General features: G+C 55.9%; 39 protein-coding genes (1 of these 39 cut by a window edge). 5 read left to right on the forward strand and 34 right to left on the reverse strand.

Translation table 11 applies throughout. The features are described from left to right. The 6 genes from WCS52_06845 to WCS52_06870 all read right to left on the reverse strand — a co-directional run. Window positions 1-351, reverse strand: partial view of a type II secretion system F family protein gene (locus tag WCS52_06845; protein MEI6166894.1) — the beginning only. The gene continues 432 nt to the left of window position 1, outside the view; only the first 351 of its 783 coding nucleotides appear in the window; its start codon is at window positions 349-351; its stop codon lies off the left edge, out of view. Between the two features lie 4 nt (window positions 352-355). Beyond that, window positions 356-1,219, reverse strand: a complete 864-nt coding sequence (locus tag WCS52_06850) for a type II secretion system F family protein (GenBank protein MEI6166895.1) — start codon at window positions 1,217-1,219, stop codon at window positions 356-358. 6 nt (window positions 1,220-1,225) lie between these two features. Continuing rightward, window positions 1,226-2,812, reverse strand: a complete 1,587-nt coding sequence (locus WCS52_06855; GenBank protein ID MEI6166896.1) for an ATPase, T2SS/T4P/T4SS family — start codon at window positions 2,810-2,812, stop codon at window positions 1,226-1,228. A gap of 24 nt (window positions 2,813-2,836) precedes the next feature. Then, complete coding sequence (locus WCS52_06860) at window positions 2,837-4,207, reverse strand: pilus assembly protein N-terminal domain-containing protein (protein MEI6166897.1); 1,371 nt, start codon at window positions 4,205-4,207, stop codon at window positions 2,837-2,839. Window positions 4,208-4,231: 24 nt separating this feature from the next. Further along, the gene (gene cpaB / locus WCS52_06865; GenBank protein ID MEI6166898.1) at window positions 4,232-5,071 is read right to left on the reverse strand and encodes a Flp pilus assembly protein CpaB; all 840 of its coding nucleotides are present in this window, start codon (window positions 5,069-5,071) and stop codon (window positions 4,232-4,234) included. Window positions 5,072-5,169: 98 nt separating this feature from the next. Then, entirely contained in the window at window positions 5,170-5,424 is a 255-nt protein-coding gene (locus WCS52_06870) for a hypothetical protein (GenBank protein MEI6166899.1), read from the reverse strand. 104 nt (window positions 5,425-5,528) lie between these two features. Between WCS52_06870 and WCS52_06875 the strand changes: the two genes are divergently transcribed. Continuing rightward, a complete protein-coding gene (locus tag WCS52_06875; protein MEI6166900.1) occupies window positions 5,529-6,560 on the forward strand; it encodes a CpaF family protein in 1,032 nt (343 codons plus the stop codon). A 7-nt stretch (window positions 6,561-6,567) separates the two neighbouring features. On the opposite strand, the gene icd is transcribed toward WCS52_06875, so the two are convergent. Next, window positions 6,568-7,827, reverse strand: coding sequence for an NADP-dependent isocitrate dehydrogenase (icd, locus tag WCS52_06880; protein ID MEI6166901.1), 1,260 nt, complete (start codon window positions 7,825-7,827; stop codon window positions 6,568-6,570). 35 nt (window positions 7,828-7,862) lie between these two features. Continuing rightward, the gene (locus WCS52_06885) at window positions 7,863-9,806 is read right to left on the reverse strand and encodes an aconitate hydratase (GenBank protein MEI6166902.1); all 1,944 of its coding nucleotides are present in this window, start codon (window positions 9,804-9,806) and stop codon (window positions 7,863-7,865) included. A gap of 147 nt (window positions 9,807-9,953) precedes the next feature. Here WCS52_06885 and WCS52_06890 point away from each other — a divergent pair, with 147 nt between their 5' ends. Further along, window positions 9,954-10,364 carry an FHA domain-containing protein gene (locus WCS52_06890; protein MEI6166903.1) on the forward strand — a complete coding sequence of 137 codons (411 nt, stop codon included), beginning with the start codon at window positions 9,954-9,956 and terminating at the stop codon, window positions 10,362-10,364. A gap of 32 nt (window positions 10,365-10,396) precedes the next feature. Here the strand turns inward: WCS52_06890 and WCS52_06895 are convergent, their stop codons facing one another. The 4 genes from WCS52_06895 to mutY all read right to left on the reverse strand — a co-directional run bounded on the left by WCS52_06895 (window position 10,397) and on the right by mutY (window position 16,695). After that, window positions 10,397-11,851 carry a sugar transferase gene (locus WCS52_06895; GenBank protein ID MEI6166904.1) on the reverse strand — a complete coding sequence of 485 codons (1,455 nt, stop codon included), beginning with the start codon at window positions 11,849-11,851 and terminating at the stop codon, window positions 10,397-10,399. A gap of 3 nt (window positions 11,852-11,854) precedes the next feature. Continuing rightward, a complete protein-coding gene (locus WCS52_06900) occupies window positions 11,855-14,113 on the reverse strand; it encodes a polysaccharide biosynthesis tyrosine autokinase (GenBank protein MEI6166905.1) in 2,259 nt (752 codons plus the stop codon). Window positions 14,114-14,122: 9 nt separating this feature from the next. Next, window positions 14,123-15,448, reverse strand: a complete 1,326-nt coding sequence (locus tag WCS52_06905) for a polysaccharide biosynthesis/export family protein (protein ID MEI6166906.1) — start codon at window positions 15,446-15,448, stop codon at window positions 14,123-14,125. Between the two features lie 182 nt (window positions 15,449-15,630). Continuing rightward, on the reverse strand, window positions 15,631-16,695 hold the full coding sequence (mutY, locus tag WCS52_06910; protein MEI6166907.1) for an A/G-specific adenine glycosylase: 1,065 nt from the start codon (window positions 16,693-16,695) through the stop codon (window positions 15,631-15,633). A 78-nt stretch (window positions 16,696-16,773) separates the two neighbouring features. On the opposite strand from mutY, the gene WCS52_06915 reads away from it, so the two are divergent. The 3 genes from WCS52_06915 (at window position 16,774) to WCS52_06925 (ending at window position 22,129) form a co-directional block, all read left to right on the forward strand. Then, a complete protein-coding gene (locus WCS52_06915) occupies window positions 16,774-18,252 on the forward strand; it encodes a S8/S53 family peptidase (protein ID MEI6166908.1) in 1,479 nt (492 codons plus the stop codon). 203 nt (window positions 18,253-18,455) lie between these two features. Further along, window positions 18,456-18,860, forward strand: a complete 405-nt coding sequence (locus WCS52_06920; GenBank protein ID MEI6166909.1) for an RNA-binding protein — start codon at window positions 18,456-18,458, stop codon at window positions 18,858-18,860. Between the two features lie 149 nt (window positions 18,861-19,009). After that, window positions 19,010-22,129, forward strand: a complete 3,120-nt coding sequence (locus WCS52_06925) for a DUF2723 domain-containing protein (protein MEI6166910.1) — start codon at window positions 19,010-19,012, stop codon at window positions 22,127-22,129. A 298-nt stretch (window positions 22,130-22,427) separates the two neighbouring features. Here WCS52_06925 and WCS52_06930 read toward each other — a convergent pair whose 3' ends face one another. The 22 genes from WCS52_06930 to WCS52_07035 all read right to left on the reverse strand — a co-directional run bounded on the left by WCS52_06930 (window position 22,428) and on the right by WCS52_07035 (window position 50,719). Continuing rightward, the gene (locus WCS52_06930) at window positions 22,428-22,787 is read right to left on the reverse strand and encodes an excisionase family DNA-binding protein (GenBank protein MEI6166911.1); all 360 of its coding nucleotides are present in this window, start codon (window positions 22,785-22,787) and stop codon (window positions 22,428-22,430) included. 298 nt (window positions 22,788-23,085) lie between these two features. Continuing rightward, window positions 23,086-23,367 (reverse strand): HU family DNA-binding protein, encoded by a 282-nt coding sequence (locus WCS52_06935; GenBank protein ID MEI6166912.1) that lies wholly within the window; start codon window positions 23,365-23,367, stop codon window positions 23,086-23,088. 442 nt (window positions 23,368-23,809) lie between these two features. Further along, complete coding sequence (locus WCS52_06940) at window positions 23,810-24,328, reverse strand: carbohydrate-binding family 9-like protein (protein MEI6166913.1); 519 nt, start codon at window positions 24,326-24,328, stop codon at window positions 23,810-23,812. A 143-nt stretch (window positions 24,329-24,471) separates the two neighbouring features. Next, complete coding sequence (locus WCS52_06945) at window positions 24,472-25,146, reverse strand: SGNH/GDSL hydrolase family protein (GenBank protein ID MEI6166914.1); 675 nt, start codon at window positions 25,144-25,146, stop codon at window positions 24,472-24,474. Window positions 25,147-25,165: 19 nt separating this feature from the next. Next, window positions 25,166-26,443: an alpha-L-fucosidase gene (locus tag WCS52_06950; GenBank protein MEI6166915.1), complete on the reverse strand. Its 1,278-nt coding sequence runs from the start codon at window positions 26,441-26,443 to the stop codon at window positions 25,166-25,168. 74 nt (window positions 26,444-26,517) lie between these two features. Further along, window positions 26,518-27,816: an MFS transporter gene (locus WCS52_06955; protein ID MEI6166916.1), complete on the reverse strand. Its 1,299-nt coding sequence runs from the start codon at window positions 27,814-27,816 to the stop codon at window positions 26,518-26,520. Next, window positions 27,803-29,761, reverse strand: a complete 1,959-nt coding sequence (locus WCS52_06960; protein ID MEI6166917.1) for a family 20 glycosylhydrolase — start codon at window positions 29,759-29,761, stop codon at window positions 27,803-27,805. Before WCS52_06960 ends, WCS52_06955 begins: the two co-directional genes overlap by 14 nt. A 26-nt stretch (window positions 29,762-29,787) precedes the next feature. Then, a complete protein-coding gene (locus WCS52_06965) occupies window positions 29,788-31,116 on the reverse strand; it encodes a hypothetical protein (protein MEI6166918.1) in 1,329 nt (442 codons plus the stop codon). Window positions 31,117-31,158: 42 nt separating this feature from the next. After that, entirely contained in the window at window positions 31,159-33,699 is a 2,541-nt protein-coding gene (locus tag WCS52_06970) for a hypothetical protein (protein ID MEI6166919.1), read from the reverse strand. 435 nt (window positions 33,700-34,134) lie between these two features. Then, window positions 34,135-35,139 (reverse strand): hypothetical protein, encoded by a 1,005-nt coding sequence (locus tag WCS52_06975; protein ID MEI6166920.1) that lies wholly within the window; start codon window positions 35,137-35,139, stop codon window positions 34,135-34,137. Further along, on the reverse strand, window positions 35,136-36,224 hold the full coding sequence (locus WCS52_06980; protein MEI6166921.1) for an amidohydrolase family protein: 1,089 nt from the start codon (window positions 36,222-36,224) through the stop codon (window positions 35,136-35,138). Before WCS52_06980 ends, WCS52_06975 begins: the two co-directional genes overlap by 4 nt. Before the next feature lie 2 nt (window positions 36,225-36,226). Continuing rightward, on the reverse strand, window positions 36,227-37,183 hold the full coding sequence (locus WCS52_06985; GenBank protein ID MEI6166922.1) for an aldo/keto reductase: 957 nt from the start codon (window positions 37,181-37,183) through the stop codon (window positions 36,227-36,229). Window positions 37,184-37,228: 45 nt separating this feature from the next. Next, window positions 37,229-38,017: an SDR family oxidoreductase gene (locus WCS52_06990; GenBank protein MEI6166923.1), complete on the reverse strand. Its 789-nt coding sequence runs from the start codon at window positions 38,015-38,017 to the stop codon at window positions 37,229-37,231. A gap of 27 nt (window positions 38,018-38,044) precedes the next feature. Next, window positions 38,045-38,542: a hypothetical protein gene (locus WCS52_06995; GenBank protein MEI6166924.1), complete on the reverse strand. Its 498-nt coding sequence runs from the start codon at window positions 38,540-38,542 to the stop codon at window positions 38,045-38,047. Continuing rightward, a complete protein-coding gene (locus WCS52_07000; protein MEI6166925.1) occupies window positions 38,539-39,015 on the reverse strand; it encodes a hypothetical protein in 477 nt (158 codons plus the stop codon). The genes WCS52_06995 and WCS52_07000 overlap by 4 nt, the downstream gene beginning before the upstream one ends. Further along, a complete protein-coding gene (locus WCS52_07005; GenBank protein MEI6166926.1) occupies window positions 39,012-39,938 on the reverse strand; it encodes a dihydrodipicolinate synthase family protein in 927 nt (308 codons plus the stop codon). Before WCS52_07005 ends, WCS52_07000 begins: the two co-directional genes overlap by 4 nt. Window positions 39,939-39,950: 12 nt before the next feature. Beyond that, window positions 39,951-41,228: an acyltransferase domain-containing protein gene (locus WCS52_07010; GenBank protein ID MEI6166927.1), complete on the reverse strand. Its 1,278-nt coding sequence runs from the start codon at window positions 41,226-41,228 to the stop codon at window positions 39,951-39,953. After that, window positions 41,225-41,995 (reverse strand): SGNH/GDSL hydrolase family protein, encoded by a 771-nt coding sequence (locus WCS52_07015; protein MEI6166928.1) that lies wholly within the window; start codon window positions 41,993-41,995, stop codon window positions 41,225-41,227. The genes WCS52_07010 and WCS52_07015 overlap by 4 nt, the downstream gene beginning before the upstream one ends. 25 nt (window positions 41,996-42,020) lie before the next feature. Next, window positions 42,021-43,745, reverse strand: coding sequence for a hypothetical protein (locus tag WCS52_07020; protein MEI6166929.1), 1,725 nt, complete (start codon window positions 43,743-43,745; stop codon window positions 42,021-42,023). A 28-nt stretch (window positions 43,746-43,773) separates the two neighbouring features. Further along, entirely contained in the window at window positions 43,774-45,516 is a 1,743-nt protein-coding gene (locus WCS52_07025) for a hypothetical protein (GenBank protein ID MEI6166930.1), read from the reverse strand. Between the two features lie 14 nt (window positions 45,517-45,530). Further along, complete coding sequence (locus WCS52_07030; protein MEI6166931.1) at window positions 45,531-49,139, reverse strand: hypothetical protein; 3,609 nt, start codon at window positions 49,137-49,139, stop codon at window positions 45,531-45,533. A 134-nt stretch (window positions 49,140-49,273) separates the two neighbouring features. Beyond that, entirely contained in the window at window positions 49,274-50,719 is a 1,446-nt protein-coding gene (locus WCS52_07035; protein MEI6166932.1) for an SUMF1/EgtB/PvdO family nonheme iron enzyme, read from the reverse strand. Window positions 50,720-50,912: the final 193 nt, after the last annotated feature.

The raw sequence follows: 50,912 nt of genomic DNA on the forward strand, positions 1-50,912 counted from the left end.
TAACTCGAGGGCAATGGACTGCTTTCGCCGCGCGGCCCGCTCCCCGATATTCGCGGCGGGAAAGATAAAGCCACCCATCATGAGTCCAAGATAAACCAGGATTTGCTTGGGCCCCTCAAACAGAAAATCAAATATCCCCATCTGAAACAGCAGAAGGCCCCAGATCACGGGAAACAGGAGCATCGCGACAACCTGGATGCCCAGCAGTTCAACCCCCATCAGCCCGCCGGGCTGTCCCGCCGAGATCAGCATGGCGTCATGATTCCTGACATACGAGGCTACCGGCTGCCCGAATCGCGCAACCGCCATTTCCCCTGCGACCGCAAAAAACTGCCTTAGTTTAATATTCATGGGATCAATACTTTACCGCCGCAATTTTACGCACCCAGATATACCCCACCACATCCATGATCACCACCAATACCAGAGCCAAAAACCCATAAAAGGTGGTCCACATGGTCTGCATCAACTCTGGATTGACCTTCCACACAAAGAAACCGAACACATAAGGCAGGAGCCCTACAATGAGGGCCTGAAGCCGGCCTTGCGCGGTCAGGGAATCGGCTTTGCCGCCCAGCACCTTTCGCTCGCGCACCATGAACACAATGCGCTCGAACACTTCCGCCAGGTTTCCACCCAGTTGCCGCGTGATCTGAATCGCCGAGACCGCCAGATCCAAATCGGCATCCTTTGTACGGGTCACACAATTTTGCAGCGCCACGTCAAGGTCAACACCTACCCGGTATTCCCGGCGAATCAACTCAAACTCCTGCGATATTGGCGCCGGCATCTCCTCAATCAGCATATCGATCGCCTGCTGCAGTGTGAATCCTGCCCGCATCCCGTTCGCCATCATCACCAGCCCATCCACAAGCTGCTCGCTGAAGGCGCGCCGCCGCTTGACGCGCATGATTATAATCACCAATTCCGGCAGAAAATATCCGATCAATGCCACCATCAGGGCGACCACAAAAGGGACCGGCGGTGTGGCTTCCCAGCTCAAGAGCAACCCGATCAGACCGCATCCGAATGAGACTGCCCACTTAACCTTGTGCAGGCTCTCCACCGAAATGAAAATGAACATTTCTTCAAGCCGGCGGGCAACCTGCTCCTTCTCGCGGAAGCCGGACCGCTTCACGAGCGTCCGCAGGGGCCCATAGGCTGCAAAGCAAATCGCCAGGACTGCAAAAAAACCTAAAATGAGTATGAATTCCAACATAACTGACTACTCCGCTGCAGGAACAAACATCGCCATATCCACGTCCAGGCCGGCTTGTCGCAACTCCTCGACAAATGTGGGAATGACCCCGGTGGCGGTGTAAACCCCTTCAATCAACCCCGCATCAGTAATCCCCGTGCGCCTGAACGTGAAAATCTCCTGTAAGCGGATCTCCCCGTCATACATCGAGGCCACCTCGGCAATGGAGGTCACTTTGCGGGTTCCATCAGAAAACCGGGAGATCTGGACAATCAGGCTGACCGCTGAAAAAATCAGCTCCCGAATGGCTTTCAGGGGCAGATCCATGCCGGCATAAAGCACCAGGTTTTCCAAACGCCGGATGGCATCGACAGGGGAATTGGCATGAACGGTCGTCAGCGAGCCATCATGCCCGGTATTCATGGCCTGCAACATATCCAGCGCCTCGCCGCCACGACACTCCCCCACCACGATCCGGTTGGGCCGCATCCGTAATGAGTTTTTGACTAGATCGCGGATGGTGACATCTCCTTTTCCTTCAATATTCGGCGGCCGCGTCTCCAGCCGCACCACATGATCCTGCGGCAGGCGCAATTCGGCGGAGTCTTCGATGGTCACAATGCGGGCCCCATCAGGAATGAAGGCCGCCATGATGTTGAGCAGGGTGGTCTTCCCGGATCCCGTCCCCCCCGAGATCACTGTATTCTTGGCCGCCAACACCGCCACACGCAAAAAGGACGCCATCGGCTGAGTCAGGCTCCCATACCCGACCAGGTCATCAATCACAATTCGTTTTTTAGGGAATTTCCGGATGGTAATCGTCGGACTATCCAGCGCGAGTGGCGGAATAATGGCATTCACACGGGAGCCGTCCTGCAGCCGCGCATCAACCATGGGACTGCTTTCGTCAATTCTGCGCCCGATGGGCCCGACAATCCGTTCAATCGCCGTAAGAATCTCGTTCTTGCTCAAAAACATCTTGGCCGACTTCTCGAGGCGCCCCTTCCGCTCGATATAGATTTTCTGGGGCCCATTAACCATGATTTCTGTCACGTCAGGATCTGCCAGCAAATCCTCGAGTGGCCCCAGTCCAAGCGCAGCATCCAGCACCGCTTTTTTCAATTCATTGCGATCATACCCCGGAGGAATCTCTTTTTCGGAGGCTTTGATCAGACGATCCAGCACCTCGCCCGCACGCTGGCGTAATGAGGTGTCCGCCATTTGCGATAAGGTCAGTTTTTTAAGGTTGAGCTCGGCAATGAGTTGCCCGTGGAGCAGGCGCCTGAACTCTTCCGCGCTCGCCTCGGCCTTTTCCTGAAAAACCTTTGCATTTTCGGAAAAAACAAACCGGTATTTCCCAATGAAGAATTCATCGCCGGGCGCCAGAACATTCTGGATAATCCGCTTATCCTTCAGCGTGGTTCCATTGGTACTGCCAAGATCCTGCAACCAGAAAACTTTTCCCCGAACCACGATCTGAGCGTGCTTATAGGAGGCATTTTTGTCACGCAGAATGACGTCGCACTCGGTCGAACGCCCTATCAGTACCCGCTCCCCGGAAATGTCAACCTGTTCGCCGTTGTATTCTCCACCTGATATTACTACAACCGCCATGTGTACCTGATTTCAATAACCGCCTCAAGGCGCTGCTTTTTCTTTAAGAAGGTGCTCCCGCTCCTGGCTGAACGCAGGCGAATTGTCGGTCTGAGGGAAGACCGGCTTGGGAGAAATCAGGACAATCAGCTCCCGGCTTTCGTTCGACTTCTGCTTGTTGCTGAAGAACATACTCAGCAGGGGAATATCACCGAGAAGCGGTGTTTTTTCCTTGAACTGGGTGGCCAACGACTGAACCAGGCCTGACAGCATGATGCTTTCCCCGACCTTGCACATCGCCACGCTCTTAGTGTCAAACTTCTCCAACGAGAACGTCCCCTGCGGCTTGGCGCTGGGCACACTCACCTCAATGGTCACCTCGTTCATGATCCGGTCACGCCCCTGCAACGTCGGCTTCACTTTCAGGATAATCCCGTATTCGATTTTCTCCAGACTGCCGGCATTGATTCCCGACACGGCAAAGTAGGTCGCCCCGCCCGAATGGAAGGTCCCCTCGCCCCCGCTCTTGGTGCTCAGATGCGGTTGCGCCAGTATCTTGGCACTGCCGGCCCCCACCAAGGCATTAATCCTGGCCGACAGATTCGCGTTCACGCTGAAGCTGTTGACTGTTGGCTTCTCGGTCCCGCCCTGCAGGTCAAACTTCGCACCCACGCTGGCGTTCTTCAGCACGTTAAATCCAATATCACTGGCAGAGGCCTTGTCCAACTGCACAAAATGAACGTCGGTTTCAATCATCACGTCCTGCACGCGTAGTAAATTCTTAACCACCGGAACGCGGAGCCTGGCCATTTCCCCGGCGCGTGCCAGATCTGCCTCACTATAGACAACCCCTTCCAGTATAGCCGTGTCTTCTGAAACCCTTACTTTGACGGTATCGCAACCGATGTCGCGAATGATGGCTTCTTCCACAAATTTGCTCATCTCAGTACGATCCAGTCTAGCCATGTTCAGGATCACGCCCGAATAGGCCTCGCCGACCTTCATGACCCGGTCGTAATCCGACTTGGTCAGGACGCTCCCTTTCAGGACAATCTTGCTTCCCACCTCCTTAACCTCAAGCCCCTCAACGTCCGAAAGCAGTTCCTTGATCTGCCCCAGCATATCCTGAAGGTCACTTGTAACCTTGACTCGGTATGACAGATCCGCACCCTGCAAGCGCTCCACACGAACCTCGGATGAACCCTCCATCAAGCCCTGAACCAGAACTGAACGCCCGTCGCCATCAGGCCGCGCATCCACTACCGCCGGGTTGGCAACGCTTATCCTCCTGACACCCTCTGCCACGGCAATCCGGCTGGAGGCCCCCTTGACCACAATTACATCCTCGGCATAAACCGGAACGGCTAAAGCCGCGCCAAACCCTATGCACCACAACAAAGCACTAGCTGTCTTCATATGATTGATCCCCTGTGTTCAGACTTAATTCAACACCGGTACCGGCACCGTTTTCGACCCCTTCTGCACCTCAATGATCCGCATGGCCCGCTTTCCGTCCAAATCACCCACAATCGTATCGATGGCCTCAAACGTAATCCGCGGCAATTCAGCCCTGGCTTTGATATCCTGTGCCCCGTCCCGGCGCAAGACGGCGCCCAACTCACCGTGTGCGGAGGCGAACATTAGCAATTGGGCCTCCTGCAACGTCAGCGAGAGGGTAACATCCCCACCGCCTGACCCTCCCGCAGCTCGCCCCGCGCCAAATGAATCCCCTAAAGCCAACACGGTCACATTCTGCAGCAAGACCACATTCACCATATCAGAACCCTGTCGCCAGGTTGCCGTCGAGTTGGGGATTGACTGAGCCGGCTTCGGCATCGCAAATGAGCCAATGATATCAATATGGTCATTGGGCTGGATCAAGCCGCTTTTAATGCCTTTTGAGATCGATACCGTAAACGCCCCCTCCCCTGCGGGGATGGCACTCGACAAGCCGGACTTATCCTCGCTGACCAGATCAGACCAGAGCACGATCTGACCCGCCTTGACCGGAACGCGCAGCTTACGCCCGATAATCTGCTTCAACTCCGCACTCCCCTTGATCGCTTGAGCGGGGATAAATTGCTCGGGGACCTCTTTAGGCACAAACATTTCCATGGTCAATTCAACGCCAGGCGCAATTTTCACTTTAGCCGATACTACCGGCATCCCCTTCAGCTTATCCTGAGTCGTCTGCTCCACACGCTTCACGTAGGAATGGACGGAAAAGATCGCCAACACACCGATAATAATAGCAATGACAATAGGAGTTCGATTTTTCATGGCAGCTTTTTCCTGAATAACAATGTCGCAGGCATGATCCCGCGCTGAACTATATGACAACTACAGGTATGAGAAACGCCCGATCCTGGAAAAGTGAATTATTCTTGTCCTTTGGCCGCGTCTTTATCAAACGAGTTCATGCTGTCCACTTTTGCCGCCTCATCTGACATATCTTTGGCAGTCGAGTCTTCAGGGGCGACCTTTCCTGACAATGCACTACCCTCACGCGAGAATACGTTTTTAATCTGCTTCCCGAAGAGACCGGCAATTAAAAGACATCCGATCGCAATCACTGCGATGATGATGATGTATTCCGTCATTCCTTGACCTGACTTCGCTGTCTTTGTCTTCATACGCAACAATCCCTCCTGTTGAATTTATAACCTTGTCAGTAATAGTAAATGCTTGTTAGATGATGACAAGTTTATTTTTCGAACTAACGAGGGAGAGCTCCTTTATGACGACTTCACAGGAAGATGCCAGCAATACCCCGCAACCCCAACCTGACTCCGCCTCGTCCAAGTCAAAAGCCAAACCCTCTTATCTCTATTTGTTCTTCGCACCGGTCCAAGAATACTTGATGGACGATGAAGTGTCGGAAATCCTGATCAACGGCCCCCGGCAAATCTATGTTGAGCGCAAAGGGAAACTCACGCCGACGGCCGCCGCGTTCATCAATGAACAGGCGCTGGAAGCGGCAGTGATGAATGTGGCCCGTAGTGTTGGGCGATTTTTCAACGCCGAAAACCCTCAACTGGACGCCCGTCTACCTGATGGATCACGACTCCACGCGGTCATGCCCCCGCTCTCCCGCTCCGGCACGATGGTGGCGATCCGTAAATTCCGCCGCGAAAAGCTGACGCTCCAGCAATTAATCGATTTCGGCAGCGTCACCCCTGAAGGGGCACAGCTGCTTGATAAAATAGTAAAATCAGGAAAGAACATCATCGTCTCCGGCGCCACATCGTCAGGCAAAACCTCCGTCCTGAATGTGCTCAGCGCGTTAATTCCCGACAACCAGCGCATCCTCGTGCTGGAAGATGCCAGCGAACTTCAGCTTCAGCAAACGCATGTCGGGTGTTTTGAAACCAGGAAACCGGATGAGCACGGCAAAGGAGAGATCACGATCAGGGATTTACTCCGCTCGGTTCTGCGGCTTCGCCCTGACCGGATTATTGTGGGAGAAATCCGGGGCGGTGAGGCCCTCGATATGCTCCAGGCCATGAACACCGGACATGACGGCTGTATGTCAACCATCCACGCCAACAGCGCCAAAGACAGTTTATCGAGGCTCGAAACCTGCTCCCTGTTGAGCGGGGTTGAAATCCCGCTCGCGGTCATCCGCGAGCAGGTCGCTTCGGCCATCAATATTGTCGTCCAAACCGCTCGGCTGCCAAATGGCTCACGCAAGATCACCGGCATCACCGAGGTGCTTGGACTCGAAAACGGGCACTATAAGCTCAACGATATTTATTCGTTAAGCCACTGACCGCACCTCACATATTGGCTGCAATCGCCTGCCCGAACTCACTACACTTGAGCAGGGTGGCGCCTTCCATCAGGCGCTCAAAATCATAGGTCACGGTTTTCTTGCTGATGGTCCGCTCCACGCCGGCGAGGATGCGATCCGCCGCTTCGGTCCAGCCCATATAGCGGAACATCATCTCCCCGGAGAGAATCAGCGAGCCGGGGTTCACCTTATCCAGATTCGCATATTTCGGGGCCGTGCCATGGGTCGCCTCGAAACACGCCACCCCGCTGTCGTAATTGATGTTGGCGCCCGGCGCAATGCCGATGCCGCCCACGCAGGCCGCCAGGGCATCAGAAATATAATCACCATTGAGATTCAACGTGGCGATGACCGAGTAATCAGCTGGCCGCGTCAGAATCTGCTGCAGAAAGGCATCCGCGATCACATCCTTGATCACCAGTTCATGGCCGTCGGCCGTCCTGATCTTATGCCAGGGCCCCTGATCAATCGGTTTGGCGCCAAATTCTTTCCGGGCGACGTCATAGCCCCAGTCCCGGAACGCGCCTTCCGTAAACTTCATGATATTCCCCTTGTGCACCAGCGTCAGGGAGGGCCTGCGTTGCGCAATGGCATAGCGAATCGCGGCCTTGACCAGCCGCTCAGTTCCCTCCCGTGAAACGGGCTTGATCCCGATGCCGGACGAGCCGGGGAAGCGGATTTTAGTGACTCCCATCTCTTTTTGGAGGAAATCAATGACCTTCTTCACCTCCGGAGTACCAGCCGCCCACTCGATACCGGCATAGATATCCTCGGTGTTTTCACGAAAGATGACCATATCCGTCAATTCAGGCTGCTTCACCGGCGAAGGCACACCCTTGAACCACTGAACCGGACGCTGACACACATACAGGTCCAGTTCCTGCCGCAAAGCCACATTGATACTGCGGATACCACCGCCCACCGGGGTAGTCAATGGCCCCTTGATGGAGACCAGGAATTCGCGGCAGGCGGTCAGGGTCTCCGGCGGAAGCCAGATCGGCTGCCCATACACTTCATTGGCCTTCTCGCCGGCATAAACCTCCATCCAGGCCACCTTCCGTTTGCCGCCATAGGCCTGCAGGACCGCCGCATCCCACACAATCATCGCCGCGCGGGTGATATCAGGCCCTATTCCATCGCCCTCGATAAAGGGAATAATCGGATGGTCCGGCACGTTTAACTTTCCGTTGGCGCCCATCACGATTTTCTGTCCATTGACTGGGACTGTAACGTTTTTATAGCTCATGTATATCTTCCCTCGTTATGTTGAAACCTTCTTGATTACTTCGCGCTTTTCGTGAAATTCAATAAACCACCCGCCAGAATGATGGCCCGTTGCCGGGCCGTCAGAATCAGTTTAGCCGCCACGTCGCAGCCCCGGGTGACATTACGCAGCACGATACGCTCACTCCCGCCCTGCACTGCCATCCGCATCCCGGCGACGACCAGTTCATCCCCCTGGGTGATAGCTTCATAATCCGCCGGATTCTCGAACAACAGCGGAAGTATCCCGAAGTTGATCAGATTAGCGGAGTGAATACGCTCAATGGATTTTGCCAGAACGGCTTTGACCCCCAGATACATGGGGCACAGGGCGGCATGCTCCCGACTGGACCCCTGGCCATAGGACTCCCCTCCGACCACGATGTTGTGCTTACCGGCATCCCGCAGGGCCGCCGCACGCTTCGGGAACGAGGGATCGTTCGGCTCGAATACATACTCGGAATAGGCGGGCACATTCGACCGGTATTTCAACCTTGCCCCCGCCGGCATGATGTGGTCCGTGGTGATCTTGTCGCCCACCTTCAGCGTGGCCACTCCCTTCAGCGATTCGGGTAGCGGCACATTCCGGGGCGGTTCACCAATGTTCGGACCGCGCACAATCACAACGGAGGCCGGATCGTTCGACGGGGGGAGCAGCATTGAGTCATCCACTTTGTAGGCCTTGGGCATCTTGACTTTGGGATATTTAATATCCATCACCGAGGCCGGATCAACAATCTTCCCCTGCAAGATTGCCAGTGCGGCCACCGGTGGACTGACCAGGTATACGCCCGCCGACTTCGTGCCGGACCGGCCCTCAAAGTTCCGGTTATTGGTGCGCAATGAAACAGAATGGGTCTTGGGCGACTGGGAGTTGCCTATACAGAAACCACAGGCATTTTCGAACAGCCGGACCCCCGCGGCCAGCAGGGTACTCATCCCCCCATCATCCGCAATCATCTCCAACACCTGCTTGGAGCCCGGGGCAATGCCGGCGGTCACATCCGGATGCACCCGTCGCCCGCTCAGGATTTTTGCCACCGTCTTCAAATCCATATAGGAGGAGTTGGTGCAGGAACCAATCAACACCTGGTCCACTTTCGTTCCGGCGATCGAGGCGACGGTCACAATATTATCCGGGGAGTGGGGGGCGGCAGCCAACGCCTCCAGCTTCGACAAGTTGATCGTCACCTCTTTATCATACATGGCATCTGGATCCGCAACCACTTCCCGCCAGACATCGCCCCTCGCTTGCGCCTGCAAAAAGGCTTTCGTCACCTCATCGCTCGGAAAAACCGAGGTGGTGGCGCCGGATTCGGCACCCATGTTGGTGATGGTGGCGCGCTCAGGGACTGAAAGATGTTTCAAGCCCGGTCCGCCATATTCGAAAATACACCCCACATTTCCCCTGGTCGTGAACAGTTGCAGCACTTTTAAAATGACATCTTTCGCCGTGACCCACGGCCGGAGCTTGCCGGTCAGGTTGATCTTCACGACCCGGGGAGCCGTCAGATAGAAAGGGCCGCCCCCCATGGCCACGGCCACATCGATCCCGCCAGCCCCGATGGCCAGCATTCCGACGCCGCCGCCGGTGGGCGTATGCGAGTCAGAGCCTAGCAGCGTTTTCCCCGGGGCCCCGAAGCGCTCCAGATGGACTTGGTGGCAGATTCCATTGCCCGGCTTGGAATAAATGATCCCGTATTTGGCGGCCACACTCTGGAGATATTGGTGATCATCTGCATTTTCGAATCCCACCTGGATGGTGTTGTGGTCCACATAGCTGACCGCCAGTTCATTCCGCACACGGTCCAGGCCCATCGCTTCAAACTGAAGATAGGCCATCGTCCCCGTGGCATCCTGCGTCAGGGTCTGGTCGATCCGGATTGAAATTTCCTGTCCGGGAATCACTTCGCCGCTAACCAGATGTTCCCGCAAAATCTTCTGTACCACATTCATGCCCATGACCGTCTCCTTATGAAAAATTGAAGTCAAAAGGATAGGCATTACAGGCCCTGGGCGCAATCAAGAAAGGATGTGATTCGGCAGACTTGCGGAAGCGGCCGCATTTTTGGTATGTATTTAAGCCATTGAAGACGGGGAGTGTTATTTATGTTTTTGGAATTTACAAATGTCGACGGTAAGCGCCATGAAGTTCATCTTGAAGGCCGGACCTCCATCACCTTCGGGCGCACACAGGAAGCGGACGTCTGCATCCCCGAAACCCGGATTTCACGGATTCATGCTGAAATCCGGCTCTGGGATTCGGATTATGTGATCAAAGATCTTAATTCACGCAATGGCCTTTACGTCAATGGCGCCAAAGTCATGGTGGCGGTCCTCAAGCCCGGGGATGTGATCCGCATTGGCACGCACGAGTTCACCTTTTCCAAGCCCCCGCAAAAAGGGACCCAAACCATTGTCCGCGAAGTCTCACGGGAAATTGAAGAGGGCAACAAAGGGTATCGAACGGTGCTGCGCGAAATTGTCCAGAGCACATCGCTCCCCCGCAAAAAGCCCTGAAGCTGACCCGCGCCGGTCTTTTCGCCGGCCGGCTACTTCGTCTCCCGCTCCAGACCAAAAACCACAATGCGCAGGGTGCGCAAAATGATTCGCAGATCCAGGGCCGCCGAGAAGTTCTGAAGGTAATAGAGGTCAAATTCGAGCTTGGCCCTTGCATCCTCAATGGTCGCCCCATAGGGATAGCGGATCTGAGCCCACCCGGTGAGCCCCGGAAGCAGGTTTTCTCGCTCGCGGTAAAAGGGCACGACTTTCTCAAGCCTCTCCACAATCTCCGGTCGTTCAGGCCTCGGCCCCACCAAACTCATATCGCCCTTCAGCACATTCCATAACTGAGGCAGTTCATCCAACCGGTATTTCCTTAAAGACCGGCCGGCCCAGCTGATCCGTGGATCATTTTCGGGCGACCACACAGCCCCTTCCTCCTGCTCCGCATCCACCTTCATCGTCCGGAATTTATAGATCCTGAAGATCCGGCCAAACCGCCCCACCCGTTCCTGAAAATACAGAACCGGACTCCGGGGGGCAGACAGTTTTATAAGGAGCGCCGTAAGCAATCCAAAGTAAACGGTGATGGGGGCGGTCACAACAATCAGGAAAATATCCACCACACGCTTAACCCGCATGGCCATGGGCGAGATATGCCCCTGGCTGGCATTCATCAGCCAAAGCTCATCCACCATCGTCAGGGGCACCTTCCCGGAATAGACCTCAGCCACATTCAAGGGTGAAAGCACCGAGACTCCCTCGAAACGCAGTCGCCTCATCTGGGGATATACCCCGGCCAATTCCTGCTCCCGCTCAACCGCGACCAACAGCACATCGCAGTCAAGTGACCGGACGGTTGCCGCCACATGTGCGGGACTGCAGTGGATCACCGGGGGGACGGGCTCCGCCCCTTCCGCTCGAGCTTCATCGCCGGGAGCAGGGCTGTCGCTCATCCTGATCCCGCCGCCCTGATCGACCTGGATCAACGCCACGACCACATGCTTGGGCCGAAGATGGAGATTTTGAACCAACCGGAGATCCGACTGTGCCCGACATCCCGTCCCCAATATGGCCACCCGGTAGATGAACGGCTCTTGCCGGAATAGATAATGATAAATCAGCATTCTCAGCGTCAGCCACAATACCGAATAGACCAGCACGGCAATACCCAGCACGCCACGGCCAAGGGCCGCGCTCAGCCAGGCATACGAGGTAATGCTGACGACCAGCACCGCCATGGTCATTGAAAACAGCCAGTTGATGGCCATGTTGAAGCGTGAGAGCCGAAGCTCCAGTCCATAGCTGCCCGTCAGATAATTGGAGGCCAGGACCGCCACCGTCAGATAGATCCAGCCAGAAATATAATCGTTGATATGGGTGTCCAGCGAATCAGACCCCAGACGGAGGACTACCGCAGAGAGCACCCCGGCAATCAGGCAGAAGGCATCCAGTGCCCCCAACCAGATCACCTGCTTCTGCATATAGCTGCGATGCGATGACATAGATTACTCCGCCGGGAAAAACGTGTTCTTAAACCAACGGACCACCGTTCGCCGCATATTGCTCCACGGCCCCATGGGCGTCCGTCGCCCATGCTCATCGTACAGATCGTAATTATAGCCATAACGGTAGGCGTAGCTGTAGTAGGCATAGTTCGGATATTGATACGCATAATACAAACTGCTGATCCGGTGCATCTCAATGCTGTTGACGATCATCCCGATAATATGCACATCCCCGAGCATATCGAGAGAGTATTTAATGGTCGGCTTCGCCGTCCGGTTCGCATGCGCCACATAGACCACACAAACCAACGGGCAGGACGCCAGAATCACGGTATCCGTCACGCGCAACACAGGCGCCGTATCCAGTACAATGTAGTCATACTCCCCCATGACGGAGCTGAAGAAGTTCTCCAGATCCACCCCATGCAATAGTTCGGAGGTGTTTTTTTCAATGGACCCGGCCGGCGCAAACCAGAGATTTTCCGTAGTGGTTTTGGTGATGACGTCAGTGAGCGGCCGCCGCTCCCTCAGTACATCCACAATTCCAGGCGTGCGCTCTTGTTCAAACGATTTATGGAGCAGACCGCGCCGAAGATCCATGTCCAGCAACAGCACTTTTTTTCCGGTTCGCGCCATCATGATGGATAAATTCAGCGTGGTAAGGGTCTTCCCTTCCTTGGAATCGGCGCTCGTCAGCAGTATGATCTTCTTGCCGGCCTTTTCAACGGCAGAGAGCACATTGGTTCGCAACGCACGGTACGCCTCCGCCGCGCCAGAACGGTGCTGGTCGCGGACAATCGGGCGCACCCTGTTGGTCAAATCCCCGCCATGAACCCAGTAAGGAATCCCGCCTAAAAACGGAACCCCGACCACACTTTCAACATCCGTCACCGACTGTACCTTGTCATCAAAGAAAAACGCCAGCAAGGCCAGCCCCAACCCGCCGCCCAGTCCGGCCACCAGCGACATGAGTAATATTTTGACGGGATCAGGCCAGGCGGGAGTCGGGTTGGTCCGCACCGGCTGCAATTCCGCGAAATGCTCCCCTTTGATCTCCTGATCGACCCGCAAGTCATTCAACTTCGCCTGAAGCATGGACGCAGAACTTTCCAAGCGTCCGACCGCCGATTGGAGCTGACGCAGGTCAGACGTCTTTTTGCTGGCCATCAGATAAGAACTTCGCCACCGCCGTTGCGCTTCCTCCAGCGCATCCGACTGATAGGAAATCGCAGAGATCCGCTCCTTCACCTTCTCATATTCAAGTTCCGTTTGAAGTTGAATATCCTTGCGGATCGACGAGATCTCCTCATCCAGTGCTCTCAATTTTGGATTTTCAGGCTGGGTGTAAATCGCCAGGTCCTTGCGTTGCTGTTCGAGCCGGATCAGTTTCAATTTCGCATTCTGCCAGGCCCGCCCATCGTCCGAGGTGCTCCCCTCTTCCGGCTTGGCCGCAACCCCCTCCACCCCCGTATTCGTCCCCGCCCCAGTGGACGCGATCAACCCGGTCGCCCGCGTCATGGAAAGGGCCGACTGGATCATCTCCATGGATTGGCCCTTGAGCTTGGGGTACTGCATCTCCAGCATCCAGCGCTCGGTATTGAGCTGTTGCTGGCGCCCCACCAGTTGATTCATATACCCCAGTTCCAGACTTCCCTTGGCCTGCACATACTCCATCTGGTTCACCCGCTGAAACTCAATCACCTCATCCTCAGCCGAGCGGATCTGCTCCCGCAACCGGGCGAGTTCCTCCTCCAGAATGCGCGCGGCAGACCCATACGACTCGCCCTTGACCAATTCCCGCTGGACTTGAAATTGCTTGATGGCCTCCGTCAAAAAGGCACGGGCATAGGCGGGATGGGAATTACGAATGGAGAGCCAGATGGAAATCCCCGCCCCCCCCACCCGGCTGACTTTCAGCGGCGGCGTCAGCTCACGGACATCTCCGCCCAGTCGCTTCAGCCACTGGGGGGAAAGTTTTTCGACAATACGTGCCTGAAACGCCGCACTTTGCAACAATGAGACATGGGTCTCGCTCTGGGACCAGTGATAGGACTGGGACTCGATCTGAGTTGAGGGATCACGGTAAATCATGATCCCGGCGCCGGTTTCATATTCTTTCGGGGCAAACTGAAGATACCCAACCCCGCCCAACATGGAATAAAGGAAACAAATAACGATCAGCTTCCAGCGGAAAACAAGGATTCCAAGATAAATCCTGGGATCAACCTTTTTCTGCTCAAAACTGTCTACTGGAGGCATTGCAAACCCTTATAAGAAAGAAATGGACCTGGCAGGCACCACAATACGATCACCTGTTTCAAGAACAAGGTCATCCTCGGGCTTCCCACTCTTCATCAACTTCTCACCATTTACAAGGAATTTCTTCTCCTGACCATCCTTATCCCGCCGCACCACTGAGATTTTGTCGCCCCGCGCAAACCGCGGAAGACCCCCGATTTTGAACAACAAATACATCAGCGTACAGGGTTCGTTTTCACTGAACTCAATCACCCCGCGCCGCGGAACCTCGCCCAACAAAATAACCCGCTTCCCGCCCACCCCGGTCATAACGGAATCCTGCGTCGCCCCTTTTGACTCACTCGAAGGGGTAAACACATAAACGAGATCATCATTTCGCAGAAAAATATCAGGCACCTTCATTTGGCCGTCCTCGGTGGTCAGCGAATACACTTCCCCTTCGGCCGCCGCCCCAAACGGGGTTTTCGCCCCACCCCGCACGATCTTCACCCGGCTGTTATCACGGCTCGCGCGCAATCCACCCGCTCGCCTCAACGCCTCATTCAAAGAAATGGTGGCCCCAGGCCCGATCTTGATTTCTCCGGGCATTTCAACATGCCCGCTCACCGTAACCCGGTCGTAGGACGCTTTCGCCAATTTCACGGAAACGGTCGCATTCTTTAAATAACGTCCCTCTAAAACCCGCTTTATCTCTGCCTCGGCCTGCTCAACACTCAAATCCGGCAGAAAGACCAACCCCACATAACCAAAATCAATTGCCGAGGCATCATTGACCATATAACGCCCACTTAAACTGGGGTCTTCTGTAACGGCCACCCACAGAACGGAATCAGGCTGAATAGTAGCAATGGACGGTTTCGGCATAACCGGCTTGCCTTCCAAGGGGGGCGGGATGACTGGCGGAGCCACTTCATTCGTCCTCACTCCCGCCGGCTGAACCGGCATAGGCGCCCCTCCAGCCGTAGCCACAGCCCCCCCCTCAACCGGCACGGGCTGAGAGACCGGCACAGATACGACGGGAGCAGATGCAACCGGAACAGGTACTGCGGGAACAACTACCGGAGGAAGAACTGGCTGAACGAACGGAGCAGGCCTCACCACCACAGGCGACGGTTGGGCCACCGAAACCGTGCCGCCCGCAGGAATTGACACGGAAGCAGGCGCAACAACAGAAACTGGTGCGGATTGCGGCAGGGATACGGTTTGACTTGGCGGTCGCTGCGTTTCTGCCGACGGAATCGATCCGACAGCGCCATATTCCTGCATCGCCTCTGCCAATACGCTCGCCACGTAATCATCTTCGGGAGTAGAGGTCACACAGCCAGACAACAGCATACAAAACGCCAGACATGCGCCCAAAGTATTGAACAACGGAACAATACGTCCGTTTTTAATATTTCGTGTAGTTGCCGGAATCATAATAACAAACAGGTTTACACCTGAAGCCCCCCCCCACTTCGATCTCGCAGGACCAAATACCACAATCGGTTAAGGGTATACCGACATTGTCACAAATGTCAATACTCCATCGCATCCACTACCCGTCGATTTGCACGCGGCATGGGGTACGCCGCCAGATCAGAAGGCCTGATCCACTTGAGCTCCGCAGAGGCCAAGGCACGGGCCCGCCCTGAAAGCCAATGGCACTTAAACGCAGTCAGGGTGATTTTGAAATGCGAATACGCCTGTTTTACCGTAACATACGGAACGTCCACCTGACACTGTACGCCGGTTTCTTCCGCCACTTCACGCGCCACCGTCGCCTCCAGGGGTTCGCCCTTCAGTTGCTTTCCCCCCGGAAATTCCCACAACCCGCCCAGCATCTGCGTTTCACATCTCCTAGCGATTAATATTTTACCTTGTTTCCACACGACCCCCACCCCCACGCGGTAGTGTGGCACCGCCTTTTTTCGCTCCACAACGGGCAATTCCCCCGTTCTCCCGGCCTTGAAAGCAACACAGTACTTTGACAGCAAACATCTACCGCATAAGGGGTTATGCGGCTTGCAGATGAGGGCGCCCGTTTCCATCATCGCCTGATTGAAGTGCGAGGGATTGACACGTCTAATGAGGGGCGTCAACCGTGCCCGGATTTCGTCGGCCAATGCGTTTTGTCGCATCGGCGTGTCTAACCCCCAAAGCCGACTGCATACCCGCAAGAGGTTTCCGTCAACGGAAGGCACCGGCTCATTATAGGCAATGCTCGCAATCGCCGCGGCGGCATACGGACCGATCCCCGGAAAGTGCCGCAGTGCCTCTGCAGTCCGGGGCGGTTGACCGCCATAGTCCCGGGTGATCATTTTCGCAGCCTCATGAAGATGACGAGCCCGGGAATAATAGCCCAGTCCTTCCCAAAGCTTGAGCACCTCCTGCAGATCAGCGGCAGCTAAAACGCCAAAGGAGGGAAAACGCCTGATGAACCGGTCAAAATAGGGCAGAACCGTGATAACCTGGGTCTGCTGAAGCATCATTTCGCTAACCCATACCTTGTAGGGAGATGGATCGCTGCGCCACGGCATCTCCCGGTGCTCCCGTTCAAACCACTGCACCAATTTTCCCGGCCATGTTCGATCCGATGTCATGCAAAAGTCTATCGCAGATAAAGGCGCAAAGGAAAGGAGTTATTGGTTATTTCACAAGACTCCACTATACTAAAAATCATGAGATCGGCTTATTGGAATCCATCACTCCTTCTTGCCTCCGCCCTCCTGGCGGGAGTCTTTTCTGCATCCGCTTTTGAAATGCGGATGGTCGCGGATGCCCTCACCCTGGATGCCCGGGACACCCCTCTCCGCGACATCCTCGCTCAATTCCAGGAGGCAGGGGTCAAGGTCGCGATCGATGAACGGATCAACCCCCTGATTACCGCCCATTTCGAAAACCGGGAAATGGGAGAGGGGATCAAGCGGATGCTTGCCGATTGCGATTATGCCCTCACCTGGCAAACCATCGACGGGCCAGCGGGCAAACTGCGCCGCATTTCGGAAATTCTCGTTTATAAACCCGGTAGCCGACGCCCTCTTCCCCTCTTACCCGCCCAGACGCCCGCCACCATCGAAAGCCAAACCAGTCAAACGAACAGAATCCTCTGCCTGAAAAATGAGGTTCTCATCCGCCTCCGGCCTGGCACAACCAAAGAACAACTGCTCACCCTGCTTCGCGAAACAGGAACCACGGTGATGGACAGTATTCCCGCCCTATCCTTGTACCGCCTGCATTTTCCACCCGGCACAGATTTGGCTGACCTGCTCAACCAGCTCTCCAAAAATCCATTGGTCGCCCGCGCCGAGCCCAACCAGGTCTATCGTTCCCTTACCCCTGAAAAAGCCCCCGGTCCCCAACCGACCGACAGCCTGCGGACGCTCCCGAATGGGGGCGGACCGGCCGTTGCCGTCCTCGATTCGGGCTTCACCCCTAATCCAGCTCTCGAAAAAGCCGTGGTGGCCACCCTTGACGCCACGGCTCCGGGAACCCCCATCTCCGATCCGGTTGGGCACGGCACGCAAATGGCCCTGATTGCGGCGGGTGCCATCAGCCCGGAAGGCGGCAATCCCGCCCTGGACTCGCAATCCGGAGCCATTATCCCGATCCGCACCATGGATGAAAAGGGGATTACCTCCAGCTTTACCCTGATGCAGAGCATGGTGTTCGCCCTGGAACAGGGCGCCCGCGTCATCAACATGAGTTGGGGCTCTGAGACCGACAGCGGATTCTTCAACGATGCCATTGCCTATGCCCGTCAACGCGGGGCCGTACCGGTAGCCGCTGCGGGGAATGAGCCCACCAACCGGCCTCTGTATCCCGCCGCGATTCCGGACGTACTCGCCGTGGGGGCACTAGGAGCTGACGGGACCCTCTGGGATCAATCCAACTACGGCTCCTTCATCACCCTTGCGGCCCCGGGATATGCTAATCTGCCAGTCGGGTATAAAGGTCCACCCGGGACTTATGTCGGCACCTCTATCGCGGCAGCCTATACCGCCAGGGTGATCGCCCGTTACTTTACCCTGCACCCCTCCGCTACCCCTGGCGAGGCGGTCACCTCCCTGAAACAGGCCCTCAGCCACCCGTCCGACGGGGCCTCCCATGCCGAAATTCCCAGGCTGGATACTGCGGCCGTTTCGAGGTACTTGAAATAAAAACCCCTATACATTTGCCCTGAAATTGGCTAGTCTGCCATGAAAGTTGGTTGACGAAGAAGTCGGTTTGGCGCAACACAATGCACACCCAAGGCCCGCTGCATTTCGATCTTCCTCCTTAAATGGGTTCGAGTTGGACCCCTTTCCATAGGAGCCAGAAAGCAAAAGAACGGATCCGCTAGTCCTCACTGAGGAGATCGAAGATGGGTAAGAAACTGTATGTTGGCAATCTGAGTTATGGCGTCACAAGCGAAACACTGCAACAGGTGTTCTCTGCACATGGCAAAGTGGAATCGGCGGACGTGATCATTGATCGCATGACCGGTCGCGGCAAGGGCTTTGGCTTTGTCGAGATGAGCACCGATGCGGAAGCGGTGGCGGCGATCGCGGCCACGAACGGGCAGGACCTTGATGGTCGCGCCATGATCGTGAACGAAGCGCGTCCTCCGGCCCCCCGCGTTGGCGGCGGTGCTGGTGGTGGTGGCGGGTTCGGCGGCAGCCGTGGTGGTGGCGGTGATCGCGATCGCAAGGGCGGTTTCGGTGGCGGTCGCGGCGGCGCGGGCGGTGGCTTCGGCGGTGGCCGTGGCGGCGCCGGCGGTCGTCGGTAAGCACTCAGTCAGATAATGACTCAACGGGAACAGGCCGGAAGGCCGGTTCCCGTTTTTTGTTTTAACCGCTTAATGTTGCACCGCCACAGGAAAACCGCTATGTTTTGACGGTTATGTTGTACTTCAACTTTTTCCGGGAGAATGTCTGAATGTTATCAAATAAAGCGACCCCAGCCGTAAAGACACAGGAGCAACCCGAAGAACCCACCGAAAGCCTGCTGCATTTTTTCAAACCTGAAGATTGGGTTGCCGCGTTTCTCACCACACTAATCTCGGGCCTGGCGTTCTTTTACTACATGGCGCCAGAGGTCACGTTACAGGATTCCGGCGAACTGGTAACCGGGGCATTCTCTTTCGGTGTCCCCCATCCCCCGGGCTATCCGCTCTGGGCGTTACTGGGCTATATCTGGAGCCACTTCATCATTCCCTTCGGCAATCCGGCCTGGCGCATGGCATTGATGTCCGTCTTCACGGGCGCCCTGACCGTCGGCTTTACCACCATCATTATGACCAGGAGCTTGCGACTGCTCCTTCACTCCCTTCCCTGGAGCGACGCCACCAATGAGCGACTCCATCACTGGATGGCGCTCTTTATCGGCTCAAGCTGTGCGCTCCTCTTCGGCTTCAACCGGGGCGTCTGGCTCTGGGCCTGCGTCTCCGAAATGCGCGTGCTGAACGTCTTCTCGTTCGTCCTGATCAGTTGCGTTTTCTTCGCCTGGATGATGCAGCCCCATCGCCGCGGCTTCCTCTATGCCATGTTGCTCATTTTCGGGCTCAGCCTCTCCAATCACCAGACTATTGCAGTCATGGCGGTCCCCTTTGCCGTAGGCATCTTCGCCATCGGACTGGACCAATTTCTCGCCTTGCGACGAAAATCCCCGAGCGCACCGGGCCAATTCAGCCTGTTCATGAAGACCCAGTCCAATTTCTTTGAACTCGCCACTGCCGGTTTTTTCAGCCTGCTGGTCGGCCTGATCATTTGGGCCTGGCTCATCACTCCCGATACGACGGCCATGTTCACAAGCACGACGTTCTGGCAGGGCATTGCCTGCGGGGTCCTCGGTATGGCAGGCATCATCATTGCCCGGACAACCGACTGGTGGAATACGCGCCGCTCGCTGATTTGCGCCCTCTTCTTCATGGCCGGCGTGAGCGTGTACATCTATATGCCGCTCGCCGCCGCTACCAACCCCCCCATGAACTGGGGCTATGCCGCCACCAAGGAAGGCTTTGTCCACGCCGTCACCCGCGGCCAATACCAGAAAATCGAAGTGGCGAGCTTCTTCAGCTATGACTTCCTGATGAAGATCAAACTCTTCATCCAGGCCATGGTCAACCAATACTCTTTCCCGGAAAGTGTCTTCAGCCATTTCCCTGCAGCGTTGCGCCCGCTCCTCGAAGCCATCAATATGTTGACGTTACCCCTGCTGGGGCTCGTGTCACCCATCGCGATCCTGCTGCTCTGGAATCGCATCAAACCCCGCGGCCGGTCATGGATGATCTTTGTCTGGGTCGCCTTCCTGATCACCAGCCTGGGCCTGCTGACGATCATTAATCCGAAACTGGACCGGCAGGACCAGGAAATCAACATCAAGTTCTTCGCGCCCGCCCATGGGTTTTACGCCATGCTGATCGGCTACGGGATTGCCGTGCTGTTCAGTATTTTCGCCTGGAAGAAAAAAGTGATGGGACCCGTCATCGTCCGCCTGGCCTGTGTGGCGCTCCTCGCCATGCCGCTTGTCACATGGAAGCAGAACTGGTCGCTTTGCAACCTGCGCGGTTATGACTTCGGCTATCTCTTTGGCTACCTGATGTTCAACCCGGGCAACGGCTATGAGCCCATGGAAAAGGACGCGGTCCTTTACGGGGGAACTGACCCGGGCCGCTTTGTTCCCACCTACATGATCTTCTGCGAGAGTCGCGTGGCCCCAAAGGACCGGTTCCGCGATAAAGCCTTCGACCGGTCCGATGTCTACATCATTACGCAGAACGCACTGGCTGACACCACCTACATGAGCTACATCCGCGATCATTACGACTACTCGCGGCCGAAGAATGACGGACCGTTCCAGCGCCTGCTCAAGCGCGACCAAACCTATCCGATCCAGCCTATCTATATTCCTAGCGCCGATGACAATAATCGCGCCTTTCAGGAATATGTACGGGATGTGCAGACGGGGAAAATCCCTGCTAGTGCGGACATCAAAATCGAAAATGGACGCGTCAGTGTTCAAGGGGTGGGCGGCGTGATGACGATCAATGGCATCCTTGCCCGCTGGATTTTCGACAAGAACAAAGACAAGCACGCCTTCTACATCGAGGAAAGTTATGTCATTCCCTGGATGTACACCTTCCTGACACCTTACGGTGTGATCATGAAAATCGAAAAGGACCCGGTGCCTTCCCCTCAGGAAAACCCGAAACTCTGGGCGGATATCGTCGCCAAGGATCGGGTATACTGGGACAAACTCACCAAGGACTTTATCGACCGCGATGATTTTCGACGCAACTCCGACGCCAAAAAATCGTTTTCAAAGATGCGTTCAGCCATTGCCGGCCTGTACGCCGCCCGGGGCGTGATCGGCGAAGCGGAATACGCTTTCAAGCAATCCCGCGATCTCTGCCCGGAAAGCCCCGAAGCCTGCTTCCGACTGGCAGACCTCTACATGCGCCAGCAGCGCTACAGCGAAGCGGCCAAGGTGATGGAGGGCTATCAGGAACTTGACCCGTACAACTCCAATGCCGCCAATTTCCTTAACTCCATCCGGAACGCCGAGAAGGATAATCTCCACCGACAGGAACTGGAAAAGCTGATGGCTAGCGGCAAACTCGATTTCAACAACGCCATGGATCTGGCCACCACCTATCTCCGGCTCGGCATGGAAGCTCAATTCCAAGGACTGACCCGCAGCCTGATTGATACCCCCACCCTCCCGCCCGAGACCTGCCTGACCATTGCCCAATTATTCGAGGCCAACAAGCGTTGGGATCTCCGTATTTATGCCCTCCAGAAGTATCTGACCCGCGAACCCAACGCGTTCAAAAGCTGGATTGACCTGGCCTACACCCAATTCGTCATCAATAAGCCTCAAGAAGCATTCGGGTCCTTGAAGAAGGCCGTAGAAGTCGGCGGCGAAGTAGCCCGCGGTCTCCTGAGGGATGACCCGCGCTTCACACCGCTGCGCGAATCCCCGCCGTTTAAAGCCCTTGTACCGCCCTTGAAAAGCAGGAATCTGGATGCCTTCCCGATGATGGCCCCAGGGCTTTAAGGGTGCGCCCAGGCGGAAAGATACAATTTCTTATTTCCCCCTTGAAAGTAAAGGCGACTGTACCCTAGTATGTCGCCTCATCACTTGTGGAGAGGTGGCTGAGTGGTCGAAAGCAGCGGTTTGCTAATCCAGCCTGAGCCATTGCACCAAAAATAACAAAGCTGCAACTATCTGCAAAGCAACTTGATACAAAACACGCATGTTGCACATAAAGGCACGTAAAGGCAAATAATCTCGCAAAAGTTGAAGCAAAAACGAGGCAAACTTTTGGTGGATTTCGGAGAGAAAAAAACCGCGGTCAAGCGACTTTATATTTGGCCATCAGGGCGTCGAGATCAGTCCGGCTGAATACGATCAGGCGGCGTCCCAGCATGTGGAAGGGTAGTTCGCCATCGTGTTTCATCACGTCGACCTGACGAACACTACACCCGAGATATTTCGCAGCTTCATGGCGTCTGAGATACGGTTTTGGGCCCAAAGGATTTTGCCCTGCGGAGTTTAAAGAAATCTGATTTCTTTCAAGAAGGTCGCGAAGGGGTGGCCACTGCCTGGGAATACGCCCATTAAGAATACTCATAACAGCATCTCGCTGATCCAACGTGACGCTCGTGTCAGCGGTCAGGACTGTCTCGATGACCTTTTGTGTCATGGCATTCATGGACTATAGAGCCTCGTTCTTTTTCGAGAGCCTCCGCCGAATGCTACGTGCTTCCCTTTTGTTGGTCTTCAAGCCATCCGGCAGAAAGGGCTCAATCGTCAAAGAGATTGTAGCCGCCGGGAGCACCAGCGAACAGGGAACAGGATGGGCTGTACAGGGCGGGAGCGGGGAAAAGCGGAACCGAAAAAAAAGTTGTGCCGCACATCATTAGGCGACTGGAAACTTCTTGCCATTACCGTCAAGTGCGGGTATCCCGAATTCCGGGTGTGCATCAACACGGTTCAGGCAATGGCGACGTCTAGTTTCGCAGGACACGCGCCTTCATTTCCTTGCCTGGCTTGAACTTGACCACCCGGCGTGCAGGAATGATGACTGTGTCTTCCGGCTTGTGGGGATTCCGTCCGATGCGGGACTTCCGGGTGATGACCTCAAACACGCCAAAGTCCCGGAACTCGATGTCCTCACCGGCAACGAGGCTCTCGGTGATGTAGTCGAGCGTCTTTTGGACGACCGCCATAACATGTTGCTGGGATAATCCGGTTTCCGCAGCAATACGAACGACCAAATCTCGCTTTGTCATAAGACTCCTGAAGCCTGCATCCACATGTTGACGGCAGCGATCGACTGCTCAATAAAGATACTTCCCGTCCCCTGTCGATACAAACACGATAGTCAATGGGTTCATTTCCGGCAATCTTGGATATCGCGTAGACACCTCCCCTGCTGAAAACAGGTGTATGTCCCGCCGATTATCCACTAAGTCGAGAGGGAAGTGGAACGGTGATAGCAGTCGACACAGCAGACACAATCCGGGAGATTGTATCGACCTTCTCCGGAGCCTATCGGTTTTCCGCAGACAGAGCATTTCAGCTCATCCGTGTTCATCGGGGCGGAGGAATCCCGTTCGGACCCATCATTGTACTCAGCCATATATAGCCTCAGACTGTTGACACTACCCACCGTCACGATCCTATTTAGCCCCTGGAGAAGACACTTCGTTTCATAAATACCGATCATTCAGTTCATGCAAACCGTAACACGCCCCACTCCGCCTGCCGATGAAAGTTCAACATGGCATGCGGCGAGGTGGAGGACAACACCGGCTTTTCACGACCGCGAGTGTAGTCGTATCGACTAAACGAGAACCGCCACCGGTCACCGGAACGCGGAAGGAATACCTCACAGATCATGGAGAACGGGATCTCCACGGCAACTTCCCACCGTTTGGCGGTTGAATTCACCCGAACGCGGCTCGCGATAACGGGTTGGGCGATAAGCCACTCCGGCGGAATGCCAGGCTTGGTACGGGGTTCTGCAAACTCATGTGCAGAGGGAATGCGCAACTGGAGTTTCTGGTTCTCTGGCGTCACATGGATCTCGACATATGACTCCTGGTTACAGGGACGCAGAAATATCTCGAAAACGTCACCCATAAGAAATGAAGGCTCATTGAACCGCTTCTCGGGATTGAAGATGTCAACATCCTCAATTTCGGCATAGACATACAACGCATCGCGGGTCCACCCCATTTTCACTCGCATGGGGCGGAATTCTGGCTCCGGCTCAGACCGCCACGCCTGGCACGACTCAACGGCTTGCGCGCTGGCAAAGACTGCATCGGTCCAATGCCATAAGTTGAAAGCGACTTCATCTAATGGTTTTACAGGCAAACAGGGCGGCTTACTCACGCCTCACCCCCAGACGAAGGGTTGCCGTCAGCCCTTCGTCTCACGGATGTGACTGCCTGCAGCCATGCCTCAGCAATGAGCCAGTGGCCTTGGGCGTTGGGATGGATGCCATCAAACGACCAAAATTCAGCAGGTGCCAGTTTCAATGCGTCGGCAAACACCGTTTGAAGCGGCACAAGGACCGCACTAGTCTCCGCCGCAAGTTTGCGTACGATCGCACCACGAGCCACTACATCATTCAGAATTCTGTCATTCACAGAACCTACATGAAGCGCAAATGGCTCGCACAGAACCAGTCTTACCGAAGGCAACATGGTTCGAGTCCGAGCCAGCAAAGCCCTGTAGCGTTGCTCGTATTCCTCCAGCGACGTGTGAGGGCATGACTTTGTAGGCCCGGCATCGTTGATACCGACAAGAATACTGAGAATGTCAGGCTGCAGATCCAAGCAGTCAACCTGCCACCGTTGCTGCAACCCCGCGACCCCTTCCCCACTTACTCCACGGTTGGTGAACCGGAGGTTGTCTTTTGGTCGCCTGGCCAGCAATTGCGACGCCACTATCATCGCGTAGCCCGATCCCAACTGGTACGCATTGCACAACTCTTCCGGCTTGCGGAAGGCGTTGGTGATGGAATCACCTTGAAATAATATATGGTCGTTAACTCGAATCATATTTTCTCCTATAGCGACCTCAATGTTTGATGTCCGACGGACATGGGTCGTAATGCGGATGAGGAACCTTTGGAATGCGCAATCCTCCACTTTGATACAAAGACGGAGGTCGGTCACACTCAATCCGAAATACAGGACAGAGCGAGTCGGGAGGCATGTCCGGCAACCCGCTTAAAATCACCCTCGTCCCTTCCTGCCGAAAGGCCACCGGTCGACTGGCTTCACCCAGCACTTGCACATTGCGCACTTTAGCCTGCAAACCGCCAAAGGTCAGTTCACCTCCAGGCCAGCGCCGGATGATCCAATACAGGTTGTTCTTTCGCACGGTGAAGGGGCCGTGAAATGCCCAGTCGCCCCGATGCTCTCCGCGCTCCTGCAGGTCAAAGGTAAACAATTCGGAGTCATAGATAGCCTCACCCCCGCAACGTTTCAGCCAGTCCCCAACGGACTCCAAAACCCGCACTGATTCTTCCGGGACGGAGCCATCACCACGTGGCCCGATATTGAGCAGAAGATTACCACAACCTTGAGCCGCCGAAGCAAGCAGATCCACAACTTGGCCGGGGGACTTCCAATCATGATCACCGGGGTGATAGCCCCAGCTATTGTTCAAGGTCATGCAGGCCTCCCAGGGCCGCCATGGATTGGGGGCACCCATATGGCCCTCCGGCGTGGCGAAGTCACCCGGCAAACCATTGCGCCCGTTGAACAGGATGTGCGGCTGAATCTCACGGACCATGGCATTCATGCGCTCCGCCTGCCACCCCTCGGCGTTGAACGGCCACCAACCGTCGTACCAGAGCACATCGATGGGGTTGAACTTCGTAACCAGTTCGAAAACGCGAGCAAACGTTCCCTCCATAAACTTCGCATAAGCGGCCTTATCTTCCAGTGCGGCCACTGCATCCGGTTGGTCGTGCCAATTGTTAAGGCTGTGGTAGAGTCCTATACGCAGTCCGCGCTTACGGGCTGCCGTTACAAGTTCCGCCACCAAGTCGCGCTGAGCGGCAGTATTAGCCGTACTGAAATCACTCAGTACGGAATCATATAGACGAAACCCCTCATGATGCATTGTGGTTAGCACCACATAACGCATACCGGCCCGCACAGCGAGATCACACAATCCATCGGCATCAAACTTCTCCGCCGTGAAACGATTTGCAAAGGCTCTATAGTCCGCCGAGGGAATCTCCTCGCGATTCCAAGCCCACTCACCCCGACCTAAAAGGCTATAGAGGCCGTAGTGGATGAACAACCCGTACCTCAACTCTGAAAATACCTTTAAGTTCTGTTTCATCGCCTCTACCCTTTACTCATCTTTTCAGCATGCTGATATCTTTCGCCGGGCGGATTGCTCTTCGCCACTTTGAGTCAATGTTCGATATGATTGCCACCCATTTGTTCATGCATGAGCCGCCGATAAATAACAAAAAACATTACCGCCAGCGTACTCATCACAATACCCATGACGAAGCCGACCCGATAGTTGTGACCGCAGAAGTAGATCGCCCAACCTGATATAAATCCGAGCGTGGCACGATAGGCGTTGCGAATGCAGGAATTGGTGGAGGTGATCGAACCGATATCCTGCCGCGGCGCACTCTTGTATACCATGATGTCGGCCCCCGCATATAACGGTCCGATGACGGTCATCGCCAGTGACAGAATGATCAAACTGGTCTTGTCATGCACCTGCATCGCCCATAGGAAACAGGCCACCTGACCCGCCCAGAACAGCAACACAACACGGAACCCGCCCCAACGGTCGATAATCCAGCCGATGGGGTAGGCCAGCACAAGACTCAACAACCCGGCCCATGACAATGCTTGGTAGATATCCCCTCGCGCTAATTGCAGGGTCTCTTTTGCCCAGAACCAGAGCCATGTACTATTCATGACCAGATAACTGTTGATCAGGGCCACGCCGCCCATTAGCCAGAATATCCGCTTATCGAGCGCCGCCACCTTGAAGGTGGACCAGATCTTGAATTTTTCAGTGGTTGGATGCCGGATCGGTGGTTCCTTGATCCCGAAAGCACAGAGCGTGGTCAACGTCATGATCACCGCCCCCACCGCAAAGGGAAACCATTCGGACACCGCAATGATGCGCCCCGCCAACTGCATAATAACGAAACCTACCAGACCACCGGCGGCGCCGAGAACTGAATTGGCCCGGGCCAGCACATCGCGCCTCACGCAATCAATGCCAAGCAGCGAAAAAGTGCTGGCTACAATATCCATGAAGATCATCTTCACAATGACCAGCCCCACCAGGATTGCCACCCAGCGCGCTTCATTGAACACTGGGAACAAGGCCATCGCGCCAATGATGAAAGGTGCGGACACGAAGTACCAAGGCCTGCGGCGCCCAAAGCGGGTCACGGTGTGATCGCTCTTCCAGGAGAAATACATTACCATAAAACTCAAAGCCCAGCCATTGACCGAGCTGATAGTTCCCTGAATATTCTCCCGCACACCCAAATCCAACAGCCGCATCAGCACTAATGGCATCACCAGCGTATCCGCTACCCCCCAACCAATGTTGCAGATCCCGATCAGGGTCACGTTGCGCCACATCAGCTTCTTGTCGGCGTAGTAGGCATCCAATGCAGGATCCGCCAACGGCATATGCGCATTTTCGGGTATGGGCGCTGTGTTATGTGTGGTCATTGTGATTTCCAAAAGTCCATCGAACATCGCACCTGTCGGCCACTTTCAAAGGGCGATATACCCCATGAAGATCCGGCGTAATGAAGTTAGCCCCCCAATCGATAAAGTAGCCCGCCGTCTGCGCCGGATCGGCATCGATGCGCAAGACCCAGCCCGGCTTACGAAGTGATAAAGAGCCCTGCGCGGGAATCCAGAAGGCGTTTTCCGCCCTTTCGGCCACGGTTACCTCGCAATGCACGCCATCCTTTTCCCATTCTAATTCCATTTCACCAAGATCCTGGAGGGTGTAAGAACAAGGAAAGTTAAAATTGAATGCTCCATAGGCGTGCTCCAGTTTGTTGATGCAGGAGGCCTCATAAACAAACCCCGTTTTCCCCCTCGCGATTGAGATTCTAATTGCGAATACACCATGCGGAAGATCCAGCTTCAACTCCACGCAAACCACATCCGGTGTTTGTTCAAGCATTGTCCATTCCCACGGGTACTGCCAGAGAATACAAGGATTGCTGTGTACGCCCATAGCCCAGATCAGCCTCAAGCCACCCGAGGCCGAGTAACTACGATAGCCACCGGGCTGCATCCCACGCGTCACAAAACTCCCCATGGTCTCGGCAATGATAACCTCCCCCGCCCGCTGCCAGTCTTGGAGACTTGCGCCAAACTTGGGATATACCTCAAAACTTTCCGCTCCGTTCACAAACTGCAGAATATCACCGCACGGACCGCCACTGATCACCTTCAAGCCAAAATCGTTCGCAGGGACAGGCGCCAAGGGCTTGATAACTTCATCATATCCTGCTGGACAGAATTGCTGCGTCGAGGCCCGCTTGAAACCGTTTCCTTGCGAAAAATGATATCGTTCATATGAGGCTATACTATCCTGCACGTTTCCCTGGATCTGGGCTCGTATGACACGACGCATCTCGGGGGCGGCATCCCAGGCTGAGCATTTCAACAAAGCTTCGATCTCAGCCTTCCACTGTCGGGCCTGAACGGTTTCGGTGGGGATCTTTGACCAAGCACCCTGCAAAGATAGAACGTCTACAATTTCTGCAGGCGGCTCGCCTCCCTCCAGCACTTTCGCCCCCATGGCAATATTGAATTCCTGCAATTCCCACCGGCACTCCTCCCAACTCGTCACAATCAGGCCATCGCCGTGATGCCGATTGACGGACTCCCTGGCCTTTTTTAATGCGTTGACGCTACGGTGGCTGAGTGCCGAGCCAGCCACCCCGCCACTGAAAACCGTCGAAGCCATGAGCGTCTTGAAGCCCAACGCCTTGAATGTGCTGAGCGCAGCATAGTCCGAGTCAACATCATAAAACCACAAGGCCACCACCGCCTGGCGCGAAAGCTGCTGCCGCGCCTCAGGAAAATGCATCAGCATGTCATGCCAGACAATCGGCCGGCGTCCCCGCTTGACCAGACAATCCACGGCGGCATTGATCCGGTTGCCCCAGACCTTGGCCACATCGAATCCGGGACGGGCAAGTTGCCGGTTTGATGGCTGCCACTCATCACCCCCAATCAGGAAATATTGGCTATGGGAAATGTCGCAGAATTCTCCGAGACATCGCAGCATCCACTCACGGGAGGCATCACTCTCCACATCGATATCCGGGCGCCCGTCATGGCCGGCTTCGCTGCATAATTCCGGGTAAGCCGGACTGATCAACTCCGTATGCCCGATCACATTGAAATGAGGAACGAGTTCGATCCCCGTCTTCCGTGCCACATCCTCGAATTTTGACCAATCCCCAGCCGTATACGCACAACTCGGGCAAGCCCGCTCCATGGAGGGCAAATGAATCATGTTCTCCAAATAAGGCAGGAAATGCGTGTAGCCCGATTGGGCCGAAAGTCGCAAGGCTTGGCAGAACATCTCCGGTTTTAAATAGTTGCCGCGCGCAATGTCATAATGAAAGCCGAGAAATGGTTTATCCATTGATCATTCCTTTTTCAAATTCACGACTAAATTTTAAAAGTTGGCAGGTAGTCAATGTACTCAGCCTTATAGGCCTGCCAGATTTTCTTCGCCTGGGTAATGCTGCGCACATAGGGGGTGAGGCACAGCGCCTGAACGGCAAGGCTTTCGTCACCTTCCACCGTCGCCTTGACGATCATCTCATGCAGCGCCGTCTGGCGACGGCAGATTTCCAGCGGCCCTGGCGGCAGTTCCCCAACATGGATGCTGCGTACCTGCCCCCCAATCGCAATCCCGGGCACGTCTAGAATGACGTCATCAGGCAGGTTCGTTACCGCACCGTTATTCCTGATGTTGATTGCGTCGAAGTAGGTCGGCGTGTTAGTTTCCAGTGCGATGATGACCTGACACGGTTTCTCGGCATAGTACGAATGATCGTTGTCCCGAGGAAATGGCGGCGCTTTATATTCCGCCCCAAGGAGCTGTTGCTTTTTCACATCTCGAAACGTTTTTGATGCGAGTCCCTGATAAAAGTCCGTCAACGCCCTTACGCCGTGCGTCTCCCATTCGCCTTTCTCCCAGAAAAAAGTCATGTACTCGATAATATGATCGTCATACCCGACAGGATACATGTTGAAGGTATTCAGCACTTCCAGCGTGAAATTCTGTTCTGGTATGGAATCAAAGCGTTTTTTCCAGTATTGCGACGCCCCCACTTTCTGCAAAAACTCAGCCATACAACTCTTCCCGGTCCCTTTTTTCCTGATATCAAATAGCCAATTAAGGTGGTTCACTCCGGCTGAGACGACTTCAAGCTCCCCCGGTTCCATACCGATCATCTCCGCAATGACGCCAAAGGAGCCATGCACTTGGTGACAGAAGCCCAGGGCCTTGATCGTCGAATGGTTTTTGAAATAAGTGCAAAGTATTGACATCGGGTTGGTGAAATTCAGCAGCCAGGCGTCCGGGCAGAGTCTTTTCATCTCCGCGAGGATCCCTGTGAACATGGAGACATTCCTCATCCCGTGAATCATGCCGCCGGGGCCGCCATTCTCTCCCTTAACCTGATAGACGCCAAACTGTTCAGGGATCCCCAGATCCTTGGCCCAGTTTTCATAGCGTTTCGGTTCGCACGAGGTAATCACATAATCGCTGCCATCCAAGGCCTCAGAGAGCGAAGTCGTCTGGAGCAACCTAACCTTATGCGGAGCCATTTCAAGGATCGGCCCGACCTTCTCCTCCATGAGCCGAAGGTTGTCGGCGCTAATATCCATCATACAGAAGTCCCAGCCATCAAACAGTTGATGGCTGGCCAGCTCCTTCGCGATGCTTATGGTGAAGCCCGACCCTGCCCCGATCATTGATATTTTTTTCATGATATGATTCCTATTGTTTTTCCCTTCACATGAATTTCATGATCAAATCTGGACCAATGCCAATTCCATGGGTTTAAGCTTAAGGACGGCTTTGCTTGCAATACTTTTGCCAAGCATATTCCTTCCCGTGCGAAAGGACACGTTACCAACCTTCACCGTGCGGGATTCATTAGAAAGATTGGAAATCAAAAGCGTATCCAGCTTGACGAAATCTTCCACACTGATGCCCTGCCAGTCCACCTGTTTCAAAATCGGCAACACGTCAGGCTCACAAGCCAATAACCCCTGGCCCCATGCTCTTGACAGTTGAAAAACGTCGCTCTGACCAAACACCAGCCCCATCCGCCTGTTGAAAACAGCTTCACCAAACACATGGAACAACCATCTGATCGAGCCATTCGTCCGATCCAGTTCATATAGTGAGGCGCCTTCGTTCATCAGACTGAAACAGCCGCCATCTGAAGATTCCGCAGCAATATAATATGGACTTACTGTGCGGTCTTCATGGGTCAGTGTGCGCACATTGGGATTGAATCGCCAGACCTTGTCCAATGGCAAAGCCACCTGCAATTCAAGCGCCAGGAAATCATTCCACTTTGAAGAGATATTGAAATCGGTGCGTGGCGAGTATTTCAGATTAATCTCTACATATTCCCCCTGCTCCGCGACAACCAGGTCCAGAATGACGGTCTGAATCTCCCGCTCCAGTTGCTGATAGTGAAGCGTCATGAAGACCAGCCCCCCCGAACGCTTCATCGCCGTGTTCAACAACTTAAAGGGCCCGGCCTTCCTGTCGACTGGACTGCATGTCATTTTCTGTCCCTTGAAGCCTAGTTCGAGCTTCCCCTGCTTGTCGACTTCGATCCGCCAAAGACCGTTGTCGAAAGTCGCGTGTTGTCCAACGGCACGTTTATCAGCGACCGCGGGCTCACACGAGGAAAATGAAGGGAAAGGACCAACGGCGTAAAGATCGGCACCGTGCGTTACCGCATTTGCGCCACGATATGATTCCGGTGCGCGAATTCTTCCAAAGGCAAGCGGAACTTCGGCAGCATTGAAAAGTTTTGACGAAGACTTCCCTTCAGACAGGAATAGACCTGCCTTATCAAGCTCTGCTTTAGCATCCGCAGTGATTTCTTCGAGTTTCCGTGTCAACGTCTCCCGGGAGTAGGGCGGAACTTCGATGTTATTGCTGGCATGGAACTCACCACGGCGCTGTCCTTGGACATAGGAACAATCATGCGCCTCCAGAAGACAAAGTTTGCCAACGCATTGGTCGAGGATCCGATAGGCCTCATCCCGCCGTCCGCTTCTCGCACACCCCGCGAATCGCAACTGCCGCAACCGCGCAGACAATGCCTGGATATTTTCATAATGGCTGAACGGATTCAAATTCGTCTCGTTCGGATAAAAGAATTTTTCAGATAGCTTGTAGGAATCTGCCGTATAGCTTTTGACAGGAGCATTTTCCGAAGCCAACTTGAAGCGCTCCCGATCGAGCCCATAACTACCCCACACGGGCGCGTACTGGTGAGCCCTGATCATGTGTATCCTGAAGGGGACATAGCCGAGATCCTGAAAGTTCACATAGTTGAGGGATTTTTCGCACCTACCGTATTCGTCATGGATAAGAGGCAAATCCAGGAAGTAGTTATTGCTTTTCCGGGAGAGGGCCGGATGGCGTGCGGTCATGGATATGATATCGTGGCCGGCCGGACTTGCCCAATTAATGAAATCTGTATTTTCGGCCGGTGTTTCCCCGTGGTTTTGGGTGATATGGAGCGCGCGTTGGTAGCCAAAATGCCTAAGGAGTTCCGGCATCTGGGGCGTGAGGGAGTTTTCCTGGCACTGATAGACAGATGGGGTCTTCCCGAAAACCTTCGCAAAGGTTTCATTCCCTTTTTTAAATTGCCAGAATTGAAGCGCGAGCGATGACATCAGCGCATAGGGAAGAGAATAGGTTCCGTTCGTCAATTCGATCGTTCCCTTTTTCCAAAGTTTCGCGATCGTATCACCCAGGCGCGGATAACGTGTAGCGAGATTTTCCCAGCAGGCGGCGCCACCCTCAAGGCTGACCTTGTAGCCGTGCTTCTCAATATGCTCGAAATACGAAAGGAGCATTTCCCTGGAAGAGTGCGGCCATTCAAGTTCAAAGAACCCCTTATCCTTAAAAAGAATCCCAAGATGCGGATATTCCAGGAAGAAGACATCCATTTTCGAAAATTCTTTTCTGAGCTTAGCCAACTGCCCGAAGGCCTGCCGGAGATGACGGACCGCATCCTTTGCCTTGCCGGATTGAATAGCTGCCATCGCCTTTAGATAGGCTGCGTCCGCAATCTTTACAGCATCACGGTTCTGTCCTTTTATCTCCAAGAACCACTGCAGCAGGAAACGGTTAACTCCGTACGCTTGGCAATCGAGACGAAACTCGCATGGGAACGCGCCCCATGCTCGATTTGCAGCCCCCCCCCCGCATTGCTCCATCAGACCTGTCACAATATCAGCCCCTTTTATAAATATCGCCTCGGGCATCTCATTCCGGTAATAGCCGAACATGGCAAATAGCTCAAAACTAACAGCCATGGATTTCCCGAACTTTTTGATCGCCGGATTCTCTCCGAGAGTCCAGTTTGCATCTTCCCCCGCGTATGCGTCGTAAAGCAAATTGAATGGATAGAACAGTTGGCCTGCGGGCGTCGTCAGTTTCTCTTTTTCGGATTTACATGAATGGGTCCGTACCCCGGGGATGGTTGCAGGACGGACATAGAGTCCGGGGATTTTCAGGTTTTCAAATAGCGCCGACGCTTGCGCGCAGGGAGCGATGACAAAATCACCGACCGCGCTTTTCTGATCCCAGCCGTTCTCCCATTCCGGAACAAGACCTGTTAGCGAAAAGACCGCGGGGTCAAAGAGCATCCCATATCCCTCCATCCAACCATACATGTGCTCCCAACATAGTCCGGGGCGTGTCTCTCGGAAATTAGTCGTCTTCGGGAAAATATATCGCATTCTTTTCATCTAAGCATCGCCGCTTTCTTTATTCAAATGGGACTGAAAGAACCGCAAGGCATTGTCCAGCATGGGCAGGGTAATCTCGTGGCCTTTCCCGGGTTCTTCGTGGAGGGAAAGGCATTTATCAGAAGACTTGTTCTTCCGCCGTCTCTCGATGGCGCTGATGAAACTCCGGTACATGATTTCAGGAGATCCTGCGTCCAGCGCCCCCCAACCCAGGAATATCTTCCGGGGCGGAATGAGGGAAACCACCTGATCCCAGTCGATGCTGGCCTTAATCATTCCCGGAATATAGTGATACAAACAATGACAGCAGCGGTACTGCCCGAACTGATGCCGCAGTGTCATGAAGCTGAAGAAGCACGCCGTTGCCTCGACCTTCTTGTTCACCGAGGCAAGAATATACGCCTGCGTACTGCCACCCGACCAACCGATGGCCCCCAGGGAACGGGCCCCGAGCTTCTCCAGCACTTCCAAGGCGCGTGAATTATCCCATACGGATTTCCAAGCCAGGCTTTTTCCCTGACCAGTCAGTTCAGCATGCGCGGAGATTTCGTCGAAGAATTTCGTGGAGTAGCCCCATTGGGCCTGCCGTTCGCCAAAACAAAGGGCATCCGGAGCTATGACTCTGAACCCGGCTAATGCTGCATGATAACTGTATTGGATCGGATCATCTTTTACAGGATGGCAGTGGAACGCCTTGCCAACCGGAAAAATGGCATCGCCGCCATGTCCGTGAATGGACAAGACTCCAGGGGCATTTTGAGGAAGGCCCTCCTTGAAGAGATGGTAGGCGGAAACGCGTTCCCCTTTGTCCACGTCGTATTCCACCCGCTGCCTGATAATCCCACCTTTAAGTTGGATTTCTCCCGTGACTTTAAGTTTCAAAGGAACCGAAGCTACTTCGAAGCCCCCAAGCACCTTTCGGAACCGGCGGTCAATTTCACCCGCCGTGAGATCAAGGGGATATCCGGGAAACTTCTTCATGAGTTTGTAAGGTATGAAGCTCATGGTTGACCTTTCTTTCCTCCGCTAACCCTGTGAACACTTTTGTCATGGGGGTACAGATCCTGGGTTCGGGTTTCGCTAGTCGGCCTTAATCCCAGCAAACGCATAGCATTGTCGGCAAACACGTCCTGAAGATCGAACGCATCGAGTCCGAACACCCTCGCGGCGGTCTGGAACGCCCGCAGGCTTTCCAACCCGACAGGCCATAGTCGGCATATAGGTTGTACTAGTTTCAGTGCATCGGGAGTAACCCAGACAAATCCGTCACCAACGGTCACGCACCGCCCGCGTTGTTCGGAGATAGGAAAATCACTGCCCCAAAGAAGGCGGCGCGGGCCACAAGACTCCAGCAAGACACGGAAGGGTTCAGCCTCGCATACGGCGGAGGTATCAAACCAGACGTTTGGCAGATCACACAGACCCGCGATCCCTGCGGCGGCATTGGGTGCATGAAATGAGCGGCCACAGTGGGCCAGGATCAAGCGCGCACCGGGGAAACGCGCGCAGTGATCCCGCAAGTAGCGCAGGTTGCCGACATCCGCCATTGCGCCAGCCCGCACCAGGTGCAGGGTGATGACCAGGCCGCGTTCGTGCGCCAGGGACCACACCCATTCGGGAATGTAGTCACCCGGCAACGCGTCAAACGTCGGATGAGTGACACTATAAGTGTGATAGGGTTTGAAGCCGGCGAAGTGCCCATGCCGGAGCAGCGTCTCCACCTCCGCCACCTTCATGTCTGGCGTCACGAGGGCAAGGGCCTTGCTGCCTGTCGCTTCGGCGGCCGCCTGCATGACCCAGGCGTTGACGGCCGTGATCCGCTCCCGCGCAACCATAGGCACGGGAATGAAGAGCGCGCCGGACACCCGGTCGCACCCGACCTGCCGGCCAAGACACTCGCGCCACACCGCCGGGGTGACCTCGTCCGGCCCTGTCGCGAAAACGTTATTCGGCGCAATAGACAGCGTGTCTTTGCTGTAGAGATGCGCATGGACATCGAAAATCATTGCGGGCAGCCCTACCGCCAACGACTGGGCCGCTACAGCATCCTCCTCTTTGAACAGCCAGTTCCTCTTATCTGACCTTTTCACGGTCATCGGTTACCTATGTCTTTCTCTGTAGCCGGAGCCGACCATAGTCCCGGTGTCATGATTGCTTCAGGGAGATCCGGGACGATGGCTTCAACCGCCTCCCGCACGTCACCACTCAGCGGCCCCCGATTGAACAACGCCACGTTCTCCCTCATCTGCTCGACTGTTTCGACGCCGGTAAGGACGCTGGTGACACCGTCCTGAGCAAGCATGTAGCGCAAGGCGAGTTCGGCCAGCGTCATGCCCGCTGCCTCGGCAAGTTCCGCCAGACGCCGCCGAATCGGCACGATCGGACGCAGAGGTTCGGGAATCGCGCGCTCGGGCATGAGCAGCAGTCCCTGCAGGTACACACTCCGAACGAACACAGCCACACCGTGCGCAGCCGCGGCGGCTAGGGACCCACCCTGAAGGTGGCGCCGATCCAGAATGTTCGCGGGAATCTGCAAGGCGCGAACCACTGGTAGCGCGGCGAACCCGGCAGCGGGCCCCGGTCGATTATTGCAGGAAACACCGACATGCCTCAGCCAGCCTTTCTCTTTAAGCCGTTCGAGCGCGTCAAGATGGACTGCGTCGGTCTCGTGGTGAAACAAAACAATCGGCAGGCATTCGACCCGGAGTCGGCGGCGGGATTCGGCCACCGACTGCTCGATCGCCACTCCAGCCAGACGGGGATCAGCGAGTTCGTCCGGGGTCAACGCCTTGACCTTAGTGACCACCACAACACGATCAACCACGCCCAGTTCATGCAACGCCCGGCCAAGCACTTCCTCGCTGCGGCCATATGATGGCGCCGTGTCGAAGCAGTTGACTCCGCCTTCAATGGCTGCGGACACAATCGCCAAAACGTCATCGTAGCCAGGCTGGCCTGCGAGATTGGCAACCCCGTACGGCAAGCCGAACTGGACCGTGCCCAGCATCAGCCGCGATAATTTATAGTCAGCGTAACGTTTTGTTTCCATAAGTCTTCACACATCACATCTCACATCTTACGCCTCACGGCCTCGTCACTTCGCCGTATACCCACCGTCAATCGGGATATTGGTTCCCGTCACATAGACGGACGCATCGGAAGCCAAAAAAACGATAAGCCCTTTCAGGTCCGTATCGTTTGCCATTCTACCCAACTGGGTTCTGGCACTGTAATTCTTCACAAATTGGTCAGGGAGAGTTGGCTCCCAGTATCCTCCCGGCGACACGCAATTTACCCGGACGTTGTACTCGCCAAGCATACTGGCCGCCCATCGGGAGAAATTAATCATACCGCCCTTTTCATAGAAATAAATCGGAGAGGGATTGGCATGCATATCCGTGCCTTCATAGTTCGCCCTTTCGATTCCGACCATGCCCATCATTGAACCGATATTGATGATGGAGCCGCTCTTCCGCTTTTTCATTTCCTCTGCAAATACACGGGTGATGACAAACAGGGCGGAGGCGTTGATATGCAAACTGCGATCAAAGTCCGCCAGAGGATAATTCCAGCCATTCATAGCCGACCGGATGACCGCGTTATTGATCAGTACATCGATTCTGCCACTGCGCTTCATGATTTCGTCGTGGAGGTTGAAAATCGACTTTTCATCCTCGAGATCCAATTGCAGCGCGCTGACATCACAACCTCTGGCACGCTCTTCGGAGGCGACTTGTTCCAGCGCATCCAGATTCCTGGAAGCAATAATTGTTTCGGCTCCAGCTTCCGCCAGTGCCGCCACAATCTGTCGGCCGTATAACCCAGCACCACCTGTCACCAGCGCCACTTTACCCTTCAATGAAAAACTTTCAAGAACGCTCATAGTTTTCTCTTCAACTCCCGATCTTCATTACCTTACCCTGCTTTCAAGGCCGCCTATGTCCAACCTCATTTCCCCCTGCGACACGTTTCCCTCCTTCGCTTTTCGCACCACGAGGCTGCAACGCGCCCGATCGCACTGCGCCATGTCAATCGCGCATGAGTAGCCCAGAGGTTCAAGAACCAATCGATAGAGCACGTCGCAATGTCCGCAATAGTCGTGGTAGGGTTCGATGTGTTTCCATTCCAGGAGCCGCCCCTTGGAGGGGCAGTGGTTCATGACAATAGAAAATGTGCCAGCCGATTCGTCCAACTCCATGGTGAAGTCGGCGGCTTCTTCCTTCAGCGTGTGGCTCCAGTACAGATAACACCCCCGAATTCCGTGCGCTTTCACCAAATCGCGCAGGTTGTTCAGGAAGTTCGCCGAGAGGTAGCGCCAGAATGCATGGACGGCATCCTTGCCACCCAAACGTTCCAAAACGTCGAAAAGCTGGCTATAGGCTGGAATGAATTCCGTGCAACTGATCATGGCGTTCTCCTCGGGGTGCGGCGGCTGAAACGCTGGACGCTGCGGCCGGTCTGAGGGTCGTACTCGACCAGTTCCGCAGCATAAGGTGTGCCTTCGCACAGCGCTTCGTTGACCGTTTGTGTCGTTTCGCGGAAAAGACGCGCTACTGGATAGCCATGGGCGCGCATGTGCTGCACAGCCGGACAGGCAGCAACTCGGATCACCAGTACGTTTTCGCTCAATTCGAACAGCGCCGTACCGCCCTCCTGCTGGTAGATAACTTCAAAGTGATCCTTCAACGCGACAAGCCCCTTATGCAGCAAAGCCTGCTTCAACGGCGCATAAAAGGTCAACGCGAACTCGCGCAGATAGTCACGTACTGCCTGTTCGCCAAAATGCGCGTGAAGGTATTCGATGCCGCAGCTCAGGGCACCATGAAAATCCATGTGCAAATAGGCGTTATCGGCAGCCCGCTGTTCCGTGATCTCTTTCATGGAAAAAGGGTCTGTTTTTCGCGCAACAGCGCCCTGGCAATGGTTTGCCGGCAACCGGATGTCAGTGGATAGTTCAGGAAGTTGCCTGTCGTCCGGAAAACGCCCATCTCAACCAGCAGGTGTTTGAGGCCGGACAACCAGCAGGTGATCTTCGGACCGCCATAGACGTCCCACATAAGCCGGTTCATGCGGCGTTGCAAACGATCCGCCTCGCGATGCTGGCCGTCACGCACGGCCTCGAGGATCATCCCCGCAAGCCGGGCATTGAAGATGCCGCCACCCAACAACAAACCGTCGTAGCCAGCCCGCATGTATGCGGCACAGGCGAACTCATCACCGGTAAGCAACTGCAGCGCCGGGCGCGTCTGTTTCATGCTCAGCGCCAACTTCATGCGCTCGACGTCCGCGGAACTATCCTTGATCAGCACCACCTTCGGTTCGGCGTAGATCTGTTTTAGCACGTCGTCCGTGACAAACACGGCGGCGTGTTTGCCGCGGTCATAGATACCCACCGGCAACGGGCTCGCCCGAATTGCCGCCAGATAAAGGGCCGCCACATTGACTGACGTGGCATTGAACAAACACGTCGGTGGCGCGATCACCGCTATGTCAGCGCCATCTTCGGCGGCGACCCGCATGTTGTCCAGGATCCGGGCTGCGGAGTTGTCCGTCACCTGCGTGGCAATGACCAGGCGGCCACGGGCGGCGGCCACGGCGGAACGTACCAGGGCACGTCGTTCGCGATCCGGCATCCAGGGGCCTTCGCCACACGTGCCACAGAGAAACAGGCCTTTGACCCCGAACCGGACGTGGCGCTCAACGAGCCGCTTCACCGCTACGGTGTCGATAGCCATGCGGTTTGTGAAAGGCGTCGGTGTGGCTGACCAGAGGCCGTTGAGTCGTTTCGTATCGATGTGCTTCATATTCTGATTCCCTTATGATTTCTTATCTGTACTGCAATCCCAAATGATGTCATCCAGCACCTGGCTACGGTAAACCTGCTTACCCCACGCCAGATCCTCTGGAAACATAAGCGAGCCGCCACCGCACCAGAGATCTCCGTTCTTGATGTGCTGAATTACGGCTCGTTGCAAAGCCGTCCCCGCGCTGGCCTTCTGTAAATCGAGAGGGGCATCCACAAAAGCCTGGCCAACCACCCCTTCATTCCGCCCACGAATAGGGTGCAGGTACATCTCCTGCTGAAACCGGACCATATTGGAGTCTGGCGCAAGGTAGTCTTGAAAGCGGGGATCCAGCATCCATGAATCGCAGGTCCAGGCCCGGACGGGGCGTTCCGGAAAATGTTTCGAAAAGAACAGGGACGCCGCCCGTACGGAGTCGCCGCACTGGGCGTAATCCATCTTCCCGCCGGCCGGAATATGCAGACTGAGAACAGGATCGCCGGGGGCCAGAATCTGAACCCACTCCGCCCACGAAAGATGAACCGTCTGCCGGACAACCCGCCCCCCGGGCGTGACGGGATTCCCGCGGATGGGCATTACGCGGAAGTCCAACGTCGACGTGAACGCCTGTGAATCGAAGATCCCGTTCACGCCGTCAAACTGGCCGTCCGTGCGGAAGTTGATTCCCGGCTCTGCGAGAAGGAGCACCCGGCGATCCCGGATATTGCGGAAAGCTCGGAAATCCTGCCGGAATGAATCGAACATGTACTGAAGGCGCCCGAGCCGGAAGAGACGCCCGGTAAAATGGCGACAGATCCAGTTGGCAGCGTTCAATCCCCAGCGTCCGGTGGTTTTCCGGTACATGTTCATCTTGAGCACCAAATCGGCGAGGGTATCCACCTGTACGCTTTCCGGAATCTGCCGTTGCCGGTAAATCGCTTGAACATGCGGCAGGCCTGAAAGCATGATGATGGCGTAGAACATATCGGCGGCGATGCCGAGGCTTGCCGGCAGCATCGGCCAGGACTGAAACTCCGGCTCCCGATCGTGCGTGAAGAAGAGCACGTGAGCGTGCCATGCCAGGCGCTCCAGCGCGGGATCAGCCCGCATTTGTTGTGCCGCCTGCAGGAACGCCTCGCCGAGCGCCGGCTCCATCTTCAAGGTGGCACAAGCGCTGCGGATGAACTCGTCTGCCAGGAAGAACAGGTTACCCGACCGATAGTCGGGTTCGGATACGTGCCAGCTATCGCTCCAGTGCTGTGGAGGGGCAAAGTTCAGGTGTTCGAATACAGATGGGAAGGAGTTGATCATTTAGCAATGTCCTTCTTGCCCCGCCCATTATTCAGTTTCACAATTTCATTGATCAGCAGGTCGGCCACAATACGGTGTCCTTTATCGTTGGGGTGCATCCCATCCAAAAGAAGGTCTTTGATATTCTGGTTCTTCACTTTTCCATAAGCTGAAAAGACCGCATAAACATCCACGAGCGGAATCTTCCGCTTTTCAGCCAGTTGTCGAGCAGCCTGCGCGTATTCGCGAAGCATCACGTTGAAGCCCTCGGGATCATCCGGCAAATAAGGGGCCTTTCCGTAAGTGCTTTTCATCAAGGGAGTCCAATAGATCGGATTCGGCGTCATGAGAATGACACGGCAGTTCCGGGTCTTCAGCGTCTCCACGAAATTTTCCAGATTTCGGATGTATTGGTCCTTTGAAACACGAGATTCCCTGGCGGGAGGATTTTCCCAGACATCAACGGCTGAATCATTGATGCCAAACTGGATCACAACCAGATCCGGCTGTTTTTCAAGCACATCCTTCTCAAAACGGCCCGCCGCATGTTGTGTTGTATTTCCACCGATTCCGGCATTGATGATCTCCGCCGGAATGCCCCTTGCCGGAAGTTCATCCGCTAGAAGGTTGGCGTAAATCTCCAATTTTCCGCGGACCGCGGTAGTGGAGTCTCCAAAAACCACAATCGTCTGAATCTTCATTTTTTCCATATTCCCCCCAGCCAGGCCATTAATCGCGAAAAAGACAGGCACCCCTATCCAAATCCCAATCAGAGCAGATAACTTCATATAAACTTTCTATATTCTTTGAAAATCAAGCAAATGCTGTTGCGGGCGGGAATTTATCGACACGTAACCCGCCAATTTCAATCAGCGGGTTTTCCTGGGCTGGTCGGCAATTATGCCAGATTTTCTGGATTTCCGGATCGTCCAACCGGGCGCCCGCCATGCACTCCTCGTTGTCCCAGCGGCAGACGCCGGTGGCTCCGGCCTCGTAATACAGGTGGGTGCGTTGGCGCAAGGTCGCCAGGGATTCCGGGTGCATGTAGTCGCCAAGACAAGGAATCAGCTTCGTCGCCGTGCCCTTGAGCGCACCCGCGTAGGCGGCGATGTCAAGCCAGCCATTGGGTTGTGTGATGAGTGTGTCGCCGATGCGGTCGGTGTGGTCATGCACAGGGTACGGCATGACCACGTCCACGAGTCCCTCTTTCGCCCAGGCCTCCACATCGATACCATAGGCCAGGTTCCACTCCAGGCACGGACCGCCTTGCACGCTCAGTTCCCGCCGCTTCACGAGCGCCGTGGGTCCCTTGGCGTCCAGCATGGCCCGCAACTCGCGGATCCAGACCGTCATAAACTCCGCCCATACCTTGCGCAGGCGTGGGTCGGTCTCCGTGAAGTCGCGCGCCTCGAGGTCGTACAATTCCCGGAAGCGCGTGCGTACCGGCTCCTCGTAGCGCGCCAGCGCGAATCCCCGGGCGAAGAGAATGGTAACGCCGTCGGCGCCCCGATCCAATGCCTCTTCGAACATCGCCTGGATCTGCGCGCGGACCGCCGGGAAAGCCACGCTCAAGGTGCTCAGGGGCGTACCATTAGTTTCCAGACAGCGGTACTCGGGGTGGGACACGAAGAAGGACGACCGCCACAGTTGGTCATAGGGCGGCATGGCATGGACCCACCCTTGCGGGCGAATCGACATCCAAAAGCGTTTCCCGAGCTGGTGGGCTTTATCAATGCATTGTTGCAGGAAATCGTTGCCGGAGTGAACGCACCACGCCTTCAGGCGGGGTGGGAGCATCCAGGCATCCGCTTGTGACGACGTCAAGACGGTTGAAGGATAGGAAAAACCCTTGCCAGCACCGAGCACCGCATTGTTGAAGCAGGCAGCATCCCACTCGTGCGCGGCAAAACGCTCGCTGAAAAACGGCGGCCTATCGTTGGAGCAGAGCAGCAACGGCCGATGGCGGCGTGTGGCGGCGGTCAGGGCTTCCTCGGCGCGCAACGGCACGGCGCGCACGGCATACAGGGCCGCATGGCCACCAACGTTCCGTCCACGGTTCCAGCCGCCGAAGCGGACTTCCAAATCGCGACCGGTCAGGTCGGCCAGCATCCAGGGCTCCTCGCACAGGCGGCCCCGGGTGCCGGTCGATTCGTCGGGAACGTAAGAGCAGTTGGCATCCGCGACGAGACGCCACGAGTCATCTCCGGTCAGGCGCGCTTCGATATGCGTATCACCACCGGACGCATGGGCGATGACGAGGTAGAGCGCGTGCCACCCGGTGCGTCCGAGCGGGATGCGTAACGGCGCGGCGTCCGCAGAGACCGTGCGCAACATAGTCCCCTCGTAGAGCTGGCTGCGATAGGGCAGCGCCTGCCATTTGCCGGCGGGCGGTTGACTTCGTTCCTGACGGTCCACCCGGGCGCCGCTATCCGTCCATGCCTCTGCGGGCAATGCGCAACGCATATCGGTGATCAGCAACTCGGCAGATTCCTTAACAGCTCCCGACTGCCGCGACTGCAATTCATTCTCTTTATGCATAGGTTCCTCTTATGAATGTAATGGCAATCTAATACCCAATGCCTGGCGCGTTCCTGGACATACAGACATCCGCCATGGATTCCATCGTATTGCCCTGTGGCGGCAAATAGTGTGCGCACCAGAGTCGCATCAGGTCGGGATTTTCAAGACCCGCGCCGGCAAGCGCCACGTCCTCCTCCGCACAGCAAAGGCCATCGGCGCCCGCCGAATAGTAACCGTCTGCGGTTCTCAGGAACTTATCACGCGGCGGCACCGAAATGCCACTGCCACCATATCGGGAGAAACGGTCTCCGTAGTGCCCTACGCAGGGGATAACCTGCATGGCCGTGCCAGCAACTGCTGCATGATAGGCTGGAACATCAACCGGCCCGTCCGCCAGCTCGCCAGGCTGCGGCCACGGCGTCATAGCGACGGTAAACGGCGTGCGGCGCGGGAAAGGCATGACCACATCGACAAGCCCCTCGCGTGCCCAGGCCGCAATATCCAGCCCCAGCCGCCGGTTCCACGCCAAATTCGGACCGGTTATGACCGCCAATTCACGGCGTTTGGCCAGTGCCGTCGGTCCCGCCTGATCGAGCAAGCGGCGCAGTTCGCGCAGCCACTGGGTCACGAATTCCGCCCAGACCTCCTGCAAGCGTTCGTCCGTCTCGGGGACACCACACACCTCCACGCCGAACCGCTCCTTGAACCGCGTCTGAACCGGCGCCTCATATTGCACCAGTGGATGTCCGCGATGGCAGGAGATTAGCACCCCGTCTGCCCCACGTTCCATGGGTTCGGCCAGCATCGTACCGAGCCGCTCCCGCACCGGAGGAAAGGCCACGCTCAATTGCCCGAGCGCCTGCCCCTCGGCATCCAGGCAACGAAACTCCGGATGGGCCGTGAAGAAGGGCGAGCGAAAGACCTGATGCAGTGGTGGTGGTGCCACCCACGCCTGCGGACGCAACCCCATCCAGAACCGCTTGCTATGCTTGTGCGCGCGGTCAATTGCCCCTTGCAACGGGTCTTCACCGCGGGCAATCATGGCATGCACTTCACGCAAAATCGGCTGCCAGCGGAAGTTGTCCGCCACATCCCACGCGCCCTCCCCGGCCAATGCGCCTACCTTCGACGGCCACAGGACGACATCGGTTCCCGGATGGTCGTAATAGACTGTGTCCCAGGCACCGTCGTCGAACCGGTCGCCATAGTAGGGAGGCAAGGCCGCGCAGCCATGCACCAGACGCCGGCGTTGCCGTGTGGTCAGCGCCGACACGTCCTCGGGCCGCACCGGAGTGGCGCGCACCGAGAACACCGCACAATACCAACCGACTTGATGGGAATGGAGGTCAACCGGATAACGGATCTCCAAATCGCGGCCGGTGAGATCCGCGAACTTCCAGGGAAGTTCGTGCAATGGCTGCGGACCCGCCAACAGCCCATTGCTCCCTTGCGCCTCTAACTGATGCCTGTGACGGCAATTACTCTCGATCAAATCCCAGCGTGTATCGCCAGTCAATCGCGCCTCCACGATCAGATCCCACGGCAGATTGCTCATGCCGATGGAGATCGCATGCCAGCCCGTGCGACCCAGCGGAATGCGGATCGGTGCAGCATCGGGGAAGATAGTCCAAAGCAGGCTGCCGCTGTACGCCGTGGATTTGTAGTCGATGATCCGCCATTTGCCCGCCGATGGCATACTCATCGGTTTCGTGACATTGCTGTCGGCATCTGTCCAGGCGTTGGCCGGCAAGGCACAACGCAGGTCGGCAATCAGTAATTCAGTTTGCATAACGGTCATGTCCTTCACTGGTTCAACGGCTGGAAACTTTTTCCGTCGATCTGCAGGCGCACACTCTCGCCGGCGGGGATCTTGACCGTGCCCGTCATGCCGCAGAAGAGCGGCGCGTGCGCGGGCGAACGTACGGTGGTCTCGATGTCCTTGTCGGTGGGATTGTGCAGTTCAATGAAGGGCTTCTGGCCCTCGGCCTGACCATCCACCACAAGGGTGAGTTTCACTTCCTTGCGGTCGCACGTGAAGACATTGCCCACCCACATTTCGTTCTTCTGGTCGATCGGTTCCGTCAGCCAGGCTGTGCCAGCCGCATCCACCGGAATAAAGCGAAACCAGGGGCACTTGGTGCTGTATACGGCGACGCAACCGTTATTCTCGATACCCTGCACCCGGACCGGCAGGTCAATGATGAGTGCCTGGGGTCCCAGGGAGAAGAGGGCTTCGCCCTTCTTTGCCGCCGCCGTGAAGAAGAAGACGGCATCCTTGCATTCACCGACCTTCATCTCGACCGGATAGCCTGCCTGTCCTCCGCCAAAATTCAAGGCCTTGATCGTGTGCTCCAGAAGGGCATTGTCAAACTTGTCGTCTGCAAAGGTTCCGACCCCGAACCGATACTTAAGGACGGTTCCGGCCTTGATCACCTGGCCGTCCCGCCCCAGCCCGGCCTTAAATCCCTCGGTGGCAGGAAACCGCGCCTCATACGCAAAATCCATGTCCGCCGGAACCAGCAGGCCGAGATACCCCACCGGGGTCGTCATATACGCGGCGTAGCCACCGGGCCGAATGCGGCCCATCATCCGTTCAGGCTTCTTCTCGTCACGAACCGCGGATATCTTTGTGACCCCGTCGGCATCGGTAACAATGAACATCGTGCCTATGTTTCTGGCCAGGTCCGTCGGGCAACGCGCATCGAACAGGGGAATCGGGAGAGTTCCCTGGAGCGTCACATCTTTTTTGAAGCGATACTCCCCCTCGTGCCAGATGATTCCACCCTTGTAGTCCTTGCGACCTTCCTTGCTACGGCGGTAATTCCAAGACACAAACATGTCCTCGCGCTCCATGGGTGCAAAGATCGTGTGGGTTCGGTCATAGAACTCGAGGTCACCCACGTCGCGCGGCACCGTTGCCGCGGAGGGCGTGGGGCGTTGCGCGGTTTCGAAGCGTTCCGACAGGTGCGTCATGCGCATGGTGGCGATCTGGAGATTGTAATTGTTGATGCCTACGTCCATCAGGCGGCTGGGGATGGCGTTCAGTTTTGACGGATGCGGATACTCACCCCCCGCCTCCTTGAAAGTGATCAGGTCGTTGAGTTGCGCCCAAGGCTGAGGCACGCCCAGACCGAGACTGGAGGTGTCCCATCCTGTCAGGCTGTAGTCGTCGCCGTTGCGAAAATCCTTGGCTGCGGGGAAGAACTCATTCCGGTCCGGAATCCAGCACATGGCGGTGGGGCCGAGAATGTTCAAGTTGTCGCCGCAACGGTAGAGGCCGCTCTTGTAGCAGAACATCTTGATGAGACTGGAGAAGGCACGCTGGCCCGCTGTATCGATGACTTCCAGCGTCAGATAGTGTTGCTGGTCATGCACGAGTTCGAATTCCCGCTCCAGAAGTTTCTCACCGTGCCCCAGGAAGCGGCGGATGGTACCGCAGTCGGCGTCATGCACCTTGACTTCCGCAATGCCCTGGTCGGAGCGTACCGCAAAACAGAGCCGGACGCGCTGCGCGCCGCGGATGTATTTCCAATTGGCTTCCATCTGCGAGTTATCGTTGGGCGAGAACCACATCAGCACGGACGGGCCCTGGCTCACAAATTGCCCCGCCGCCCGGGCTTTGTCTTCGGCACCGCAGCGCGTGTTCAGGGCTTCTCTGGCATTGTCCAAACTGTTGAACCCGGTGTAACAGAGGCTGGCCGCCGCAGCCACCTCGGACGGATCAGTGATGCGGGTGAACGACGAAACCACAGCGGAACGCATATCGCGCAAGCCAAAGAGAAAGTCCGCATAGTTGTCCGCAATAAGATTCCCGTGATCGTAGACCAACGGCAGATAATGAAAGAACCACCAGAGGTTTTCCGGGTGCGCCCCGTTTTTGCGGAGTTGCTGATAGTCCAGCAGGGCGGAACCTGTGAAGCCGCAGGCAATGTTGTATTGTCCGTAGAGGTTCACCTTTTTACCGTCCCACTGCACGTAGGTGCGCGTACGGTCCTTGAACGATGCGTCAGGGAAGACCAGTTTCTCGCCCCAGAAGGCCCAGCGGTTACCTATACCGTCAGTAAACTCGATCCCCGGACAGGCGTAGAAATCGCCCGCCTTGGAGGCCTCGGCGCAATCGGCCTTGAGTTTTGCCAAGGTCTCACCCGTCAACTTCTCCAGCGGATCGGCAAAGACCAGCACCTGCACCCCAGCCGCCTTGGCCGCCGCAACGTACTGGGCCACCGTGCCCTTGCCATCGCTGTAGGCGGTGTGCGCCCCGACCACGGCCCTGACTCTTTTCATGGCGGCGTATTCCGTCGAGAGGGCGGCAAGTTTATCTGGGGTCATGGCCGCAAATTTACCCTTACTCCAGTCGATACTTGCCGGAAAAGTCACCGGCTGGTAGGGATCCGGACGGTAGGTGCCGAATTCCGGAATGGCCAAGGCCGAAGCGGCCAGCCAGCGATAGGCGTTCATCTGCAGTTTCATGCCCTGGCTGGGGCGGCTGGCATCGGGATCGCCCTTGCTTTCCACAATCTGCGACCAAAGGGGATTGCCATAGTTATTGCCAGCGAAAATAGGCGAAAGGGGATAGCAGACCACCCGACCTTTGCCGAAAGTGCGTACGGCCAGAACGGGCGGTTCGCTTGCACAGGAACCTTCTTTTCCGATATTTATCCCATTCTCACCCCTGGAAAGATCTACTTGGTAGCTTTTAGCCTCTTTCTCGCCCCTGACAATTACCTGCCATTCCGGTGCATATTTCATGGCCACGAGCCCAGCCGCTGGCACCTGACCATGCAGCGGCAGACAAAGGCCCGAAACCCCTTCCGTCACAGGATGAGGCAGGATGTTGCGGGTGAACCAGAAGGTCGCTTTGCCAATTGTCTTTCCTTCGAAGGCGCGGGTCTTGTCGAATAGTCCCTCGTGCAGGATCTCCAGTCCGAAGGGGGCCAGCACCAGGTTCCAGTATTTCTCATCGTCTCCACCCGGATACCGTACGGGTTGAGGTTGTACAAATAATCCGCCGCCCTCCTGCACGTAGCGCATCAGGGCCTTGCCCACAACCTCGGCGCGTTTCAGGAACTGATCGTCGAGTTTGTATACGCCTTCGGGGGACGTGCCAAAAGCTATCACATGATATTTCCTGAAGGTCTGATACAGTTGCTCTTCCGTCCAGTTCTCACGGCACAACCCGCTTGCGTCAAACAGTGATGCCTGGATGTTGTTCTCTGTGAATAGCGGGATGCGCCGGTCGAATCTCATGAATTCCACATTGTACTTGGCCGCATCACCTGAGCCCAGGCCGAGGACAACCTTGGGCTTGGCCTCCGCCGCCCCAGCAAAAGTTGCCATAGCGAGCAGCAATCCAAGGATCGCACAAAGCAATTTTTTTTCTGTAAAAGCGATGGTTTGAAGGACGGGTCTCATTGGGTCTCCTTAGGGCAAATAGGTTTTGGAAGTTGCCCATTCTTCATCGCCGTCCGCGAGAAGTCACTCACGAGCCTCATGAGCGACTCCTCGTCCGGGCGCAATCAGATACCAAGCGCGACTTCCCTGCCGGATCACGGCGCGGTTCGCACAGCCCGGAAACCCTGGTGGTCATCCGGCGCAGTGGGCGAGTAAGCGCCTAAGGTGCGATCAGAAACACCCATGGCAGAACCTCTGAGGGTGCTATAACAACCGCCACGTAACCCCCCCGCCGTAGGCCAGTCCGCGTTGGTGGCCACGCCAAGGCTGGACAATGCCCCCGTACCATGACTGCCCGCGAAATTTCTTCCACCCGAATTCCCTGCCGTCACGAGGGACTCAAAAAGGTTGCCGCTCATTTCCATTGCGCCCCAGTAACTTGCCCCCGCTAGCTCCCGCGTCGAAATCGCCGTCGCAAAGATTCCCGCACGGACAGGGCCATTAAAACCACCTCCGTTATTACGGTCAGCGTTGCAGTTCGCGGTGCCGGGAGTGGCCGTCTCCGTCCCGCTCCCGTCCGTCCCGCTCGTCCCTAGTGCGAGGACAATATTGGTGGTCCCCCACGCGCACTCATTCGGCACGGATGCCGCCACCCCTCGACACGCCTTCTCGAACTCGAGTTCGGTCATCGGCCTCAATCCGGCCCACGCCGCATAGGCTTTCATGCTACCCCAAGTTAACCAGTTGCACGCGCGGTCCGGCGCGCTGGCGACAAAATTAGGGTAGCTGCCGCTGATGGTGTAACGCGAATTTCCGTTCTGATTCGGATAGATGGCTGCCTGGGTCACGGTCAGTTTGTTCAAAAAGTCAGCGATCTGCCCTTGGGTAACCTCGTATTTCATGCAGTAGAAGGCGGTGTACCCCTTCGGAAACAGCGCCGGAATGGGGCCGGATGCATCTCCCTGATTGGCGGCGGTTGCATAGTAGAGATTGCCGGCCGCCGTCCCCACCGTAATCGCCGCCTCATTGGTGATCAGATAGGGATTCGTGGTGGTTGGGTAGGTATAGAAGGAACCAGCCTCACTACCGCCGGATCCCACATAGAAACTGCCGCTCGGGACATACACCATCTCGATCGCCTCCACGCTGACATCCACCAGATTGGCAGAGACCACGCCGTTCGCGGCGTAGTTCCAGCGCAGTTTGATGGCACCGTTGGTGTAACTCACATCGCCTGACCCGCTCGTCGAACGGTGGATGAGCGCGCCCTTCCCATCGCTGGTCGGATCAATACTGACCCCCGCGGGCGCCGTGTGCCCGGTCTGCGCCAGAGTGGCGTGGACCCAGTCGCCATTAGCCCGGAACTTGACAAACACCCAGGCCGCATCCCAGTTCGTCACGACGGTCGCGGTGGAAAGCTCCGTCCACGTCGCGCGCCAGGAGTTGGACCAACTGAGATCGAACTGAACATCGGTGTAGCCTGCCGGTGCCATGCTCAGGGCAACGTTAGTCACTACGATGTTGTTGCCGCACGCCGCTGTGGCCAACCCCAACACCATGATCATTCTCAAATACCAACTCGTCCCATTTGTTATGTTCATCTTTCACCCTTCATTGTTAAACTACTGTTATGTTCATCTTTCACCCAACCAACCCATATACTCCCTATCCTGTTCCCCGAAAATGACCTGCTAACGGATGGAAAAGACCGAACCGGTTGCTTCGACAAGTATCTCGAGTCCCGTGGCCATGCTGTCAGCCCATCCGTCCCGGCCTCCGCCTTTGACCCGCCCA

It is taken from the genome of bacterium (assembly GCA_037128595.1).
GTDB lineage: Bacteria > Verrucomicrobiota > Kiritimatiellia > CAIKKV01 > CAITUY01 > JAABPW01.

What these genes read in the sequence shown, in the direction of transcription:
- WCS52_06920 (MEI6166909.1), top strand. Translation starts at nt 18,456, where the DNA reads ATGGGTAAGAAACTGTATGTTGGCAATCTGAGTTATGGCGTCACAAGC.
- WCS52_06945 (MEI6166914.1), bottom strand. Translation starts at nt 25,146, where the DNA reads ATGATTCGAGTTAACGACCATATATTATTTCAAGGTGATTCCATCACC.
- WCS52_06995 (MEI6166924.1), bottom strand. Translation starts at nt 38,542, where the DNA reads ATGATCAGTTGCACGGAATTCATTCCAGCCTATAGCCAGCTTTTCGAC.
- WCS52_06955 (MEI6166916.1), bottom strand. Translation starts at nt 27,816, where the DNA reads ATGACCACACATAACACAGCGCCCATACCCGAAAATGCGCATATGCCG.
- WCS52_06940 (MEI6166913.1), bottom strand. Translation starts at nt 24,328, where the DNA reads ATGCGAGTGAAAATGGGGTGGACCCGCGATGCGTTGTATGTCTATGCC.
- WCS52_06915 (MEI6166908.1), top strand. Translation starts at nt 16,774, where the DNA reads ATGAGATCGGCTTATTGGAATCCATCACTCCTTCTTGCCTCCGCCCTC.
- WCS52_06990 (MEI6166923.1), bottom strand. Translation starts at nt 38,017, where the DNA reads ATGAGCGTTCTTGAAAGTTTTTCATTGAAGGGTAAAGTGGCGCTGGTG.
- WCS52_06870 (MEI6166899.1), bottom strand. Translation starts at nt 5,424, where the DNA reads ATGAAGACAAAGACAGCGAAGTCAGGTCAAGGAATGACGGAATACATC.
- WCS52_07015 (MEI6166928.1), bottom strand. Translation starts at nt 41,995, where the DNA reads ATGAAGTTATCTGCTCTGATTGGGATTTGGATAGGGGTGCCTGTCTTT.
- WCS52_06975 (MEI6166920.1), bottom strand. Translation starts at nt 35,139, where the DNA reads ATGAGCTTCATACCTTACAAACTCATGAAGAAGTTTCCCGGATATCCC.
- WCS52_06860 (MEI6166897.1), bottom strand. Translation starts at nt 4,207, where the DNA reads ATGAAGACAGCTAGTGCTTTGTTGTGGTGCATAGGGTTTGGCGCGGCT.
- WCS52_06895 (MEI6166904.1), bottom strand. Translation starts at nt 11,851, where the DNA reads ATGTCATCGCATCGCAGCTATATGCAGAAGCAGGTGATCTGGTTGGGG.
- WCS52_06905 (MEI6166906.1), bottom strand. Translation starts at nt 15,448, where the DNA reads ATGCTGTTGTCTGGCTGTGTGACCTCTACTCCCGAAGATGATTACGTG.
- mutY (MEI6166907.1), bottom strand. Translation starts at nt 16,695, where the DNA reads ATGACATCGGATCGAACATGGCCGGGAAAATTGGTGCAGTGGTTTGAA.
- icd (MEI6166901.1), bottom strand. Translation starts at nt 7,827, where the DNA reads ATGAGCTATAAAAACGTTACAGTCCCAGTCAATGGACAGAAAATCGTG.
- WCS52_06950 (MEI6166915.1), bottom strand. Translation starts at nt 26,443, where the DNA reads ATGAAACAGAACTTAAAGGTATTTTCAGAGTTGAGGTACGGGTTGTTC.
- WCS52_06930 (MEI6166911.1), bottom strand. Translation starts at nt 22,787, where the DNA reads ATGAATGCCATGACACAAAAGGTCATCGAGACAGTCCTGACCGCTGAC.
- WCS52_06850 (MEI6166895.1), bottom strand. Translation starts at nt 1,219, where the DNA reads ATGTTGGAATTCATACTCATTTTAGGTTTTTTTGCAGTCCTGGCGATT.
- WCS52_06985 (MEI6166922.1), bottom strand. Translation starts at nt 37,183, where the DNA reads ATGGAAACAAAACGTTACGCTGACTATAAATTATCGCGGCTGATGCTG.
- WCS52_06965 (MEI6166918.1), bottom strand. Translation starts at nt 31,116, where the DNA reads ATGAAAAAAATATCAATGATCGGGGCAGGGTCGGGCTTCACCATAAGC.
- WCS52_06970 (MEI6166919.1), bottom strand. Translation starts at nt 33,699, where the DNA reads ATGGCTGTTAGTTTTGAGCTATTTGCCATGTTCGGCTATTACCGGAAT.
- cpaB (MEI6166898.1), bottom strand. Translation starts at nt 5,071, where the DNA reads ATGAAAAATCGAACTCCTATTGTCATTGCTATTATTATCGGTGTGTTG.
- WCS52_07010 (MEI6166927.1), bottom strand. Translation starts at nt 41,228, where the DNA reads ATGATCAACTCCTTCCCATCTGTATTCGAACACCTGAACTTTGCCCCT.
- WCS52_06855 (MEI6166896.1), bottom strand. Translation starts at nt 2,812, where the DNA reads ATGGCGGTTGTAGTAATATCAGGTGGAGAATACAACGGCGAACAGGTT.
- WCS52_06925 (MEI6166910.1), top strand. Translation starts at nt 19,010, where the DNA reads ATGTTATCAAATAAAGCGACCCCAGCCGTAAAGACACAGGAGCAACCC.
- WCS52_07005 (MEI6166926.1), bottom strand. Translation starts at nt 39,938, where the DNA reads ATGAAGCACATCGATACGAAACGACTCAACGGCCTCTGGTCAGCCACA.
- WCS52_07020 (MEI6166929.1), bottom strand. Translation starts at nt 43,745, where the DNA reads ATGCATAAAGAGAATGAATTGCAGTCGCGGCAGTCGGGAGCTGTTAAG.
- WCS52_07030 (MEI6166931.1), bottom strand. Translation starts at nt 49,139, where the DNA reads ATGAGACCCGTCCTTCAAACCATCGCTTTTACAGAAAAAAAATTGCTT.
- WCS52_06885 (MEI6166902.1), bottom strand. Translation starts at nt 9,806, where the DNA reads ATGGGCATGAATGTGGTACAGAAGATTTTGCGGGAACATCTGGTTAGC.
- WCS52_06890 (MEI6166903.1), top strand. Translation starts at nt 9,954, where the DNA reads ATGTTTTTGGAATTTACAAATGTCGACGGTAAGCGCCATGAAGTTCAT.
- WCS52_07000 (MEI6166925.1), bottom strand. Translation starts at nt 39,015, where the DNA reads ATGAAAGAGATCACGGAACAGCGGGCTGCCGATAACGCCTATTTGCAC.
- WCS52_07025 (MEI6166930.1), bottom strand. Translation starts at nt 45,516, where the DNA reads ATGCAAACTGAATTACTGATTGCCGACCTGCGTTGTGCCTTGCCGGCC.
- WCS52_06875 (MEI6166900.1), top strand. Translation starts at nt 5,529, where the DNA reads ATGACGACTTCACAGGAAGATGCCAGCAATACCCCGCAACCCCAACCT.
- WCS52_06935 (MEI6166912.1), bottom strand. Translation starts at nt 23,367, where the DNA reads ATGACAAAGCGAGATTTGGTCGTTCGTATTGCTGCGGAAACCGGATTA.
- WCS52_06900 (MEI6166905.1), bottom strand. Translation starts at nt 14,113, where the DNA reads ATGCCTCCAGTAGACAGTTTTGAGCAGAAAAAGGTTGATCCCAGGATT.
- WCS52_06960 (MEI6166917.1), bottom strand. Translation starts at nt 29,761, where the DNA reads ATGGATAAACCATTTCTCGGCTTTCATTATGACATTGCGCGCGGCAAC.
- WCS52_07035 (MEI6166932.1), bottom strand. Translation starts at nt 50,719, where the DNA reads ATGAACATAACAAATGGGACGAGTTGGTATTTGAGAATGATCATGGTG.